Source organism: Ruegeria sp. AM7 (assembly GCF_056535965.1).
This window is the reverse complement of record NZ_JBQFJE010000003.1, coordinates 3,051,299-3,108,969: the sequence shown is the minus strand read 5'-3', so window position 1 is coordinate 3,108,969 and position 57,671 is coordinate 3,051,299. Positions and strand designations below refer to the sequence as shown.

Sequence of the window (57,671 nt, the reverse complement as noted above, 5' to 3'; positions counted from 1 at the left end):
GGGCTATTGCGCAATTGAGATCGAGGCAGGGATGCCATAACGGGTCCCGGCCTCGGGACATCGCCTTGAAGAGAAAGGGATCGAACATATGAGTAAAGTAATCGGGATTGACCTGGGAACCACCAACTCGTGCGTGGCCATCATGGACGGCTCGCAGCCGAAGGTCATCGAAAACGCCGAAGGGGCGCGGACCACGCCCTCGATCGTCGCCTTCACCGAAGATGAGCGACTGGTCGGTCAGCCTGCTAAACGTCAGGCGGTCACCAACCCCGACAACACGATCTTTGGCGTCAAGCGCCTGATCGGTCGTCGCGTGGATGATGCCGAAGTCGAAAAAGACAAGAAAATGGTGCCGTACAACATCGTCAATGGCGGTAACGGCGACGCGTGGGTCGAAGCCCGCGGTGAAAAGTACTCCCCAAGCCAAATCTCGGCCTTCACACTGGGCAAGATGAAGGAAACCGCAGAAAGCTATCTGGGTGAGGAAGTCACACAAGCGGTCATCACCGTTCCCGCCTATTTCAACGACGCTCAGCGTCAGGCCACCAAAGACGCCGGTAAAATCGCCGGTCTCGAAGTGCTGCGGATCATCAATGAACCGACAGCTGCTGCTCTGGCCTATGGTCTGGATAAAGAAGAAACCCAAACCATCGCGGTTTATGACCTTGGTGGCGGTACCTTCGACGTGACCATTCTGGAAATCGATGATGGTCTGTTCGAGGTCAAATCGACCAACGGTGACACCTTCCTGGGTGGTGAAGACTTTGACATGCGCATCGTCAACTACCTGGCGGATGAGTTCAAAAAGGAACACGGTGTCGACCTGTCGCAAGACAAGATGGCTCTGCAGCGTCTGAAAGAAGCTGCCGAAAAAGCCAAGATCGAGCTGTCCTCGACCTCGCAAACCGAAATCAACCAGCCTTTCATCTCGATGGGTGCCAACGGTCAGCCGCTGCACATGGTCATGAAGCTGACCCGTGCCAAGCTGGAGTCGCTGGTCGGCGACCTGATCAAAAAGTCGATGAAGCCTTGCGCCGCTGCTCTGAAAGACGCCGGTCTGTCGGCTGCTGATGTGGACGAAGTTGTTTTGGTCGGTGGTATGACCCGGATGCCGAAAGTGATCGAAGAGGTCACCAAGTTCTTCGGTAAAGAGCCCCACAAAGGCGTGAACCCCGACGAAGTTGTTGCCATGGGCGCCGCCATTCAAGCCGGTGTTCTGCAGGGCGACGTCAAAGACGTTGTTCTGCTGGACGTGACCCCGCTGTCGCTGGGCATCGAGACGCTGGGCGGCGTGTTTACCCGCCTGATCGACCGCAACACGACCATCCCGACCAAAAAGTCTCAGGTCTTCTCGACGGCCGAAGACAACCAGAACGCCGTAACCATCCGCGTGTTCCAGGGTGAGCGTGAAATGGCTGCGGACAACAAGATCCTGGGTCAGTTCAACCTTGAAGACATCCCGCCCGCACCGCGCGGTATGCCTCAGATCGAGGTGACGTTTGACATCGACGCCAACGGTATTGTCTCGGTTTCGGCCAAAGACAAAGGCACCGGCAAAGAGCAGAAGATCACCATCCAAGCCTCGGGTGGTCTGTCCGATGCGGATATCGAAAAGATGGTCAAGGACGCCGAGGAAAACGCCGAGGCCGACAAGGAACGCCGCGAGCTGGTCGATGCCAAGAACCAGGCGGAAAGCCTCATCCACTCGACCGAGAAGTCGATGGAAGAACACGCCGACAAGGTCGACCCGACCACCATCGAAGCGATCGAGCTGGCGATTGCCGCGCTGAAGGACGAGCTGGAAACCGAAAATGCCGACAAGATCAAGTCGGGCATCCAGAATGTCACCGAAGCCGCAATGAAGCTGGGTGAAGCCATCTATAAGGCGCAGTCCGAGGACGGCGAAGAAGAGCCGGCCGCAGCTGATGCCGCGCCGGGCGAAGATGACATTGTCGACGCCGAGTTCGAAGATCTGGACGACGACAAACGTAACTAACGGCTCATAGGGCCAATGCGGGCCGGTCCGTTCTCCGGGCCGGCCCATTTACGTTGAGGCAGAAGGACATACTGATGTCAAAACGCGACTATTACGATGTGCTCGGCGTAGCCAAGGGCGCATCGGCGGATGAGATCAAAAAAGGTTTTCGCAAGAAGGCCAAGGAATTGCATCCCGACCGCAACAAGGACAACCCGGACGCTGAGGCCCAGTTCAAAGAAGCGAACGAGGCTTATGACATCCTGAAGGACGCCGAGCGCAAGGCAGCCTATGACCGTTTCGGCCACGCGGCCTTTGAAAACGGTACCGGTGGCGGCCGTCCTGGCGGCGGCTTTGGTCAGGGCGATTTCTCGAGCGCGTTTTCCGACGTGTTCGACGATCTGTTCGGCGATTTCATGGGCGGCCAACGTGGCGGAGGCGGTGGGCGTCGCGCGGCGCGCGGCTCGGACCTGCGCTATAACTTGCGCGTGACGCTGGAAGAGGCGTTCTCGGGTCTGCAAAAAACCATCAATGTGCCTGCCGCTGTGGCCTGTTCGGCCTGTGATGGCTCGGGTGCGGAAGGTGGCGTAGAACCCACGACCTGCCCCACCTGTTCAGGCATGGGTAAGGTCCGTGCGCAGCAGGGCTTTTTCACGGTGGAACGCACCTGTCCGACCTGTTCGGGTCTGGGCCAGATCATCAAGAACCCCTGTAAATCCTGTGGCGGTGCGGGTCGCGTGGAAAAAGAACGCGCCCTGTCGGTCAATATTCCAGCCGGTGTCGAAACCGGTACGCGCATTCGCCTAGCGGGCGAGGGTGAGGCTGGAATGCGGGGTGGCCCTCCGGGTGATCTGTACATCTTCGTCGAAGTGTCGGACCATAAACTGTTCGAACGCGACAGCGTGAACCTCTATTGCCGCGTACCTGTCAGCATGGCCAAAGCAGCTCTGGGTGGGTCGATCGAAGTTCCCACAATCGATGGTGGACGCGGTCGCGTGCAAATCCCGGCAGGCAGCCAGTCTGGCCGTCAGATGCGCTTGCGCGGTAAAGGTATGCCCGCTTTGCGCGGCGGCGGTGTAGGGGACATGTTCATTGAACTTGCGGTGGAAACGCCGGTAAATCTGACAAGCCGCCAGAAAGAGCTGTTGAAAGAGTTCGACGACTTAGGTGAAGACAACCACCCAGAGTCTAAGAGCTTTTTCTCGTCCGTCAAATCTTTCTGGGATGGAATGAAGGGCTGAAAAGCCGGGTAGGGGGCTCTGCCCCCGCCGCCCGTTTCGGGCGACTCCCCCGAGGTTTTTATAGCCAGATGAAGCAGGGGATCCGAACTTTATCTGGCCACAAGTAGCTCGGAACGTGAGGCAGAGCCTCGCAGAATCCTCTTGATTATTTCTCGCGTGCCTGAAATGTTCCGCACCAACCGTTGGGGTGCCTCATACAAGGGGCTGAGAGGTGCGATCGCATCAACCCATCGAACCTGATCCGGGCAATACCGGCGGAGGGAACGGTCGCCAAATTATGGACGTTTTCTACGCCACGATTGCCCAAGATTATCTGGAGCAACGATATGGCGCCTATTGCCTTAACGATAGCGGGTTCGGACAGTGGAGGGGGGGCCGGTATCCAAGCCGACCTCAAGGCCATGTCTGCTCTTGGAGTGTATGGTGCCAGCGTGATCACGGCGATCACGGCGCAAAACACGCGGGCGGTGACGGCTGTTCACGGTGTTCCGTTGGATGTGATTGCAGCACAGATTGAGGCCGTGCTTTGCGATCTGGATGTGGGGGCGATCAAGATCGGGATGCTGGCAACTCCTGAAATAATCCGAACCGTGGCTGACAGTATCACCGGGTTCGGCGGTCCGATTGTGCTCGACCCGGTCATGATCGCCAAATCGGGTGATTCCTTGCTGGCTGAGGACGCGGTGCAGACGTTGCGTGATGTGTTGGTGCCGTGTGCTTCTGTGCTGACGCCGAATTTGCCCGAGGCCGCATGTTTACTGGGCTTGTCGGACGCGGTGACTACAGAACAGATGATCGAACAGGCGCTTGCGCTATGCGACCTTGGTGCTCAGACCGTGTTGATGAAGGGGGGGCATGGAAAGGGTGACGTCTGCCATGATCTTTTGATAGATCGGACGGGCTTGATCGCTGAATTCTCGGCCCCCCGCCGTCAAACCAAAAATACGCATGGCACCGGTTGCACGTTGTCTTCTTCGGTTGCGGCGGGATTGGCGAAGGGGTTGTCAGTTCCCGACGCAGTCGCGCAGGCGCACGAATACCTGCAGGGTGCGATTGCACAAGCAGATCGTTTGAACATTGGGCATGGTCATGGGCCGGTGCATCATTTCCATCAGGTTTGGCCTGCGTGACGATCTGGTCGGTCATAGGTTCAGGCGTGGCTGGTCTGGCTGTGGCCAGCGAAATGGTCTCGCGCGGGGCACAAGTGCAGGTTTTTGACCCTGGCGGGCCACCTGGAGCGCATGGTTGTTCTTGGTGGGCCGGTGGGATGCTAGCCCCATGGTGCGAGTATGAAAATGCTGAAGAGCCAGTGATGCGTTTGGGGCAGACCGCGTTGGATTGGTGGGCCGCGCGGACTCAGGTGCAACGGTGTGGGACGTTGGTTGTGGCCAATCCGCGTGACCTGCCTGATTTGCGGCGATTTGCGCGCAGGACGGAAGCATTCGTCGAAGCTGATCAATCTGAAATCGCTGAGTTAGAGCCTGATTTACATGATTTTCCCAAGGGTCTGCACTTTGCGCAAGAGGCACATCTTGATCCGCGTCAAGCGCTGCATGACCTGTATCGCCAGTTGCAGGATCAGGGCGTTGTGTTCCACCGGAAGCTTGCGCCTTCACGGTTGGAAAACGCAATTGACTGCCGGGGGCTACACGCCCGCGAGGTCTTGCATGATCTGCGAGGTGTGAAGGGTGAGATGTTGGTGATCCGCTGCCCCGAGGTCACTCTGACCCGGCCGGTGCGGTTACTGCATCCCCGGATGCCACTTTACATCGTTCCGCGTGGTGATGGCGTCTACATGCTGGGTGCGACGATGATCGAGAGCGAGGACAGCAGCCGCATCACCGCGCGGTCTATGCTGGAACTGCTCAGCGCGGCTTATGCGTTGAATCCGGCCTTCGGCGAGGCCGAGGTGCTGGAGATTGGCGTCGATCTACGCCCTGCCTTCCCCGACAACCTGCCGCGTATTCGGCGGTTGGGGCATACGATTTACGCCAACGGTCTTTATCGCCACGGCTATCTACTGGCCCCGGCTTTGGCGCGGGGTGTGGCCGATCTGGCGCTTGAAAACAAACATTCGGAGATGGTCGATGAAGATCGTACTTAATGGCGAGACCCGAGAAATAACGGCTCTGACGCTGGCGGAAATGTTGGTTGAATGCGGATTCTCGGGCCGGGTCGCAACGGCGGTGAACGAGGAATTCGTTCCTTCGAGCCTGCGCATCGGGCACGAACTGGCGGATGGCGACCGGGTCGAGGTCGTCGCACCGATGCAGGGGGGCTGAGGATGAAGACGTTTTACGGCACAGATTTGCCCAACCCCTTGATGCTGGGCACGGCGCAATATCCAAGCCCGGCCATTCTGGAGCAGGCGTTTCGGGAAAGCGGGGCCGGCGTGGCTACAGTGTCGCTGCGACGGGAATCCGGGGCGGGACAGACATTTTGGCAGATGATCCGCGATCTGGGCGTGCATGTTCTGCCCAACACCGCCGGGTGCCACACGGTCAAAGAGGCTGTGACCACCGCCCATATGGCGCGCGAGGTGTTTGATACCAAATGGATCAAGCTGGAACTGATCGGTCACACGGACAGCCTGCAACCGGATGTGTTCCAACTGGTCGAAGCTGCCCGCATTCTGACCGAGGATGGGTTTCAGGTTTTTCCCTACACAACCGACGATCTGATTGTGGGCGAACGCTTGCTGGCTGCAGGGTGTGAGGTGCTGATGCCCTGGGGCGCACCGATCGGGTCGGGACGGGGGTTGAACAACGAATATTCTTTGCGGGCGATGCGGGCGGAATTCCCGGATTTCCCGCTGGTGATTGATGCGGGCATTGGCCTGCCCAGTCACGCCGCGCGCGCGATGGAGTTGGGTTACGACGCCGTTTTGCTGAACACCGCCGTGGCGCGCGCGGGTGATCCGCCGGCGATGGCGCGGGCCATGATGCAGGCGACCCTTGCCGGGCAACTGGCCCATCAAGCCGACCCGATCGAGGCGCGCGACATGGCTGAACCCTCGACCCCCGTGATCGGAAAGGCGTTTCTGTCATGAGCCTCGACCGGTTCTACCCGATTTTCGATCACTCGGACTGGCTGCGGCGGATGCTGCCATTGGGCGTGAAACTGGTGCAGCTGCGCGTAAAGGATCAGCCCGATGCGGTGGTGCGTGAACAGATTACCCTGTCGCGCGATCTGTGCCGCCAGCATGGCGCGGTTCTGGTGGTGAACGACTATTGGCAGGCCGCGATTGAGGCCGGATGTGACTGGATTCACCTGGGGCAGGAGGATCTGGACGAGGCCGATCTGAAAGCCATTCGAAAGGCTGGACTGAAACTGGGCGTATCGACCCATGATGATGATGAGTTGGAACGCGTTCTGGCCATGGACCCGGATTATGTGGCGCTGGGGCCGGTCTATCCGACCATTTTGAAAAAGATGAAGTGGCATCAGCAGGGTCTGCCGCGCGTCACCGAATGGAAGGCGCGGGTGGGCGATATCCCTTTGGTCGGGATCGGCGGGATGAGCGTCGAACGCGCGTCGGGTGTTCTGCAGGCGGGGGCGGATATCGTCTCGGTCGTGACAGATATCACCCTGAACACGGACGCCGAAGCGCGCGTGCGCCAATGGATCGAGGTCACCCGATGAGCCGTTATGCCCGCCAAACCATCCTGCCTGAGGTAGGGGCGGAGGGGCAGGCGCTTCTGTCCTCGGCGCATGTGATTGTTGTAGGGGCCGGAGGGTTAGCTGCGCCGGTTTTGCCCTTGCTGGCTGGGGCTGGTGTCGGGCGGATCACGGTGATGGACGGGGATACAGTCGATCTGTCCAACCTGCATCGCCAGACTTTGTTTACGCAGGCGGATTGTGGTCGACCCAAGGCTGATGTGGCGGTTGAGCGCTGCCGGAGCTTGAATGATGAGATTAACGTTGAAGCTCTGAAACAGGCTCTAACAAACGAAAATGCGCCCAATATGGCGACGCAGGCTGATGTGATCCTAGATTGTGCGGATAGCTATGCGGCCAGCTATATTCTGTCGGACACGTGTCTGGCGCAGGGGAAACCGTTGATCAGCGCCTCGGTGCTGGGGTTATCGGGCTATGTTGGTGGGTTCTGCGGAGGGGCACCCTCGCTGCGCGCGGTGTTCCCTGACGCGCCGGATAGCGGAGCGAGCTGCGCAACCGCCGGTGTACTGGGTCCGGTCGTAGGAACGATTGGCGCGATGCAAGCACAGATGGCGCTGAACCTGATCCTTGGGATCGCGCCCTCGCCCTTGGGGCAGATGGTGCAATATGACGCCCGTACCCTGCGCACCAGCACCTTCCGGTTTGACACCGCGCCCGAGCCGAATAGCTGTTTTCGGTTCGTCTCCGCCAGCCAACTCAGCACGGATGACCAGATCGTCGAGCTGCGAGACAAGGTCGAGGCCGTAACCCCAGCGCACCCCAATGCGCGGCGGGTTTCGCCTGAAAATTTGCAGGAAATAGACCCTAAACAGGGTAAAAGACTGGTCTTGTGCTGTGCAACCGGTCTGCGTGCATGGCGCGCTGCTGAACAGATTCAACCGGATTGGCCGGGCGAGATTGTCCTCGTCGCGGCCTCGACCTCGTAAAGAAGGATACGCGAGATATGAAAAAGCTAATCACCGCCATCGCTCTGCTGGCCGCCGCGCCGGCCTGGGCCGAGGACAAGATGACCGTCCTGCTGGACTGGTTCATCAACCCCGATCACGGCCCGATCATCGTGGCTCAGGAAAATGGCTATTTCGCCGAGCAGGGGCTTGAGGTTGAAATCGTCCCGCCCGCCGATCCTTCTGCCCCGCCGCGTCTGGTGGCAGCAGGTCAGGCTGAACTGGCGGTTTCGTACCAGCCGCAGCTGCACCTGCAAATCCACGAAGGGCTGCCGCTGAAACGGGTGGGCACACTGGTTGCAACCCCGCTGAACTGCCTGCTGGTGCTGGAGGACGGTCCGATCAAGTCCTTAGCCGACCTGAAGGGGAAAAAGATCGGCTTCTCGGTCGCGGGCGTGGAAGAGGCCATTCTGACCGCCATGCTGAATGCCCATGGTGTGGCGCTGGACGATATCGAATTGATCAACGTGAACTTCTCGCTCTCGCCATCGCTGATGACCGGGCAGGTGGATGCGGTGATCGGCGCGTTCCGCAATTTCGAACTGAACCAGATGGATATCGAAGGTGTCGCGGGCCGCTGCTTTTACATCGAGGAAGAAGGCGTGCCGCCCTATGATGAGCTGATCTATGTGGCCAACCCCGAAACCATGGATGCCGACATGATCGCGCGTTTTCTGGCCGCGACCGAGAAAGCCACGCAGTATATCGTCAACAACCCGGAAAAAAGCTGGGAGATTTTCGCGGCCACGTCGCCCGAGCTGCAGGATGAGCTGAACGCCCGTGCATGGGTCGACACGCTGCCCCGTTTTGCCTTGCGTCCGGCTGGTTTTGACGCTGGTCGGTACGCACGGTTCGAGGCGTTCCTGAAAGACAGCGGCATGATCGACAGCATCAACCCGGTCAGTGACATCACCATTGATGTGACCGCGCAATGAGCAGCTACGGCAAAGCCTTCGCGCTGATGCGGGATGATCTCCCTGGCCTGTGGCGGGTTTACACCCATCACGCCTTCGTCGAAGGCATGAAGGACGGCACGCTGCCGCGTGAGGCGTTCCTGCACTATCTGCGTCAGGATTACGTCTTCCTGATCCATTTCAGCCGCGCCTGGGCTTTGGCGGTGGTGAAATCGGAAACGCATTCCGAGATGTTGACCGCTGTGGGCACGGTGAACGCTCTGGTCGCCGAAGAAATGCAGCTGCATATCGGCATCTGCGAAGCGGTCGGGATTTCGCAGGAGGAGCTGTTCGCGACTCCCGAGCGGGCCGAGAATCTGGCCTACACGCGGTTCGTGCTAGAGGCTGGATACAGTGGTGATCTGCTCGACCTGCTGGCGGCCCTTGCGCCCTGTGTCATGGGTTATGGTGAGATCGGCGCGCGGCTGGCTGCCGAGGCGACATCCGAGACCTATCGTGATTGGATCAACACCTATGCCGGTGAGGACTACCAAGGCGCGTGCAAGGCGGTCGGAGAGTTGTTGGATCAGGCTCTAACACGACGTATTGGGGCTGATATTGAAGCGTCTCCGCGTTGGGGCCGTCTCTGTGAGACGTTCAAGACAGCCACAGCTTTGGAGGTCAACTTCTGGCAAATGGGCCTGACCCCGTGACCCAAGCGCCTGATCTGACCATCAGTGGCTCGGCCACAATCGACGGCGCGCCCTTGTTCGCACCGTTGACCCTGACCCTTGGGGCGGGGCAGTGGACTTGTCTGCTGGGTGGATCGGGCGTGGGAAAAACCACCGTTCTGCGCCTGATTGCCGGACTGGAAACGGGTGCTGCGTTTGCTGGGCAAATCACTGCTAGCGACGCGCAGCCGGTGCCGAGTCGGGTGGCTTATATGGCGCAGGATGATTTGCTGCTGCCTTGGGCGACGGTGGCGCAGAATGTTACTCTGGGTGCGCGTCTGCGGGGCGAGAAACCCGACCTGGCCCGCCGGGATCGTCTGATCGAGCGGATGCGATTACAGGATCATCTGACCAAGAAACCCGGTGAATTGTCGGGCGGTCAGCGTCAGCGCGTGGCCTTGGCGCGTACGTTGATGGAGGACCGGCCCATCGTGCTGTTGGATGAGCCGTTCTCGGCCCTCGACGCCCGCACCCGCGCCGATATGCAGGATTTGGCGGCCGAGGCGCTGGCCGGGCGCACCGTGTTGCTGGTGACGCATGATCCGGCCGAGGCCGCGCGTTTGGGTCAATCCATCATGGTGATGACCGCGCAGGGGCTGACGCACTGCGATCCGCCTTCGGCCCCGGCCCCACGCCATGTGGATGACCTGGAAACGCTGGAGACGCAGGGCGCGTTGTTGCGGTTGTTGAGAGAGGCTGCATGAAGATCCTGTCCGCCCTTGCCGCAACTGTATTCGCGCTGGCCGTATGGCAGGCGATTGTCAGCTTGACCGGCCTGCCGAAATTCATCCTGCCCGGTCCGGCACTGGTGGCCGAGACATGGTGGCAGAACCGCTGGGTGATCGCTGAACATACATGGATCACGGCAGTTGAGGTGGTGATCGGCTTGGCTTTCGGCACAGCTCTCGGCGTGATCACCGCGCTTCAATTGGCCAATTCGCGGGCAGCGCGTGTGTTGGTGCAGCCGATGCTGGTCTTCACACAGGCGCTGCCGGTGTTTGCTCTGGCCCCGTTGCTGACCCTGTGGCTGGGTTATGGGTTGTGGTCCAAGGTCGCGATGGCGGTGCTGATCATCTATTTCCCGATCACCTCGTCCTTTTTTGACGGATTGATGCGCACGCCCCCCGGCTATCTGGACCTTGCACGCACCATGCAGGCCAGTCCGCGCGCGGTGTTGTGGCATATCCGCATTCCCGCCGCGCTGCCCCCCCTGGCTTCGGGGATGCGGCTGGCGGCGGTTTATGCGCCCATCGGGGCCGTGATTGGCGAATGGGTGGGCTCGTCCCAAGGCTTGGGCTATTTGATGCTGCTGGCCAATGGGCGCGCCAAGACCGATCTGATGTTTGCCGCGATGCTGACCTTGGGCGTGTTTTCGATCCTGCTGCATCTGATCATCCGCCGCGCCACGGCGCGCATGGCAGGTGAAGCGCGTTAACGGTTTGGAAACCGATTCGGCGTCAGGGTTGGAACATGACCAAGGACGCCTTTGCCGAAGCCCCGATGCTGTTTGAAACGGACGAAGCGCCCGCGCAGCCGCTGCCAAGTGGTCGATTGCCCTCCTATATCAAAGACCATCGCAAGCGGCTGCGCGAAAGGTTCATGTCGGGCGGGTCCGCCGCAATACCGGATTATGAGTTGTTGGAACTGGTGCTGTTCCGGTCCATCCTCAGGCAGGACGTGAAACCTCTGGCGCGGGCGCTGATGGATACGTTTGGGGATTTCAACCGCGTGCTGACCGCGCCCGAAGAACGGCTGCGTCAGATCAAGGGTGTAGGCGATACAGTCATCACCGATCTGAAAATCCTTGAGGCTTGCGCCCATCGCATGGCCCGCGCGCGGGTGATGCAGCGGCACGTGATCTCGGGCTGGGATGCGTTGCTGGACTATTGTCACACCACAATGGCCCATCGCGAGACTGAGCAGTTCCGGGTGTTCTATTTGGACCGCAAGAATGTGCTGATCGCGGATGAAGAACAAGCCAAGGGCACCGTTGACCATGTCCCCGTTTATCCGCGCGAGGTGGCGAAACGGGCGCTGGAGCTGAACGCCTCGGCGCTGATCCTGGTGCACAACCACCCGTCGGGCGATCCGACGCCCTCGCAGTCGGATATCGACATGACCAACCGGATTCAGGATGCATGTCTGGCGCTTGGCCTGACTTTGCATGACCATCTGATCATCGGAAAATCAAACGAACTAAGTTTTCGTTCGGAAGGTTACTTGTAAAGGTTACTCGACCCACACTTCGACCCGGCGATTGATTTTGCGACCCCATTCAGTGTCGTCACAGGCCATGGGCATCGCCTCGCCAAAGCCATCAACTTCAAGCGTCACGCTGTCTGCGATTTTGGTTTCAACCGCATCGAGCATCGCGTTTCTGACGGTTTTCGCCCTCAGTTCGGCAATCCGGGCGTTTGCGGTGGCGGCGCCGTCTCCGTCACTGAATCCGACAAAGGTCAGTGTTCGTCCATCAAACTTGCCGGATTCCAAAAGCTGGGCCAGATGGAGCAGGTTCGATCTGGATTGCGCGTCCGGTCGGGAGGAGCCTGCCTCGAACCGAAACGACAAGGACAAACGGGATCGCGACCGTAATGTTTCGACCATCCGTTGCAATTCGTCCAGACCTACTTCTGAGGCGCCAGATGCCACGGCGTTTGCCAACCGATCACCTTGCGCGCTAAGAGGCAGCAACTCGGGCGATTGATCCACGAAACCGGCATTCCGGATCACATCCTGAGCTTCGGCGCCTTGGATATAGGCCAGAAACTGTCGTCCAATTCGCGGCAACCGACGATTGGGCAGATACAGGAACATTGGTGCGGTCAGAGGGTAATCCTCGGTTTTGATAGATTGGCGCGTGGCAGCCAGCGCATGACCACAGCCACCGGTCAGGGCCAACGCGCGGGCCGCACCGGCCTCGGCCTGGCTGGCGATCCCGATTGCAAACGGATCCTTGGCAACAGCCCGCGCCATTGCAGTGCTGCGTATGTGTCGGATAACCGTGTCGGCAAGCGTAACGTCTGCGGGTTGCAAAAGCTGTTTTTCAACACCTTGAGTCAAACCTGAGCCAACCTCGGGCATATGAACGGAAATTGGCGCATCGGGACCACCGAGTGCGACCCAGTTGTCGATCTGGCCGGACAGAACCTGAACCAGCTGCCCCAAGGATATCTGTCCCACAGGATTGTCGGAGGCCACGATAGGCACCAGTGCGTCTAATGCAATGACGCGCGCACGCCGACTGTGCTGAAGGTCCCCCAGTCCGGCGTCCTGCGCGGCCTCTTGTTCCTGAGAGGTGATCTCACGCAGGGCCATCACGATGTCGGTTTCATTTTCAATGAAATCCGAAAACCCGTGGGCTGTAGTACCGGGGACAAAATAAAACCGACCAAGCGGTGCCTCACGATCAGTTGTTTTCAACTCATAGTAAAACCGGCCTGAGGTTTCCCGAATAGGTGTAGCCGACAACCCTTCTTGTCGGGCAAAGCCGATGATCAATTCGGGCAAGATTTTTTCCGCCATGACCGATGCACCGGAAAAGCGCAGCTCGGCGACGAAATCCGTGAGGCTGGGGCAGGCAGGCCCGGCACATGTGACGCCTGAGCCGTCGACGGTCAGCTCTCCGAACTGCGTATCCACGCGATAGAATTCACCGTCAAATCCCAACAGGTTACCCACGACCTCGACCTTGCCGTCATGTGAGGTAAGAGAGATATCCTGCGCCGATGCATTCAGGGTATATATCGCCGAAAACAGTGCGGCCACCGCCACACGATAGAAAGTCATCAAAAGCCCGAGCCTGCCTGCGTTTTATTTGGCCGCGATTGTCAGGTCTTCGAGCAGATTATTCAACACCAGAAACTCGCCAGACTGGCCGCAATCAGGCAGAGTCAGCGACAAATCGCGTGACCGCAGACGACGGTCGCCGCGTAACTCCAGCGATTGCAGGGCCAGTTCCTGACCGCAATTCTCGGCGGTCACTTCGGCCTCGACGGACAGGGCAATCGAACCGGATTGGGCAGATTGGCCAGCCGGGTAGGAATACACCTGAATGTTTTTGGCATCGCCTATCCCGGTGTGTCCCAGATGTACGACTTTGCCGATTCCCTGGGTTTCAGGATCGGCTGAGACATGCCCCTTGCCGCCATAGCTGGCACCGAATTCCAGAGCATGAATCTGAAGATCGGTCTGCCCGGTCCATTGTAGGGCGACCCGGTTGTAATGCGCGATTTCTGGAATATGAGTCGTGGCAACCGTTCCTTGTTGATCCTCTGTCGAGATCAGAAAGATCGCGTATTCCGACAAGGCTGGAACAGTTAGGTCTGTCTTGCCGTTCTTGTCAGTCTTTTGGGTGACAGTCAGACCCCTGTGGTGGACATCGATGCGCGAATTGCTGTGGCAGGGGGCAATGACGCTTAGATGTGCGGCGGCACCGGGAACGGCAACTGCGCGTGCGCTGATGGCACAATCGCTGTTGTCCACGATCGATTGCGCGGTCGTGACCACGTGTCGTTGAGAGTGCGGTTCGCTGGCGTCATTACCGGAAGGAGCCGAGGAGGTCAGAACGATATGCTCAAGCCCGGTTATCCCGACACTCTGATACGAGGCCGAGTTTGCAGCGACCTGCGTGCCTTGCGGCTGCGCAGGTGTTCCATTCTGCATTAAGTATCCGATGGCGAGGGCGCATGCGACTGTTCCCCCGGTGGTCACGTAGTTCTTGATTACAAACAAAACACCCTCCCCAGTTGAAGGAGCGAGTCGGATGTTTAAGCCGAAACACGGCCAATATGTGGCCGTGGCGCGGACTCATTGTGACTGAACCCGGTTAAATCAGGTCAGTCTGCCGTGGCAGTGTTTGAACTTTTTACCCGATCCGCAGGGGCAGCGGTCATTGCGCGATGGGTTACCCCACGTGTTGGGATCGTTTTCATCAAACCCGGGGAGCGGATCGCCTGAGGCTTCGGCCTCGGCCACTGCTTCGGCCTGTTCGGTTGCTTGGTCGACAGCTTGCTGAGCCTGCGCCTGTTGCGCCTGCATCTGAGCCAGCATCTCGCGCTGTTCTTCTTCGGTCAGTGGGCGCACGCGTGACAATTGTTGCGTAACGGTTTCGCGAAGACTATCCAACATGCTTTCGAACAGCTGGAAGCTCTCGTTCTTGTATTCGTTCAGCGGATCACGCTGGGCATAGCCCCGGAACCCAACGACCGAGCGCAGATGTTCCAGTGTCAGCAGATGCTCGCGCCATTTGCCGTCGATGGTGTTCAGCAGAACCTGCTTTTCGATGTTGCGCATGTTTTCGGGGCCAAAGGCGGCGGCCTTTTGCGCCATCATCTCATCGGCGGCGTTAACCAGACGCTCGCGCACCTGTTCGTCGTCCACGCCTTCCTCGGCGGCCCAATCCTGAACCGGCGCGTCGATGGTCAACTTGTCCTTGATCGCCTCGTGCAAGCCATCCGTGTCCCACTGATCGGCATAGGTTTTGGGCGGCATGTATTCGTCGATCAGGTCGTCGATCACCTGCTCGCGCATGTCCGAGACGATCTCGGAAAGGTCGTCCGCAGACATGATCTCGCGTCGTTGGCTGAACACCACTTTCCGTTGGTCGTTCATCACGTCGTCAAACTTCAAGACGTTCTTGCGCATGTCAAAGTTGCGACCTTCGACCTTGGATTGCGCGCGCTCCAGCGATTTGTTGACCCAGGGATGGACGATCGCCTCACCCTCTTTCATGCCCAGTGTGGTCAGAACCTTGTCCAACCGCTCCGAGCCGAAAATCCGCATCAGATCGTCTTCGAGGCTTAGGTAGAACACGGTGCGGCCAGGATCGCCCTGACGGCCCGAGCGTCCGCGCAGCTGGTTGTCGATGCGGCGGCTTTCGTGGCGCTCAGATGCCATCACGTAAAGACCACCGGCGGCCAGAACCTTTTCCTTCTCAGTGGCGTGGTTCGCTTCTTCGGCGGTGCGCAACTCGGCTGGGTCGGCCTCGGGGTTTTCGGCCAGTGCTTTCAGCACCTTCATTTCAACATTGCCGCCCAACTGGATGTCGGTTCCGCGACCGGCCATGTTGGTGGCGATGGTCACTGCACCCAGACGGCCCGCATCGGCGACGATCTGCGCCTCTTGTTCATGCTGGCGAGCGTTCAGAACGTTATGTTCGATGCCTTCTTTCTGTAGCATCTGGCTGAGCAGTTCGGATTTCTCGATCGAGGTGGTGCCCAGAAGAACCGGTTGCCCCTTCTCCTGCGCCTCTTTCGTCTGCTCGATCATGGCGCCGTATTTTTCCATCGCGGTGCGATAGACCTGATCATCCTCGTCCAGACGGGCAATCGGCTTGTTGGTCGGCACTTCGACCACGCCCAGACCATAGATTTCTTGGAATTCTTCGGCCTCGGTCAGGGCGGTGCCGGTCATGCCGCCCAGTTTGTCATACAGGCGGAAATAGTTCTGGAAGGTCACGCTGGCCAGCGTCACGTTCTCGGGCTGAATCGGAACGCCTTCCTTGGCTTCGATAGCCTGATGCAGACCCTCGGACAGGCGGCGGCCGGCCATCATACGGCCGGTAAACTCGTCGATCAGGACAACGTTGTTGTCACGAACAATATAATCCTTGTCGCGCTGAAACAGCTTATGCGCGCGCAGACCCTGGTTCACATGGTGCACCACGGTCGTGCTTTCGGGATCATAAAGCGAATGGCCTTCGGGGATCAGCCCGTTGGCGATCAGTTGCTGTTCCAGAAACTCATTGCCCTCATCGGTGAAGGTCACGTTTCGCGATTTTTCGTCCAGCGTGAAATGATCATCGGCCAGCGAAGGGATCAGCGCGTCAATCGCGGTATACAGATCGGATCGGTCCTGAGACGGCCCTGAGATAATCAGCGGTGTCCGCGCTTCGTCGATCAGGATCGAGTCGACCTCGTCCACAATCGCGAAGTTGTGGTATTTCTGGTAGATCTCGGCAAGGTCCGATTTCATGTTGTCGCGCAGATAGTCAAAGCCCAACTCATTGTTGGTGGCATAGGTGATATCGCACCCATAAGCGGCTTTTTTCTCGGCGTCAGGTTGCCCCGACCAGATCACGCCGGTTGTCATGCCAACCGCGGCGAACACCTTGCCCATCCATTCCGAGTCGCGCTTGGCCAGGTATTCGTTCACCGTGACCACATGCACGCCCTTGCCGGTCAGTGCGTTCAGATAGGCTGGGAAAGTGGCGACCAGGGTTTTGCCCTCACCCGTCTTCATTTCCGAGATATTGCCTTGATGCAGGAAGGTGCCGCCCATCAGCTGCACGTCAAACGCCCGCAGACCCAGCGCGCGCTTCGCGCCCTCGCGCACATTGGCAAAGGCTTCGGGCAGCAAATCGTCCAGGCTTTCACCGTCCAGCGCGCGTTTGCGCAGTTCGGCGGTCTTTTCGATCAGACCTTCATCGGTGAGCTTTTCGAACTCGGGCTCCAGTGCGTTGATCTTTTCGATCAGGGGGCGGGTCGCCTTGATCTTGCGGTCGTTCGGTGTTCCGAACACCTTTTTGGCGAGCGTTCCGAGTCCCAGCATGTTCACTCCAGCGGATCTGTTCTTGTCTTGGTTGCGACAGGCTTGCCCACCTTGCGCGCAACCCATAGATACGGGGGGTGAAAGGCGGCCCTGTCCAAGGCTTCAAAGCGATGTAAGCGGCAGGTTCCACAGTGTCAACGCTGCGCCCCGTCGTGGCAAAGAAATAGGATGAATCCATGCCCAAAGGCCTCACTTTTCTGCCATCGCTGGCTCTGACTGCCGTGCTGGCCCTGCCGCTGGCCGCCGAAACCAAGCCTGACGCCAGTACCGTGGTCGCCCGCGTGAACGGAGATGAGATCACTTTGGGTCACGTTATCGCCACTGTCGCGACCCTTCCGGCGAATTATCAGCAGATTGAAGATGACGTCTTGTACGACTTCATCATCGAACAGTTGATCCAGCAGCAGCTATTGGGTCAGCAACAGGACGAGCTGACCAAGCTGAACGCATTGGCGCTGGCGAATGAAACCCGCTCGTTGCTGGCCGTTCAGACTGTGAACGCTTTGATCGGCGATCTGGTCACCGACGAGGCGATTCAGTCCGCCTATGATGCGCGGTTCGCCGAGTTCGAAGGTGAAGATGAGTTCAACGCCAGCCATATACTTGTCGAAACCGAAGAAGAAGCCAACGAGATCAAGTCGCAACTGGATGACGGTGCGGATTTCGCGGAACTCGCCAAAGAAAAATCGACCGGTCCCTCTGGCCCGAATGGGGGCGAGCTGGGTTGGTTCGGAAAAGGGCGGATGGTTCCGGAATTCGAGACAGCCGTCGTAGGATTGGACAAAGAACAAGTTTCTGATCCGGTGCAGACTCAGTTCGGTTGGCACGTGATCATCCTGAACGACAAACGCAAAACCGAGGCACCCGAGTTGGACGCTGTGCGGGAAGAACTGGCTCAGACCTTGCAGAACGAAGCGATTCAGGCCCGCATTGATGAGCTGACGCAAAGCGCTCAGATCGACCGCCCGGAAATCGAGGGCGTGGCCCCCGGTATCGTTCGTCAGCTGGACCTGATTCAGGAGTAAACCCGGTGGCCACGATTACCAAAGTGTCCCCGCTGGCTCCGGCGGCATTTCCCGACCTGCCCGCGATTGACGGCGTGCGCTTTGCCACCGTTGAGGCTGGCGTGCGCTACCAGGGGCGCACCGATGTGATGCTGGCGGTGCTGGACCCCGGCACCTCGGTGGCGGGGGTATTTACCCGCTCGGCCACCCGTGCCGCGCCGGTGCTGGATTGTCAGGACAAGATCGGCGGGCCCAGCGATGGCCCGGCGGCCATTCTCGTGAACTCGGGCAATGCCAATGCGTTCACCGGGCATTACGGTCAGACCTCGGTGGCCGAGGTGACGCAGGCCGTGTCCAAAGCCACCGGCGTCGCGGTCGAGCGGGTCTTTACCTCGTCTACCGGCGTGATTGGCGAACCGCTGCCGCACGACCGCATCGTATCGCAGCTTGAGACGCTTAAGGCCGGTCTCAGCCGTCACGCCATTGAAGATGCCGCGCGGGCGATCATGACGACCGATACCTTCCCCAAGGGGGCCTCGGCACAAGTCGAGATTGATGGTAAAACAGTCTCTATTACTGGGATTGCCAAGGGTTCCGGTATGATCGCACCGGATATGGCGACGATGCTGGTTTACATTTTCACCGATGCGCAGGTCGACCAATCGGCGCTGCAGTCCATGCTGGGCGCGCAGACGGAACGCACCTTCAACTGCATCACGGTGGATAGCGATACCTCGACCTCGGACACGCTGCTGCTGTGCGCCACAGGGGCCTCGGGCGTAGATGCCACAGGCAACGCAGGTTTCGCGCAGGCGCTTGAAACGGTGATGCTGGACCTTGCGCAGCAGGTGGTGCGCGACGGGGAAGGTGCGACGAAATTCGTAGAAATTCGTGTGACCGGAGCGGTTTCGGATGCAGATGCCAAGGTGCATGGGCTGGCGATTGCCAACTCACCGCTGGTGAAAACGGCGATTGCGGGTGAAGACCCCAATTGGGGTCGTATGGTCATGGCCATCGGCAAATCCGGAGCCGCCGCCGACCGCGACCTGCTGAGCATCTCTTTCGGTGACATTCTGGTGGCTGAAAAAGGCTGGGTCAGCCCCGATTACCGCGAGGAGGACGCCGCCGCCTATATGAAAGGCCAGAACCTTGTGATCGCCGTCGATCTGGGGCTGGGTAAGGGCGCGTCCACCGTCTGGACCTGTGATCTGACCCACGGCTATATCGAGATAAACGCGGATTATCGCTCGTGAAACCGAAGCAATTCCAGCAAAAGTGGAGCCCGGTTTTGCGTCCGGGATTGCGACCATGAAAACTGTTCTGGTATCCGCCGTTGCCCTGATCGACGTCGAAGGCCGGGTGCTGTTGGCGCAGCGCCCCGAGGGCAAATCCATGGCCGGACTGTGGGAATTCCCCGGCGGCAAGGTCGAACCCGGCGAAACCCCCGAGGTCGCCCTGATCCGCGAGTTGGAGGAAGAACTGGGCATCAACACCTGGGCCTCGTGCCTTGCGCCATTGACCTTTGCCAGCCACAGCTATGACGACTTTCACTTGCTGATGCCGCTCTTTGCCTGCCGCAAGTGGGAGGGCATCCCGCAGTCCAAGGAAGATCAGGCGCTGAAATGGGTGCGCGCGAATGAACTGCGGAATTATCCGATGCCTGCGGCAGACGTGCCGTTGATCCCGATTTTACGGGATTGGTTGTAAATAGATTTGCTATCAAACGTTTTTCGAGTTGGAAGGTTTGGCTGACGTGTCTGCGATTATCTATTTTCTTTTGATTGTCGTCTTGGTTGGGATGTTTGCGACATTCTATTGTTTCATCAAATTTCTGGCGTCATTTGCAAGTTTGATATCAGCAACGAACCATGCCGCCGCCGAGAGACCTGTGGATCAAGTTCTGACAGGTGGATTCTTTTCGCTGCTTCGGGTTTTGCTCTACCGACGTAACAACAGTGCGCGCAGCACGCTCCTAAAAAACACCGTATTTTTCTTTGGATCGTTCGGGTTGACGATGGGGGCAGGATTTCTATTGAATCAACTGAATGCTGAGCATTGCGTGATCCCAATGACAACAACATCTGCGAGTGGCGAAGTGACTACACTATGTGGTCCTTCGAAATAGAGCTCTGTTAGATAGGCTTCGATCGGATTTTGACTGAAATTTCGCGCATCCAAAGCCAAGTGGCCCCTGTTACAATTCGTAAGAATTGAGAAAACATCAGGCAAAACTTGACGCTGATCATTCTCATGTCTCTTAATCGGGGCATTGGCGTTCGGGCATGACCCGGACCCGCCAGTTCCGGCCCGGGGAGGGGTCGGATGGGGAGGAGAAAAAGATTGGCTCAGACGCAGTCGGGCGCGGAGGGGATGATATCTCTTCCGGCGCTTTTACATCGCAATGTGACGCAGTTCGGGGATGCCCCGGCCTATCGGGAGAAGGAATTCGGGATCTGGCAATGCTGGTCCTGGGCCGAAACCGCCGCCGAGGTGCGCAAGCTGGCGTTGGGATTTCTGGAGATCGGCGTTGAGAAGGGCGACCACATCGCCGTCATAGGCCGCAACCGCCCGGCGCATTACTGGTCGATGGTGGCCGCGCAGATGGTTGGGGCGGTGCCGGTGCCGCTCTATCAGGACTCGGTCGCGGAAGAGATGGCCTATGTTCTGGAACATTGCGGTGCAAAATACGTCGTCTGCGGCGATCAGGAGCAGGTCGACAAGGTCATCGAGATTCAGCAGGGGCTGCATCAGGTCAAGCATATCCTCTACACCGACAAGCGCGGGATGCGGAAATACGACCACTCCCAGATGAACGCACTGGACGACATCATGGCCGAAGGCGGCGCCGGTCACGCGCGGTTCGACGCGGAACTGGACAAACGTGTCGCGGCGCTGACCTATGACGATACCTGCGTGATGCTCTATACCTCGGGCACGACGGGCAAGCCCAAGGGTGTGGTTCTGTCGAACCGCAACGTTATCGAAAGCGCCAAGAACTCGGCTGAGTTCGATCATCTGACCCGCAACGAAGATATTCTGTCTTACCTTCCGATGGCGTGGGTCGGCGATTTCATCTTCTCGATCGGTCAGGCCTATTGGTGCGGGTTCTGCGTGAACTGCCCAGAAAGCGCCGACACGATGATGACCGACCTGCGCGAGATCGGGCCGACCTATTTCTTTGCCCCGCCGCGCGTGTTCGAGACGCAGCTGACCAATGTGATGATCCGGATGGAGGATGCGGGCAAACTGAAGAAGCGCATGTTCCGTCACTTCATGGATCACGCCAAGAAAGTCGGCGGCCTGCTGCTGGACGGAAAGCCGGTCGGGTTTGGCGACAAGGTGAAATACGCGCTGGGCAACATGCTGGTTTATGGTCCGCTGAAGGATACGCTGGGTTATGGCCGGTTCCGCGTCGGCTATACGGCGGGTGAGGCGATCGGGCCTGAGATTTTTGATTTCTACCGCTCGTTGGGCATCAACCTGAAACAGCTTTACGGCCAGACCGAGGCAACCGTTTTCATCACCGTGCAGCCTGACGGCGAGGTGCGCGCGGATACGGTTGGTGTGCCCGCGCCGGATGTTGAGTTGAAGATCGACGACAAGGGCGAGATTCACTATCGCTCGCCGGGTGTGTTTGTCGAGTATTACAATAACCCCGCCTCGACTGCCTCGACCAAGGATGCCGAGGGTTGGGTGGCTACAGGTGATGCCGGGTTCATTGAGGAAGGGTCCGGCCATCTGCGGATCATCGACCGTGCCAAGGACGTGGGCAAAATGGCCGACGGTTCGATGTTTGCGCCGAAATATGTCGAGAACAAGCTGAAATTCTATCCCGACATTCTTGAGGTCGTGCTGTTTGGCAACGGCAAGGATCGCTGCGTGGCCTTCATCAATATCGACCTGACGGCGGTTGGAAACTGGGCTGAGCGCAACAATGTGGCTTATGGGTCCTATCAGGAACTGACCAGTCATCCCCGTGTGTTAGAGACGATCAAGTCGCATGTGGAAGAGGTCAACAAGTCGGTTGCGGCAGATGAGATGCTGTCGGGCTGCCAAGTGCATCGCTTTGTGGTCCTGCACAAAGAGCTGGATGCGGATGATGGTGAAATGACCCGGACCCGAAAGGTGCGGCGCGGGTTTGTGGAAGAGAAATTCCACGACATTATTGATGCGCTTTATGACGGATCGTCCAGCGTTTCGACTACGACCGAAGTGACCTATGAGGACGGGCGCAAGGGGTCGATCTCGGCCACGCTGGAGATCGTCGACGCGCCGGTTGTTGCTGCGACCTCGCACAAGGTGGCGGCGGAATGAGGGCCGTTCGAGCGCCGCTCGACCTTGCGGTCATCGCCCCGCCCGCCGTCCCGTTTTTTGCAGCTCAGGGAGGATCTGATGCTGGATAGTTCCGAAGGATATGTCACCGAAGACGGCCGCAAGATCGGTGGCGTGGTGATGGAGATGAAGAACATCACCCTGCGCTTTGGCGGTGTGGTGGCGATCAAGGATATCTCGTTCGACATTCGTGAGGGTGAAATCCGGGCCATTATCGGACCGAACGGTGCGGGTAAATCCTCGATGCTGAACGTGATCTCGGGGTTCTATGTGCCGCAGGAAGGTGAGGTTTGGTTTCATGGTTCAAAACGCCCGCAGATGCGGCCCTTTGAGGTGGCGCAGCAGGGCATCGCGCGGACGTTCCAGAACATTGCTCTGTTCGAGGGCATGAGCGTTTTGGACAATGTGATGACCGGGCGTTTGGGTTTCATGAAGACCAACATTTTCCAGCAGGCCTGGTGGAAGGGCAAAGCCGAGGCGGAAGAGACGGAAAACCGCGAGGCCGTCGAGAAGATCATCGATTTCTTGGAAATCCAGCACATCCGCAAGACGCCTGTGTCCCGCCTGCCGTACGGGCTGAAGAAACGGGTCGAACTGGCACGCGCGCTGGCGGCAGAACCCAAGTTGCTGCTGCTGGATGAGCCGATGGCGGGCATGAACGTTGAAGAAAAAGAGGACATGAGCCGCTTTATCCTGGACGTGAATGACGAGTTTGGCACCACGATTGCGCTGATCGAACACGACATGGGCGTTGTGATGGACCTGAGCGACCGCGTGGTTGTGATGGACTATGGCCGCAAGATCGGTGACGGCACACCCGATGAGGTGCGCAACAATCAAGAGGTCATCGACGCCTATCTGGGGGTGAGCCATGATTAGAGTTTTTGTGCTGGCGTTTACCTTTCTGTTTGCGTGTACCTTTCAGGTTTTAGCAAGCGTAGAAAAAGCGTCGTACAATCTGTTCAGTACCCAATGTGTGACCCCGCTTACAAATGGAACTGACCCAGATGTATCCCAGTTTTATGGGTGGTCAGACGAAGAAGTTCTGCGACTGTCCGCTCAGACTGGATTACGACCTGAAGGCTTTCAATTTTGGACGCCGAATGGAACCGAAGATATCTTGGTGTGGTCCGAGACAGACCCGGTTTGTCAGGTTCTTCATTTTGGCTTTCAGTCCAGTTCGGCTGAGGAAATTTGGGCTATGTTCAGTGCCGATACGAGCTTTCGGACCCAGCCGTTTATTTCATCCGATGTTTCCAGTGAAGGATTGGCGATCAGTGGATTTGCCTCAAAGAAAGCGTCCGGGAATCGGTTCGTTCAAGTAACGGTTATGTTCCGTGACTTTAAGCAGCCCGGTGCGACCTTAGTGATGCTCACAGCAGTCAATGTCGGGCCATCGCCTGCATCTTGTGACCTGTTTCCCGAGGAGTGCGAATAATGCCTGAACAACTCGTATTTGCGATGGAGGTCATCCTGAATGGCCTGATGGCCGGGGTCCTATATGCTTTGGTCGCGCTGGGCTTTGTGCTGATCTACAAGGCTTCGGGGATTTTTAACTATGCCCAAGGGGTTATGGCACTGTTTGCCGCGATGACTCTGGTGGGGATCATGAAAGGTCAGGTACCGTTTGCGCATCTGATCAATGCCACCTTTGGCACACATATCCACTATTTTGGATGGAACGTGCCTGCGCTGCTGGCGATTATTCTGACCATGGCGGTGATGGTTTTGCTGGCCTGGGCGGTGCAGCGCTTTGTGATGCGCCATCTGGTGGGGCAGGAGCCGATCATTCTGTTCATGGCAACGATCGGCCTGGCTTATCTGCTGGAAGGCGTAGCCGATCTGATGTGGGGGTCTGAAATCAAGACGCTGGATGTGGGCCTGCCGCAGGGCATCAACCTGTGGATTGATGAGAGCACGTTCAACATCTTTGGCTACGGCTTCTTCATCGACAATCTGGACATTGTTGCAACCGTGATCGCGGCGCTTCTGGTGGCCGCGCTGGTGGCGTTCAGCCAGTACACCAAACAGGGCCGGGCGATGCGCGCGGTAGCTGATGATCATCAGGCTGCGCTGTCGGTCGGGATCTCGTTGAACTTCATCTGGGTGATGGTCTGGTCAGTGGCCGGTTTTGTGGCCCTTGTCGCGGGCATCATGTGGGGCACGAAATCGGGCGTTCAGTTCTCGCTGAGCCTGATCGCGCTCAAGGCGCTGCCGGTTCTGATGTTGGGCGGCTTCACCTCGATCCCCGGCGCCATCGTTGGCGGCCTGATCATTGGTGTGGGCGAAAAACTGTTTGAGTTTGCCATCGGTCCGATGGTGGGCGGGGCGACCGAGAACTGGTTTGCCTATGTACTGGCGCTGATCTTCCTGGTTTTCCGGCCGCAGGGTCTGTTCGGCGAAAAGATCATCGAGAGGGTGTAGGGCATGACCAAACTTATCGCCATCACCAATGTCATTGCCTGGGCCGGGTTCTGGGCGTTTGGATATATCGCTCTGACATCGGACGACCTGTCGGACGGGCAAGTGACAATCGCAGCTATTCTGGCTTTTGCCGGTCTGGTCATGGGTGTTCTGGCCTATTTGAAACTTGTGCGCGCGTCCGAAGCGAGCGGCTACGCCAAGGGATCGAACCAACTGGATGCTGCGGCCCGGAACCGGGCGCAGGAACAATGGGGAAAGTAAGACATGTTCTATCGTGAAGCAGGGGACTTCAAAGTCTCTTACGTGGATGACAGCCAGACCTTCCCGATCAAGTTCGACCGGTATCGGTACTATGTGGTGCTGGCGGTGGCATTTGGGATCATCCCGTTTATCATCAACGACTATTGGGCGAACGCTTTGCTTTTGCCTTTCCTGATCTACGCGATTGCAGCGATCGGGTTGAATATCCTTGTGGGTTATTGCGGTCAGGTCTCTTTGGGGACAGGCGGATTCATGGCTGTGGGGGCCTATGCTTGCTATAAGCTGATGACGGCCTTCCCTGATGTCAGCATGTTCGTCCATGTTATCCTTGCAGGTGGCATTACCGCGCTGGTGGGTGTTTTGTTTGGTTTGCCAAGCCTTAGGATCAAGGGCTTCTATCTGGCCGTGGCAACACTGGCGGCGCAGTTCTTTCTGGTGTGGTTGTTCAACCGGGTTCCGTGGTTTTACAACTATTCGGCCTCGGGGCAGATCAACGCGCCTGAACGGGAAGTATTTGGTATCATCATCACCGGACCGAACGCTCCGGCCTGGGCCACCTATCTGTTCTGCCTGATCTTCCTGACGCTGTGCGCCGTTTTGGCCCGCAACCTGACGCGCGGTACGACCGGGCGAAAATGGATGGCGATCCGCGATATGGACATCGCTGCCGAGATCATCGGCGTGAACCCCCTGCGGGCGAAGTTGACGGCCTTTGCCGTCAGTTCGTTCTTTGTGGGCGTCTCGGGTGCGCTGTTCTTTGCGGTCTATCTGGGTGCGGTCGAGGTCGGCGAAGTGTTTGGCATCCAGAAATCGTTCCTGGTGCTGTTCATGATCATTATCGGTGGGCTGGGCTCGATCTTCGGGTCTTTCGCGGGGGCTGCGTTCCTTGTTCTGCTGCCAGTCGTGCTGAAGGTCGTCGGTGCGGACATGCTGGGTTGGCCCACCGATATCGTGGCGCATTTGAATCTCGTCATCGTGGGCGGACTGATCATCATGTTCCTGATCCTCGAACCACATGGTCTGGCGCAACTGTGGCGCGTGGCGAAAGAAAAACTGAGACTCTGGCCATTCCCGCACTAGCGGGTCGGCCCAATCACATAACGGGTGGTACACGCCCGAGCTCACCATCGGACAAACCAAGGGAGGAGACACCCGATGAAATTGAAACTGGCAACCATGGCGCTGGGCGCTGTAATGGCGGCAGGTCCGGTTATGGCCGACCTCGTCTTTCCGTCGCTTAGCTATCGTACGGGGCCATATGCGGCGGGCGGTATCCCGTTTGCGGATGGCTATGCCGACTATTTCACACTGCTGAATGAACGCGATGGCGGGATCGGAGGAGTTCCGACCAAGGTGATCGAATGCGAAACCGGCTATAACACTGAAAAAGGTGTGGAATGCTATGAATCGACCAAGGGCGAAGGCTCGTTGGTGTATCAGCCGCTTTCGACCGGCATTACCTATCAGCTGATCCCCAAGACCACCGCAGATGGCATTCCGATGCACACGATGGGTTATGGGCGTACTTCGGCCAAGAACGGTGACGTGTTCAGCCATACCTTCAACTATCCTGCGAACTACTGGGATGGTGCCTCGGGTGCGATCAACTATCTGTTGGAGTCGAACAACGGCGACCTAAGTGGTAAGAAAATCGCGCTGGTCTATCACAACTCAGCCTACGGCAAGGAGCCGATCCGCACACTCGAAGAGCTGTCGGCAAAGCATGGCTTTGAGCTCGTTGCGCTGCCCGTTGATCACCCAGGTCAGGAGCAGAAATCCCAATGGCTGCAAATTCGCCGCGATCGTCCCGACTTCGTCCTGATGTGGGGCTGGGGTGTGATGAACCAAGTCGCAGTTCAGGAAGCTGCCAACATCCGCTACCCGATGGAAAACTTCATCGGTATCTGGTGGTCGGGTTCCGAGAATGACGTGCTGCCTGCGGGTGAAGCCGCCAACGGCTACAAGGCACTGACCTTCCACAACGTGGGCACCGATTTCCCGGTCTTTGACGACCTGCAGAAATATGTGGTCGACGCCGGTAAGGCTGCCGGTGCGGGCGATCAGGTAGGTACGGTTCTGTATAACCGCGGTCTCTATGCCGCTATGTTGGCCGCCGAAGCCGCCAAGAAAGCGCAGGAAATCCACGGCACCGACGACATCACCCCTGCGATGATGCGCGATGGTATGGAAGCGCTGGAAATCACCGAAGCCAAGATGACCGAGCTGGGTCTGCCCAACTTTGGTCCAGCCTTCTCGGTCTCGTGCGAAAACCACGGCGGGGACGCTTTGGTTGGCGTGACCCAATGGGATGCGGCCAGCAAGACCTGGAGCTTGATTTCAGAGTTCAAGGCCACCGATGGCGACGTGATCGGCCCGCTGATCAACGAAGACTCGAGCGCTTATGCGACCGAGAACAAAATCGACGGACGTTGCTGATCCGATCTTCTGAAAAACGGGGTGGCGCATTGACGCCGCCCCGACCCCAACACAAGCCTGAGGACACGCACTGATGCTGGATGCGGCTCAAAACACCGAAGTGCAGGCTGAAACCCTGCTTGAGGTCAACAATATCGAGGTGATCTACAACCACGTGATCCTCGTTTTGAAGGGCGTCAGCCTGACCGTGCCCAAGGGCGGGATAACCGCTTTGCTGGGTGGCAATGGGGCGGGGAAGACGACAACGCTCAAGGCGGTGTCGAACCTGCTGCATTCGGAACGGGGCGAAGTCACGAAAGGGACGATCAAGTATCGCGGGACCAGCGTGCATGAAAGCGATCCAGCTGATCTTGTGGAAAAGGGCGTCATCCAGGTGATGGAAGGCCGCCATTGTTTCGAACACCTCACGGTCGAGGAAAACCTGCTGACCGGGGCCTACACCCGCAAGGATGGCAGCGCCGCGATCCAGCAAGACCTTGAGCTGGTCTATACCTATTTCCCCCGCCTCAAGGAACGCCGCCGGTCGCAGGCGGGCTATACCTCGGGCGGTGAGCAACAGATGGTTGCGATGGGGCGCGCGCTGATGTCGCGGCCCGAGACGATCCTGTTGGACGAACCCTCGATGGGTCTGGCCCCGCAGCTGGTCGAAGAGATTTTCGGCATCGTGAAGGACCTGAACGAGAAAGAGGGCGTGTCTTTCCTGCTGGCCGAACAGAACACCAACGTGGCGCTGCGGTTTGCGCATTACGGCTACATCTTGGAATCGGGTCGTGTGGTGATGGATGGCCCGGCGGCGGAGCTGCGCGAAAACCCGGACGTGAAGGAATTCTACCTCGGTATGTCTGATGAGGGCCGCAAGAGCTTCCGCGATGTGCGGTCCTATCGCCGCCGCAAGAGGTGGCTGTAAGCGGATGGAGGATCTGGCGATGACCTATTTCGACGCACTCGAAACCCGATCAGCCGATAAACGCGCAGCGGATCAGTCCGAAGCGCTGCAAAAACAACTTGTGCGGGCTCTGTCTGCGCCGGGTTTCCAAACGCATCTGGCGGATGTGGAGACAGATGGTGTCGCATCGGTTGAGGACTTGCCCAAACTACCGGTTCTGCGCAAATCAGACTTGGCGCAGGCACAGGCTGCACGTCCTCCGTTTGGAGGGTTCACCGTCAAACCCGCACGGCATTTCCACCATGTGTTTCAATCTCCGGGCCCGATCTACGAACCGGGCAGCACCGATCCCGACTGGTGGCGCATGGGACGATTCCTGCACGCTGCTGGTGTGGGGCCGGGCGATATCGTGCAGAATTGCTTTGGCTATCACCTGACGCCCGCGGGCATGATCTTTGAAAGCGGCGCGCGCGCGGTTGGGGCGGCTGTTTTGCCCGCAGGCACCGGCCAGACCGAACTGCAAGTGACTGCTGCCCGCGATGTGGGCTGCACCGCCTATGCCGGGACGCCGGACTACCTGAAGGTCATACTGGACAAGGCGGATGAGATGGGCGTCCAGCTTCATTTCACGACCGCCGTTGTAGGGGGCGGGGCCTTGTTTCCGTCACTGCGGCAGGAATACGCGGATCGCGGGATCTCGTGCCTGCAATGCTATGCCACTGCCGATCTGGGTAACATCGCCTACGAAAGCCCCGCTATGGAGGGGATGATCATCGACGAACATGTCATTGTTGAGATCGTGACCCCCGGCACCGGCACCCCGGTGGCAGAGGGTGAAGTGGGTGAGGTCGTTGTGACCTCATTGAACCCCGACTATCCGCTGATCCGTTTCGCGACAGGCGATCTATCGGCGATCATGCCCGGCCAGTCATCTTGCGGACGCACCAATGCACGGATCAAGGGCTGGATGGGCCGCGCTGATCAGACCACCAAGATCAAGGGTATGTTTGTGCGCCCCGAACAGGTGGCCGCGCTGGTCGATAAACATGCCGAGATCGTCAAAGCCCGCGTCATTGCCGCCCGCCAGGGTGAGATGGATATGATGACCGTTCAGATCGAAAGCCCCGGTGGTGATGACATGGCCTATGCCAAATCGGTTGTCGAGCTGCTGAAACTGAAAGGCGCGATCGAGGTCGTCGCGCCGGGATCACTGCCTAAGGACGGGCTGGTGATCGAGGATCAGCGCGTTTACGAATGACGCCAAGCAGGTCTGCGGCAGTATGTGCCGCAGATTTGTATCCCTGCCCACTGGTGTTTCCGACCGTTTTGGTCGATTAAAGACGAAACCTGCGCCTTAGCCAGTAAAAAGCCGGGATCATGGCCGACGTCGAATTCTCAGAACACGGAACGCGCAATCGCGGCGCGTTGGGCACCCGGTTGGTGGCGACCGTGGCCTGTCTGGTGGCGGCGGCCTGTCTGCTGCCTATGCTGGCCGTCGTTCTGGCGGCTGTGACGGGTGGGACGGACACGATCTCTCACCTAATGGAAACGGTCTTGCCAGGCTATGCGCTGACCACTGCGGTGCTGGTTGTTTTGGTGGCGATAGGGACGTTTTCCATTGGTGTCGGTGCGGCGTGGCTGGTGACGATGACCCGTTTTCCTGGTGTTCGGTTCCTGGAAATCGCGCTGGTGCTGCCGCTGGCCTTTCCGGCCTATGTTCTGGCCTATGCCTATACGTTCATTCTGGACCACCCCGGTATCGTCCAAACCACCCTGCGCGACATAACCGGCTGGGGTCCGCGTGATTACTGGTTCCCCGAGATCCGCTCGACCGAGGGTGCAGCGGCAATGCTGATCCTCGTGCTTTATCCTTATGTCTATCTGCTGGCCCGCGCGGCATTTCTGCAGCAAAGCGCCAGCGCCTTTCTGGCTGCGCGCGCGCTGGGCAAAAGCCCGTGGCTGGCTTTCTGGCACGTTTCGTTGCCAATGGCGCGCCCGGCGATTGCCGGGGGTGTATTGCTGGCCATCATGGAGACCATCGCCGATTTCGGCACCGTCGCCTATTTCGGCGTGCAGACCTTTGCCACCGGCATCTACACCAGCTGGTTTTCCATCGGAGATCGTGCTGCCGCCGCGCAACTGGCGTTGTGCCTTCTGGGTTTTGCACTGCTGATGGCCGTGGCTGAACGGATGCAACGCGGCAAGGCGAAGTATTATCAGGCGGGCAAAAGCCACGCATCGCTGCCCTCGGCCCAACTGAAAGGATGGCAGGCGGCGGCGGCGTTCACGCTGTGTATCATTCCGGTGTTGCTGGGGTTTCTGCTGCCTGTGTTCATCCTGGTTCAGATGGGGATGGAATCGGAACAAAACCTGCTGTCGCGGCGCTATATCGGCTTCATCCAGAACTCGCTGACCTTGGCGGGCACTGCCGCCGTGATCACCGTGTTTGCGGCGATTTGCGTGGGTTTCTTTCAACGCCTGCGTCCGGGTCGGAGTTCTGCCACGGCGGGCTATCTCGCACGGCTGGGCTATGCGGTGCCCGGAGGCGTGATAGCTGTGGGCCTAATGGTGCCCTTTGCAAGTTTCGACAATGCTCTGGACGCGTGGATGCGGCAAACATTCGATATCTCGACCGGCCTGCTGGTCACGGGGTCAATCTGGCTGCTGGTTGCGGCCTATATGGTTCGGTTTCTGGCCGCCGCGCTCAGCGCCTATGAGGGCGGTCAAAGCACAGTTCATGCTAATATGGACGCGGCCTCTCGGTCCTTGGGGCAAAGCCCGCTGGGCACGTTGCGCCGCGTGCACCTGCCGATTCTGACGCCATCGCTGCTGACCGCGCTGCTGATTGTGTTTGTGGACGTGATGAAAGAGCTGCCCGCGACTCTGATCATGCGCCCGTTCAACTTTGACACTCTGGCGGTGCAAGCCTATCGGTTGGCCTCGGACGAACGGCTTGAGGGGGCTGCGGTGCCGTCGCTGGTCATTCTGGCTGTGGGGCTGTTGCCGGTTATTCTGATCTGCCGGCAAGTGGGGCGCAGACGCTAGGTCGCTTCAAAATTACCACACCTTGCGTTGGGTGGGCTTGATTCAGACGCGTTTTCCGGCAAGGCTTGGGGTATGAACATGCAGCCTCCTAGCCGGTTCTCTGGTAACTCGGCCCAGATGCCCGTCGCCTTCAACCGCCACGAGATGTCGCATATCTTGTCCGTCTATGGCCGGATGGTCGCCGCCGGAGAGTGGCGGGACTACGGCATTTCCAACCTGCGCGACATGGCAGTGTTTTCCATCTTTCGCCGCACGGCTGAACATCCGATCTACCGGGTCGAAAAGCACCCGCGCCTGCGGCAAAAACAGGGGATGTATTCGGTGGTGGGCATGGATGGCCGTATCCTGAAGCGCGGCCATGATCTGCGCACCGTGCTACGGGTACTGGAACGCAAGCTGATCCGTTCGGTTGACCTTGATTAGAGCCTTTTATGGCTGGTCACTGGCCCGTCACCCTGATCCTTGATACGCGCGATCGCCTGCGTCATCGGCTCGAACGTCACATCCATGTGGAAGGCGTTGGCGTGTAGAAGCATATCCTCAGCGTAAACCCATGCAACATGGCCTTTCCAGAATAAAAGATCGCCACGCTGGGGCGGTGTACCGTCGGGCAGTGTTTTGCCAACTTCACGCTCTTGATCCCCGCTATCGCCTGGACAGGGCATTCCGCAGGCCAGCATTCCGGCCTGCACCAGGCCCGAGCAATCCAACCCAAACCGGCTGTTGCCACCCCATAAGTACGGTGTGCCCAAAAACAGTTCGGCCACGGCGACCGGATCGGTCAGGGTGACGCCGACAGGTTTGGCGTGAACAGCGGGAATAAACCCAAGACCAGTTTCCAGAAACCCATTTTTCTCGGAACTGGCGGCTATTTTGCTGCCGAAACTCAGCGACGCGGTATCCTGGCTTTTCATGTCCGGCTGCGCATAAATATGCGTCGCCGGGGCGGTAATCCAATGGGTGGCAGGAGCGTGCAGACCAAGCTGGTTCGAGCGGACCCAGCCACGGTATCCATCCTTGTCCGCTTTGATCTGCTTCCATCCATCTGCGGCATCGGTCACCGCGACAGTGTCCCCGTATAAAAGCTGTCGATCCCGAGGACCATCGGGCGCGCGCATCAAATCGACGACCGGTTTGATGATGCTATGTCGCGTCATAGTTTCAGCATCTCGGGCAAGGCGGCCAGCAGGGCGCGTGGACCTTGTCCCAAACCGCCTTTGCTGCGCCCCGGTTCCTTGCTGCGCTGCCACGAGAAGATATCGAAATGCATATAGCGGTTGTCACCCACAAAACGGCGCAGAAACAAAGCGGCGGTGATTGACCCGGCAAACCCACCAGCCGGCGCATTGTCCAGATCGGCGATGCCGGGTTCTATCATCCCTTCATACGGCTCGTGAAAGGGCATTCTCCAGACCGGATCGGCTGCTTGACGCGCGCCGCGGGCCAGGGCATCCGCAGCGCCATCATCATCGGTGTAAAACGGCGCTAGATCGGTGCCAACCGCAACGCGGGCTGCGCCGGTCAGTGTCGCCATCGAAATCAAAAGGTCCGGTTGCCCCTCATCCGCCAGCGTCAGCGCGTCTGCTAGAACAAGACGCCCTTCGGCATCGGTATTATTGATCTCGACCGTAAGGCCCTTGCGCGAGGTCAGGATATCGCCGGGTCGGAACGCGTTTCCGGCCACCGAATTCTCAACCGCTGGGATCAGGACACGCAGTTGCAACGGCAGGTTCAGCGCCATGATCATCCGCGCCAGACCCAGAACATTGGCCGCCCCGCCCATGTCCTTTTTCATCAATCCCATTGATGCACCGGGTTTAAGGTTCAACCCGCCGGTATCAAAGCAGACACCCTTACCGACCAGAGTCAGTTTCGGCCCCGCGTTACCCCAGTTCATCTCGATCAGACGAGGAGCCTGCGCGGCCGCACGACCCACAGTGTGGATCATGGGAAAATTCTGGCCCAACAGATCATCGCCCGCAATCACTGAACAGGATGCGCCGAATTCCTGCGCCAGCGCTTCAGAAGCGGCCTGCAACTGATCCGGCCCCATATCTGATGCAGGTGTGTTGACGAGATCGCGGATCAATGCCTCGGCCTTGGCAATAATCTCCAACCGGGTGGTATCCACGCCGTCCGGGGCGATAAGGCGGGCCTTGGCAGCGGATTGGCTGGCATAGCGGTCAAAACTATACCCTGTCAGCAACCATCCCAGACACTCGGTCTCAACCACGTCGTCTGGCAGGCCCGAAGCGATGTGATACGTGCCCTTGGTCAAAGCTTCGGCAGCGGCGGCCAGCGGGAACCGTTTGCGTGCGCGACCCGCAGGCTTGCCATAGCCCGCCAGCGCCATGGACGGCGCACCGTCTGCATTGGGAATCAACAGGGTTTGACCCAAACCAGCGGTAAAGCCGCTGTTTTCAACCCAAGCCCTCACAGCGTCCGACTGATCCGCCAGCCAGCTTTCGAGCTGGGGCTGCGCGATCACGTGCAATGGCAGGGACGGGTCAGAGGCGGAGGCAAAGGACAGGTTCATGGGGATCTCAACTGGTTCGGTTTGCGCCCAGCCTATCCGTCCACGATCCGTCCGCAAGCCCCGTCAGACCGAAAGATCCTGCTGGTCCCAAATAACGGTCAGCGATTTCTCACCCACGCGGATCAGGCGCGACAGTGTTGCGCCGGTGGCGACGGCATCGCCGACATCCACGTTATGCGCCACATCGCCCGCTACGCGCGCCAGTGCAGTCATGCCGACCTGTTCGGAAATCGCCACCAGGGAACGCGCACATTTGCGCAAGCTGGTCCAATCACGCCGCCGCCAGTAGCGTTCGCAATTCGACAAGCGCACGGCCAATTCCTCGACTGTGCGGCATAGCACGTCCAGTGCATTCTGATCACCCAGTTGCCCGCAAAGACCATTCAACTGGTCCGGATCCAGACGGACGGATTCCTTGTGTTCAAGTGTGACTATCTTTTCCACCACATTTACCCCAATTCTAAACGCCCCCACGGCGTGGATTGACTGTTGCGCGGAATTCCTTTGCAAAACCTTGCAGCGCACAGGGATAATGGCTCGAATTTTCGGCGAATTCAGGTTACAGCACTCGTCAGACACAAGACTAAGGACACAAAAATGGATCGCGCCAAACCTTTGCCGAACTATCTGGTCAAGCGATATCACGGCTGGAAAGCTACGACGTATTCGGAAAATCAGGTCTGGTACCGGCGTCTTGCCACCGAAGGACAGCGCCCACGCGCCATGGTCATTTCCTGCTGTGACAGTCGGGTGCACGTGACTTCGATTTTCGGGGCCGATCAGGGTGAATTTTTTATTCACCGAAATATCGCCAACCTGGTTCCACCCTATGCCCCGGACGGAGACCACCACGGCACCAGCGCAGCAATCGAATACGCTGTAACTGCGCTGAAAGTGGCGCATCTGATCGTTCTGGGTCATTCGCAATGTGGCGGTGTTCAGGGCTGTATCGACATGTGCAAGGGCCAGGCCCCGCAGCTTGAAGCGAAAGACAGCTTTGTGGGGCGTTGGATGGATATCCTAAAGCCGAAATACGATCTGGTAGCGGATATCGAGGACAGCACGGACCAGGCGCGCCAGTTTGAGCGCCACGCGGTTGTCGCCTCGCTGGAAAACCTGCTGACCTTCCCGTTCATTGCTTCGGCGGTCGAGGACGGATCACTGAGCCTGCACGGGCTGTGGACCGATATCGGAGAGGGCGGGCTGCAATGCTATGACCCGCATGAAAAGAAGTTCGTGGTTGTTTGACCATAAGTAAGTTCGCTGCGATCGGAAGGGCCGATCAGGCCCTTCTTGAAACGCAGTTACTCATCACCTCAGAACCATTCCTTCGGGCCAGCTGAGCTTGGTTTCGATCTCAACGGTTTCGGTTTGGCCGGGCGCAAGCTCCATTTCCCACGCCAGAATACCGCGCCGGTTGTCGACATTCTCGTCGGCCGGCTTGGGGGTCGCGGTCCATTCGATCTTAAGATCATCCTGTTCGGAATATGGAACACTGTCGAGCAACCGCAGGGGCCACGTCTCATCCGAGAGGTTTTCAACACGAATTTGCGCACGTTCGGCGCGTTCGTTCGAGCGTGCAATCAAACCGACATCACCACTGCGCCGACCCAGAACCTGCCGCCGCAAGGTGAGCGCATATAGGGGGCCAAATCCAAGCTCCACCTCTTCGCCGGGGCCGATATCAGGACTGGAGTCGACCGCGACCAGCACACCGTCGACCTGCCACCGGGCGTAGTCAGATGAAAACAGGTTTTGCGAATAAGGGTTCGTAAACCGCGCGGTCCGATAGGCTGTGGTATCCCGGCTGGGATTTGCCAGGGCAAACACCTCTGCAGGTTGGGACATGCTGTCCAGTTCCAGCACGGCGGCCCCATATCCGCTGGAAATCGAGATCGGCACAGGCAGTGTATAGGTCGTGCCTGTTCCTTGAATTGACGCGGCGCTCGGGGCCCAACTAGTCCCGGTTTCTTCGACAATAACCGGGGCCTCTACAACCGGTTCTTCCAGCGCTTTGGGTTTTTCACGGATAGAACGGCGTTTGGTCCGAAGCCATGACGCGGCGCTTTGATCGTTGGGCTGTAGTGTGGAAACGCTGAGGGTGATGTCGTTCCAGTCCTCGCCGGTCATTTGACCCACCAGAACGCTACGACTAATCTGTACCTCCGGGACACTTCCGGTCTTCAGATCAAATACATAAGCCGGCTGCCAAGTTGCGGTTTCATAACTGAGATATGACAGCGATAATGTTCCTTTTGTATCTACTTCGGCGTCAACATCGACGGCGATAAAGATACGTTCATTCGTTTCGGGCAAAAGGGCGGCCAGATCAGCGCGGGCTGCGTCCAACTCGGTCTCAAGCTCGGTCAGTTGGGTTTCTGTTTCGCGGGCCTCAAGCTCTGCCGCCAGCGCAGTGTTTTCGGCCTCAAGGGTTTCACTTCCAACCATGCGGGCAATGTTGCGCAGGTTTTCGGGATCCGATCCGGCCAAACCTACGTTACGCCCCAGATTGGACAGGAACGTAATCGTATGATCGGCAGCTTGGGCTTTCAATCGGGCGGTTTCGGCCTGATCTTGTACCGATTGAATTCGCGTTTCTATGTCTTTGATGCGGTCTTCTACCTGTTTGACGGCGTCGCCGACATAGTCACGCCAGGGCACGTCTTCGAAACGTGAAATAAAGGCCGTTTGGGTAACCCATCGGCGCGAAACTGCATGGTCGCGATTTGGTGGCCCACGTCATCGCCTAACGGAGTGCCTAACAGGATCAGACGATGAGTGCCCGCCGGAACGTCGAACTCAGCTGTTCGGGTGATCAGGGCGCTGTCCGGGTAAACGGTCACGGCGCTGACATCCGTATCAAAGGTAAAGGTTTCGGCGGACAGAATGGTCGGCACAAGGGCCAACAAATAGAACACTGGCTTCATAATCACTCGCGGAAATAAAAATGCAAACTACCGTATTGGTTGCAATTGAACCGCAATATATCAAGTCAAAATAAAAAGAGCCGCCCAAAAGGCGGCCCTTGGTACCGGTTCAAGTAAGCGAATTCAGCCCTTTTTCAGAACCTCACGGCCCAGCAGTTCGGCGATCTGCACCGCGTTCAGCGCTGCGCCCTTGCGCAGGTTGTCGCTGACGCACCACAGGTTCAGACCGTTTTCGATGGTCGAATCCTGACGGATGCGGCTGATGAAGGTCGCGAAATCGCCCGCGCATTCGATGGGCGAGACGTAGCCACCGGCCTCGCGCTTGTCGATCACCATGATGCCCGGTGCTTCACGCAGGATATCGCGGGCTTCGTCTTCGTCCAGGAATTCCTCGAATTCGATATTCACGGCCTCGGAATGGCCGACGAATACGGGAACGCGGACGCAGGTGGCTGTGACCTTGATCGACGGGTCGACGATCTTTTTGGTCTCGACCACCATCTTCCATTCTTCCTTGGTCGAGCCGTCTTCCATGAAGACGTCGATCTGCGGGATGACGTTGAAGGCGATCTGCTTCTGGAACTTCTTGGGTTCCACTTCGGTTGTGGGGTTGTAGACCGCTTTGGTCTGATCCCACAGCTCATCCATGCCCTCTTTGCCCGCGCCCGAGACCGACTGATAGGTCGAGACGACAACGCGCTTGATCTTGGCGCGGTCGTGCAGCGGCTTCAGAGCGACAACCATTTGCGCGGTCGAGCAGTTGGGGTTGGCGATGATGTTCTTGTTTTTATAGTCGTGGATCGCCTGCGGGTTACATTCCGGCACGATCAGCGGAATGTCGGGGTCGTAGCGATAGAGCGACGAGTTGTCGATCACCACACAACCAGCCGCAGCCGCCTTGGGCGCGTAGACTTTGGTTGCGTCCGAGCCGATGGCAAACAGCGCCATGTCCCAGCCGGTGAAATCGAAGGTGTCGATGTCCTGGGTAGTCAGTGTCTTGTCGCCAAAGCTTACTTCGGTGCCCAACGAACGACGGCTTGCCAGCACGGCAAGTTCATCGACGGGGAACTGGCGTTCTGCCAGAATGTTCAGCATTTCGCGGCCCACGTTACCCGTGGCGCCGGCGACAACGACGCGATAGCCCATTTCATGTCTCCAAAGTTAAGGACGCGCGTTCATAGCTGCGTTGCGGCAAAGAAAAAAGGGTTTTCGGGTCAGATTTCACCCGATGACACCGATTTGACGCGGCGCATCGCCTCAGGTGTCGGTCAAAAGCCGTTCGTAGAGGGCGACAAGGGTCTTTGCTTCGCCGTTGATGTCGAAATTCTGCTCGACATGGGTACGGGCGGCGCGGCCGGATTGCGCTAGGGAATCGCGGTTTTCCAGCATCCGGGCTGCGGCATCGGCCAAGGCCGGGAAATTGCCTGGCTCCACCACATGGCCCAATGACGGGTCGGTAACGATTTCAGAGAACGCGCCAACGTCGGTGGCCACGACGGGCACGCCGCAGGCCATCGCCTCTAGCGGTGTGAGGCCGAAGCCTTCCCACCGCTGGGGTGCGATGAAGAGGTCCAGAACCTGATACCATTCGGCGATCTGGTCGACTGTAACCTCGGGCATGAAGAGGATGCGGTCGGACAGGCCCGCCACCGCGACCTTGTCATTCAATTCGGACAGAAAGGTGGTGTGTTGTTCCGTGGCGCGGCCCATGACGATGCCATGCACATCGTCAAAGCGGCCACATAGGTCGATCATTGCATCCACAAAGGCGTCAGTACCCTTCTGGTGGCGGATGCGGCCATAGCAGCCCAGCAGGAGGCCATCAGGCAGGCCCAACCGGGCGCGAACGGCCGTTTTATCCTCGGGCGGAGTAAAATCCTGCAGGTTGATACCATGCATGATCACCTGTGCATCCCGATCCAGATACCCGGCGGTTTTGCGCGAGGTGGCGACTACGGCGTCCATCTTGTCGATCAGCCATTTGGTATAGCCCGTATGCGCCCGCTGCGACGCGCTGGTGAACAGCAGTTTCAGCCGCAACCGCAGGATGTTGCGCAGGAACAGACCCAACAGCATCTCGGTATTGCGGCGGGCGTGCCAGACGCGCAGGGTTTTGCGCGACAGAAAGGGCAGGCGGCCAAGCGGGATATGCGGGATATCGGCAGGCAGGCCCGGACCAGTGGCTGCAATGTCGATCCATTGCACCTGCAACGGCACCAACCGCGCAATCGTTGCCGTCACGCCCGAAAGCCTGCGTTTGAGATTGGGGGCAATGACGCGCGGGTCAGACATGGGCTCTCCTGACGGGGTTGGCGTCAGTCGACGCTGTCCCGGCTGAATAGATAGATCACGCAGCCAATGGCAAGCGAGATGGCGAAAAAGCCGAATATCGCTGTGTAGGGTGCGGAGGGGCTGATGTCTACCGTGGCCGCGTGGACGCGGCCGGTGACGAATTGGGCAAGGCCGACGCCTCCGATCCCGAAAAGGTTCAACAGGGTCACGCCCCGGCCCACTAGGTGTGGAGGAACAAAGGCGCGGCCATGGGCCATGATGACAGGAAAGCTGGCCCCGGTGAATCCGATGACCGAGATCAGAACTACCGACAACCAGACCGCATTGTCGATCCACAGGCACAACAGGGTCAGGGCGACCACGCCCAGCGCGTTACCGCCAAAGATCACCCATTTCCGCGTTCCCAATATCCGGTCAAGCGGGCCATAGGCGAAGGTGCCCGCAATCATCGACGCGCCCATGATCAGAGTGGCGGTTCCGATCTGTGTAGTGCTGAGGGCGAAGATATCACTTAGATAGGGTCCGGCCCAAAGGCCGCGCGTCGCGGCCGACGGCGCATAGGCCACCAACATCAGGGGCAAGATGGCCCAGAGTGCGGGCTGCTTCAGCAGATCCAGAACCGATCCTTTGTGGTCGGTTTCAACGCGTTTGGGATCATGAACTGTGAAAAGGATGCCGATGGCGATCGCGCCCGAAAACAGGGCCAATGTGACCATCGTAGCCCGCCAGCCCATCAGCTCGACGGCCAGCGCCGTGGGGTATGAGGCAACCAGATTGCCGACTGACCCCAAACCCAGCATCAGAGCAGCCAAAGTGGCGAAACGGGCCGGGGGGTATTCACGGGCGAAAATAAAGTACGATGCCATCAGGATCGGCGAGCATCCCACTCCGATCAGTCCCATTGCCACGGCGATATGAAGCGGCGTGCTTGCAAGGGCAAAGATCAGCGCGCCGCCAGCGCCGCCGACCAGCAGCAATACAGTCGAGGTCAGTCGGGGGCCAACACGATCCAACGCCCATCCGACGGGCAGTTGCATGGCGGCGAAGATCAGGAACCAAAGACCCGATGCAAAGGCAAGGTCTTCGGGTGTGGCGCCGATATCCCGGCCCAGATCAACGCTGAGAACCGCCAGAAAAGCGCGAAAAAACTGGCTGAGCACATAGCCCAGGCACAACACGACCAAACCTGCTTTCATGAAATGACTCTCTCCCCCGCGGCTAACCGGCTATGCTTGGCACGGCAGGACTCCGCACACAAGCATGTGTGTAATGACGATTTCGCGGGACAGGTGCCACAATCGGGCTATGCTCAGGGATAATTTCGACAAGAGGTTATTATGAAGGACGCTCAGGTCGCGTTTTACGACAGCCTGCCCTTGCTGCGGGACTTTACCCGTTTGGCCGACCCTCAGCGGTTTTCGGCCATTCCCAGTGACTGGGTCGTTGGTGTTGCGGACATTGTCGACTCGACCGGGCAGATCGCGCAGGGACGCTACAAAACGGTCAATACCGTCGGGGCGGCGGTCATTTCAGCGATGATCAACGCCATGAGCGGGCGCGAGTTTCCTTATGTGTTCGGTGGTGACGGCGCAGGCTTTGCTGTGCCGGCCAGTGCGGCCGAAGCGGCTCGCGAGGTTCTGGCCGCCATGAGGCGCTGGGCCGAGGAAGAGTTTTCCATTCCGCTGCGCGCAGCATTGGTGACGGTGGCCGAAATCCGCAAGGCGGGCAAAGACCTGCGCGTCGCCCGTTTCGCACCATCGGACGGGGTCGACTATGCGATGTTCTCGGGCGGGGGGCTTGCTTGGGCGGAAACACAGATGAAGGCCGGTCGCTTTATGGTGCCCGAAGCCGACCCCGGTGTACGCCCTGATCTTACCGGTCTGTCCTGTCGGTGGTCCAACGTTAAGGCGCAGCATGGGCAGATCGTTTCGCTGGTCGTGGAACCCACGCCGCACGCCACCGAGGCGGATTTTGCCGACCTCGCCCAATCGGTTCTGTCTGCAGCCGAAGGGTTGGAGCGCGCGGGTCATCCGGTACCGGAAAACGGCCCACCAATCGGATGGCCGCCACCTGGTCTGAGCATTGATGCCCATGTCTCGCGCGCCGGAGGCAGCGTCTTTGGTCAAATGCTCAAACTGTTGGTACAGAATTTGCTGATCGCATTGCTGTTTCGGTCCGGCAAACGGCTGGGTAACTTTGAGCCGGACCACTATAAACGGATGGTCAGCCGGAATGCGGATTATCGAAAGTTCGACGACGGGCTTAAAATGACGCTGGATTGCGATCCTGCGACGTTGGCGCAAATTCAGATGATGCTGGAACAAGCGCGCGGGCGCGGCAAGGTGCGTTATGGCTTGCACGCACAGGACGAGGCGATGATGACCTGTTTTGTGCCTTCAGCTACCCGCGATGACCACGTGCATTTCGTTGATGGCGCGTCAGGTGGCTATGCGCAGGCCGCTGCGGCGATGCAGAGCTGATCGTTACCGGGTCTTCCACTTCGTCACCAATGCGCGCGCCGCCTGCGTCAGGATCATGACGTCGATTCCAACAGCCAGAAACTGTGCGCCCATCTCAAGGTAGCTTTGTGTCGCCTCTTCATGAGTGCCCAGAATTCCGGGGGCCTTGCCGGCTTTTTTGATTCGGCTGATTGCGTCGGCAATGGTTTCGCGAACCTCCGGCGCCGCGCTGTTGCCCTGGTATCCCATATCCGTCGACAAGTCCGCTGGACCGATAAAAACGCCATCGACGCCATCGACTTTCAAAATATCATCAAGCGCGGCGATACCGGCACGGTTTTCGACCTGAACCAATAGGCAGACTTGCGCATCTGCCGTCTGGATGTAATCGGAGAAAGAACCGTACCCGGTCGCCCGCGCGGCGCCAGCACCGACGCCGCGGACCCCTTCGGGTGGATAACGGCAGGCGCGCACCAGTTCGCGCGCTTGATCTGCGCTGTTGACCATGGGAACCAAAATTGTTTGGGCCCCGGCGTCCAATACCATTTTGATCAGCGCGGTGTCTCCGACGGGCACCCGAACAACCGGATGTGTGGCACTGGCCGACAAGGCCATAAGCTGGTCACGAACCGAGCGGATATCGTTAGGCGCATGCTCTCCGTCGATTACCAGCCAGTCGAAGCCAGCGGTTCCCATGATTTCAGCGGTGACGCTTTCGGCGAAGCTGGTCCAGCAGCCGATCAAGCGATCTCCATTGGCCAGAGCTTCTTTGAATGTGTTTACAGGGGCTGGCATCGCGGGGCCTCCAAGGCGGTGGTGGAAACGCCTGACAGTGATGGCCATTCGGGGGAAAAGGTCAATCAGATTTGGCATTGGTTTCGAAGGTGCTGCGGGCAAATCTGGACAACAAGGCTCTGAATAAGGGGTTTTCCGCGCTGTTGCAGTCTTATTGGATTTCGGTCAAGATTCCGTATGACCAAAGACCTGCCATCGACATCCCGCTCGTTGCCGATTGCGTTGCTTCGGGCCCGCGAACGGGTCATGGGCCCTATTCGGAAGATGTTGGCAGACGCCGGCGTAACCGAGCAGCAATGGCGTGTGTTGCGTGTTCTGAACGAGGAAGGTCCACAAGAGCCCACGGTGATTGCAGACCGGGCGTGTCTGTTGTTGCCCAGCCTGACACGGATTTTGCAAAAGCTCGAGGTTAAGGGACTGATCCGGCGCAGTGCCCATCCAATCGACAAGCGCCGACAGATTGTCGAGATCATGCCAACGGGTGAGCAGATCATCCGCGACAATATCGACGTCACAGTCCGGCTGGCGGATGAGATAAAGTCGCAATTGGGCCCCAAAAGGCATGAGACACTGCTGGACCTTCTGAACGATCTTTATGATCTCAAAACCTGAGAGGTTACTCTGCGCCCCGCCAGAGGCGGTGATTGGTGTCCCCTGGCGGGAGAGTCGGACTTAGCCTTGTATTTTGTGTCCGACCGACGCTTCAGAGGACCAGCCAACCTGAAATGAGGCGACATTGCGAAAGTTGCGACCCTTGGGGGGCGGGCCACGACCGCGGTTCTCTGAAACAGGTGCACCCGGTCTTTTGTGCAATCCGCCCTATCGTGGGGCTTTGGGCGGGCACGAATGGTCTGGGTGCAATTCAACGTCTGTTTGTTGTCTGCAACCTTTGATTTAGTGCTTCGATCTGTCATTCCAAGATGTAGGGCTACAAAGTAACCCGGGTCAGGACGTCGCTTTGGCTTGTTCAGACCGGGTGTATCCTTAGGATGCGCCCAGTGCGTTGCAAGAAGGGGCCAAAGATGTCTGATACATTGTTTTCCTTGCCAGACCCGATCGAGGTACCGATCCACGGGGAGTCGTCCTTTTACCCCGTCGGTCGCATTTTCTGTGTCGGACGCAATTATGCAGCCCATGCCGCGGAAATGGGCCACGAGGTTGACCGCGAAGCGCCGTTCTATTTCACCAAATCGGCAGCTAATGCCGTGCTGTCCGGTGCGACCGTGCCGTTTCCGTCCGGAACCGAGAATTTTCATCATGAGATGGAATTGGCAGTCGCGCTCGGAAAGACCGTTTTCAAGGCCAAACCTGCCGAGGCCGCAGATGCAGTCTACGCCTATGGCTGTGCTCTGGACATGACCCGTCGGGATTTGCAGATCCGCGAGCGTAACAAGCAACGCCCTTGGGATCTGGGCAAGGACCTTGAAAATGGCACCGTTCTTGCCCCGCTGACGCGCGGCTCGGGCTGGATGCCCGAGGATGACAAACGCATTTTTCTCAGCGTGAACGGGGACGTTCGGCAAGATGCGACCTTGCACGAACTGAACTGGAAGATTGATGAGATCATCAGTCACCTTTCCGGATACTACCATCTGCGACCCGGAGACATAATCCTGACCGGTACACCGGCCGGAGTGGGGGCGCTTGCGCCCGGAGACGTTCTTGAGGGTGGAATAGATGGGTTGCAGCCAATCTCTTTGATGCTGTCAGATCCTGAATAGCCTCTATTTAGGCTCTTTCAGCCAGTCCATAGAAAACTCCACGCGATCCAGTCCTGCGAACCTGCGGACCCGGTCCAACTCCGAGGTCACACGACCTGTCCGCGCCGTGGACCATTTGACCGAGCGTTCTGGCCACACCGCACTGACTTGCAGAACGCCCCGATCGCGATGAGCCTTCATGTCAATCCGGCCAATAAGCCGGTCGCCTTCAAGCAGCGGGAAGACGTAGTACCCATAGGTACGCTTCGCTTCGGGGACGAAGACTTCGATACGATAGTGAAATCCGAACAATCGCTCGGCCCGGTTTCGATCACGCAGCATGGGGTCAAAGGGGCTGAGCACGCGAATGCGACCCGGCGGGGCTGCCTGGGGCTTGGTGTCGGCCAAGACCGGTTTTGAAACCAATTTGCGGGTCTGCCCATCCGCACATGTGATTTCGATTTCCTCAATTTCACCCTGCCTTAGAGCCTGCTTTACCCATTCTCGCGCCTCTGTTGCGCTAACTGTGTCCCAGAATGCTGCCAGCTCACCGGATGTGGCGAACCCCAGCCTGTCGAGGGCTGCGTTACAAAGCCAATTCACTGTTTCCGGCGCATCAATATCTGCACCGCCGGGGCAAAGATGCGTGTCGATCACCCGTTCCGTCAGGTCGTATCGTTTTTGGAACCCGCGTCGTCCGACAACCGTCAACGCGCCAGATCGCCAGAGAAATTCAAGCGCGGTTTTTGAAGGGTGCCAGTCCCACCACCCACCCGAGCCCTTCTTTTCGTCCTTCCCGACATCGGATGACGACACAGGGCCATGATCACGAATATGATTCAGAACGGTTTGGAACTGCTGCTCGAAGCCATCGCGTCGCCAATTCTTCCACCGGGATTTCAGCAGTTCAGCATCGCGTTGAAAGCGCAGATGCCAGTGTCGGTAGAATTCCATCGGAATAACGGCGGCATCATGGGTCCAGTGTTCGAACAACGCGTGGTCGCGTTCATAAAGGCGCTTTAGGTTTTGCGCGCGGTAGCTGGGCCTGCGTGAGAACAGGATCATATCATGGGCTCGCGCGACCGTGTTGATACTGTCCAGTTGAACAAAACCCAGCCGATGGATCAGATCCAGCAGCTCCGCCCCTTTGGCACCCCCTGAAGGCTGTTCCGCCAATGCATGACGGTCCATGAACAGCAATCGGGCTGTGCGATTGTCTAGCTTTTGAATAGCCACGGCGTCAGCGCCGTTTCAGCGTGTCACCATAGCTGATTTTCGGCGTCAGGGTAACGCGAGACTCTAATTCAGCCTCGGGATCGGCCAGTTGGGCGGCTATGATCTCGGCGGCTTTGCGTCCGATCTCAAGGCGACAGGCATCCATCGTGGCCAGCTTGCGCGGCAGACCCTGCAACAGTTCAACGTTGTTGAACCCGGCAAGACCAATCTGTCCGGGCACGTCGATACCTTGCTCCAGCAGGTACAGCAGCCCTCCGGCACCAATCATATCATTGGAATAATACAGAAAATCCAGATCCGGAGAGCGTTCCAGCATGGCCTGCGTCATCTCACGCCCCTTGGCCAGGGCTGACCCGCCGGAATAGAACTCGCGGTCTTCAATTTCGACCCCGTGTTTACCCAGCACTTCGGTGAAGCCTTCGAACCGTTTGCGGGCGCGGTGATCCAGCGGCATCTTGGTGCCCATAAACCCGATATGCTCGTACCCCGCCTTCAGGATTGCCTGCGCCATCTCGCGTCCGGCGCGGCGGTGCGAAATGCCAACCATTGCATCCACGGGTTTGCCATCAGTATCCATGATCTCGACCACTGGAATCCCCGAGGAGTCCAGCATGGCACGCGCGGCCTCGGTATGTTCCAGCCCCGCGATGATCACACCTGATGGCCGCCACGAGAGCATCTCGTACAGTACCTTTTCCTCTTTCTCGGGAAGGTAGTCGGTAACGCCGACCACGGGCTGCAATTCGGTATCTTCCAATACTTGGTTGATGCCGGTCAGCACCTCGGGGAACACCATGTTTGAAAGGGAAGGGATGATCACCGCGACCAGATTAACCCGGCTTGAAGCCAGCGCGCCGGCGATTTTGTTGGGCACATATCCCAGTTCTTTTGCGGCAGCCAAAACGCGGGTGCGGGTGGCGTCCGACACGTCACCCCGGTTGCGCAGGACGCGGCTGACCGTCATCTCGGACACCCCCGAGGCCTCAGAGACATCCCGAAGAGTGAGCGGGCGTTTGGTTTCTGTTGTCACGATGGCACCTGCGTCGTTGTTTTATGGGATGGTAGCGTGAACAGGACGCATTTTACAACTGCCCATCAAAGGTCATGACAACCTGAAAAATCCGGGGTACAGAGAGCCTTGCGCGGCCCCGTGGCTCAACTGGATAGAGCAGCCCCCTCCTAAGGGGCAGGTTGCAGGTTCGAATCCTGCCGGGGTCGCCAGTTTACGAAACGTTTCTTTGTTGGCGCTCACAGATCATGTGATGCAAACCACATTATTGATTGCCCAAAGCCAAGCGAACCGCGCTGGGAACGCACTGTCTGAGTAATTTGGTGTTTTCTCGGGAGTGGCGTTGCAAAACATGAATTGCAACGCCGTCTCGACCACACGTATACGCCGGCGGCATTCAGAACAGGAAGACGTCGTCCTCATGCAAAAATAGCTCGATAGGGCTTCTTTCAATTTGGTCCCCGAGATCGGGCATCGCATCCCAGAGGTTTTCGGCGCTCAAAATCACGTTTCCAGTAAGTTTGAGGAAGTGATCGCCATCAGCGGCGCTGCCTTCCACAGTTTCCGCATCTGCCGCCGAGAACGAGAACTGGAATTCGTCTTCTGCAGCGCCTTCCAAAAGCGGATTGATAACCCTTTCACTGACAGACGAATTCAACCTTGGCAATCCTGTCCCGGTTGTGCCGCTGCCATCGATATCGGCACCATAAAAGACTTCAACATCAGCGACATCAGGAATGCCGCCTCCGCCGACAAGCTCGCCCTGACTATTCAGGGTCCACTCATAAAACTCGCGGCTATCGTTTTCCCAAAGCACGCGGTAGCCGTTGCCCGTGGCTTCGGCGTGAATTGCGCTCCAGCCTGCGATGGTGTCTGGACCAACCACAGCGCCGTTCAGAAAAATTTCGGTGCTGCCGTTGATCAGGTACATGCCTTGGGTCGAGGATGACAGGGTTGTCGATCCATCGTCTTCGATCAGGGTGGTGAAATGACCAGTGGTTCCGTCGTTGTTGATATCCGCTCCGTAGAATACTTCTACATCGATCACGTTGCCCACAACGCTTCCGCCGATAAGCGCGCCCTGACCGTTCAGGATCCACTCATAGTAGTCACCGTTCACGTTCTGCCACAGAACGTTGTACCCACCGTTTGCTGCTTCGGCCTGGATGGCGCTCCAGCCCGGGATTGAATTCGGGCCGACGGGTGCCCCGTTTTGCAGGATTTCGGTGCTGCCGTTGATCAGGTACATGCCTTGGGTCGAGGATGACAGGGTTGTCGATCCATCGTCTTCGATCAGGGTGGTGAAATGACCAGTGGTTCCGTCGTTGTTGATATCCGCTCCGTAGAATACTTCTACATCGATCACGTTGCCCACAACGCTTCCGCCGATAAGCGCGCCCTGACCGTTCAGGATCCACTCATAGTAGTCACCGTTCACGTTCTGCCACAGAACGTTGTACCCACCGTTTGCTGCTTCGGCCTGGATGGCGCTCCAGCCCGGGATTGAATTCGGGCCGACGGGTGCCCCGTTTTGCAGGATTTCGGTGCTGCCGTTGATCAGGTACATGCCTTGGGTCGAGGATGACAGTGTTGTCGATCCATCGTCTTCGATCAAGGTGGTGAAATGACCAGTGGTTCCGTCGTTGTTGATATCCGCTCCGTAGAATACTTCTACATCGATCACGTTGCCCACAACGCTTCCGCCGATAAGCGCGCCCTGACCGTTCAGGATCCACTCATAGTAGTCACCGTTCACGTTCTGCCACAGAACGTTGTACCCACCGTTTGCTGCTTCGGCCTGGATGGCGCTCCAGCCCGGGATTGAATTCGGGCCGACGGGTGCCCCGTTTTGCAGGATTTCGGTGCTGCCGTTGATCAGGTACATGCCTTGGGTCGAGGATGACAGGGTTGTCGATCCATCGTCTTCGATCAGGGTGACCTTGTGGCCGACTGTGCCGTCATTGTTGAGGTCTGTGCCGTAGAAAACTTCGACATCAACTACGTTTGTAATGTCGCGCCCGCTGACTCTCTGGCCCTGATCGTTTAACGCCCATTCGTGATAGGCGCCTCCTGTGTTTTGCCAAAGAAGACCAAAGCCGCCGAATTCATTCGCCTGCGTTTGAATCGCGCTCCATCCAACGATCGAAAACGCGCCTACAATCGCACCATTGTTGGTCACTGCGATATTGCTGCTGCTACCCCCAACCAGATAAATCCCGTGTGCCGCGTGCTGCAGGGTGGTGCCGGTCGTTTCGATGTCAAAGATTTGCGTCGCTGCCGAAATCTGTGGCAATGTATATTGCTGGGTGCCCCAAGAGAACTCGAATCCTTCGACGTCGTTCATGACCGTAAATGAAGCGCGGGTCACTACATTGAAGATAGTGTAGGAGCTGCCATTGTTCAGGAACAGGTAGGTGTTTACAGCGCTGGCAAACCGGACGGTGTCCCAGCCTTCTCCGCCCTCGAATGACCCAGTATTGTTGACTACGATTGCAACGTCGTTATCTTCATTGCCATAGACAGTGTCTGCGCCACTGCCATTGGCAAGGTGAATGATATCCTGTCCAAAGCCACCGCGGATTGTATTGTTGTTGGTGCCGTCTGACACCGAGTAGATTGTGTCGTTTCCACCGTTTCCGTTCAGAACATTCTGGGCGGTGTTCCCAATGATGATGTCGTTGCCCGATCCACCCGAGGCGTTTTCAATCACGACTCCGGCTGCGATGGTGAAACCACCGTCTACGCCCTGGACATATGAAACGGCACCACCACCCAGATTATCGTAGCCCAGCGTCGCCGGACGCAGGTCGATTGTGGCTGCTGCGCTGCCGGTGTGTCGGATCGTATCAATTCCGCCGGTGTCCCAGATTGCCTGATACCCGACGCCAGATGAATTGAACGACGCCAGATTGTAGCTGTTCGTGCCCGAGTTATAGGAGGTATTCGCGCCATACATTGCCTGCAGTGCCGCGATATCAAGAGCGCCCAAGCCAGTCGACCCTCCCCAGGCTGAATTGGCTGGCAGTATTCCGTTTACCTGTGTCCAGCCGTCGTTATAGGACATGACGGTAAAGATACCTTGGTTCAGGTTACCTGTACCAAAGGAGTTAAACGGTGACGTTACGCCGGACATGACGGTCGTCCCCAAGCCACCGTCATGCGGATGGCCCAGCCCAAGCGCATGGCCCAGTTCGTGCAACAGGGTAGTAAAAAAGAACCCTCCTGGATCCCCGTTTCCGCCAGGACCAGCCGTCCAGAAATCTGTATTGAATGCCCCCTCAGAGGGGCCGTTGAACGGTGTTACATGGTAGCCGAGGATATTGGGCGAGTCGAAGAAATTCGGGTTTGAGGATGGGGATATGACTTCGTAAATATCCGCGTCTCGCCAGTCGTTGACCTCGACAAACTGGATGTTTGCAACGGATTCAAAAATCGCCAGTGCAGCCCGGAAGTCATCTTTGTACGCGCTGGTCCAAGCTTGCGACCCCGCGTATTGGTCAAAGTTGTATGTAATTGTCGTGACCGTATTTGGGTTGCCGTCTCCATACGCCACGTTTCCTTGAATGGCGCTGAGAGGAGAAGAGATATTTGGGGTCGGAATGGATACGGTCATATCAGGCCTCAAGAGCTTGTCGTTTAATAGTTCAACAAATTCACGCCAAAGTTGTCAATTTCAAGGCGATAATCTCCCTTTGATACAAAGTCTACGGGTGATCAAATCAATTCTTGCCGGTTTGGTTTATTCCGCCCCAATGTCGTGTCGCAGAGGCCACGAAAGCCCAACTCAAGTGGGAAAACGCGGCACCTTTTTGAATAGAAAGCAGGCTCTGCCGGATAGGGTCATCTCGGGCAGATAATATGCAAGCCTTGCGATAGGTTGCAGTAGACCAAAGGGTGTTGAGCCCTTTGGAAATTTATCTCACGTCGCCGTATCCGGGCAAGGTTTTTGCTGCTTTGCCGGTTAGATACGCCCAGTAGAGCTTACGAATATCGCCCTTGGCGTCTTTGCGCTTGCGCCGGAACCAAAAGAACAGTTTGAGGTTTGACCAAATCTGGTGCGGGCCAAACAAATCAAGAGCGGCCCATTGGCGATACTCGTCGATAAACTCAGGGTCGATTTTCTCCAAACCCCAAAGATGAGTGTTTAGCTGAACACGCAGGTAGTTAACGTAAGTCCCGCGCTCTGCGGAGTTCAGGGCTATGTTGCGAACAGTTTCCAACAAAGGGAAGTGGATGAAAAGGCGGTCATCACTGATCGCAACGTCCTGGCCTTCGCGTTCCTGTCGGTAATTTAGAATTACCTTTGGAACATATGGTACGTTAACTATTTCGCTTAGCGCGTGAAACTGAAACGGCAGATCGTCAAATCGTCGGGCCTTTACCTCAAATTCGATCTGATGCGCGTCCAGAAATGCTTTCTTGTAGAGCCGCCGCCATATTGTTGGGCGACCAAGAATACCGTTGGCACTACTTCGATAGTCAATGCCGCCCGGACCGGGCCAGCGGCTGTTGGATTCCAATGGCAGTTCGTGTTCGAAACGATTGTTGGGATAAGCAAAGCGCCAATCACCTTCAACAACATCAGCGTTTGATAAAACGGTCAGGCGATACAAATCGTCCAGAGCACTTTGCTCCATCCAGTCGTCCGAGTCGACAAAAGTGACGTATTCACCCTTTGCCTCGACCATGCCCTGCATCCGGGAAGATGCACAGCCGCCATTTTCCTTGTTGATTACCCTGACGGTCGGGTCGCGCTTTGCCCAAGCATTACAAATCTCAGGGGACCTGTCGGTAGCCCCGTCATTGACCAGCAAAATCTCACGATTCTGCAGCGTTTGATTACTTAACGATTCAACACATTCGTCAAGATACTCTTCGACGTTATAGACTGGAACGACGACACTGACTTCTGGCATTTCAGGCGGCCTTGACCTACCCGAGACCAGCAAGCCGCTTTGACCGCTCATGCAAAATGCAGAGCTGAATGACTGCATTGCCCGCTGCAAATCGACAGGGTCAATGTCCAAGTCACTAAATGTCCCGCAGACATATTCGGGTGCGGGTAACGAGGTGCCGCTTGACGTATTGAACGTCTCCAAAAAAGAAAGATCGTCCAGCGATCTTACATACAGAAAATTAATCCTTTTCCATCTGCCCAACTCAGGCGCTGCGGATGCCACGTCGTCGAATATGGTCAAGTTCGCCACATTCGCGGTCCGGGCCTTGGCGGCAAGTGCATCTCGCCGTTGTTCATTGCGACAAACGAGTATGACGCGAGACTTTGGCCGGTCTTTGGCGAAACGAAGGGCACCATCTGTTCCGCCGGCGTCGATGAAAACCGCTGTACCGTCAACAGGTGTTGTCGCCCAGCCTATGCCCCAATCCCAAAACGCGTGTTTTGAAAATGCGTCAGTTGCAAGTTCGGGCGCGTTGAAACCAACCGTTCGGTACTGCGTCCATGGCAGGCCATAACGTTTCCGGCGCAGGCTTAGAGGACGCGAAATCTTCCAAGCAAGGGGTAGGCCATCAAGCGCGGACTTTATCGATCCGTCCCCAATAAGCCCTTTTGCGATCAACCGCGCAGTTTCCTTGTCGGACAACGCCAGTTTCCGGACCCACTTCTTTGGAAACTTTCTGTGAAGGCTGGGTTGGGCAGCTAAAAACTTGTGGCGCAAGTGAACCGCAATAGACTGCCGACACCAATTTATGATGCGCATGTAACCGGCAAGCAGGTTGCGACCGCACTCATCGTTCAGGTCTTGGATCGCAGGATGATCCAAAGCGTCCGAGACGTTGCTCAGGACGTCAAGCCGCCCTTCGCTTTTGCTTTGCGTAATCGCCCCTGAGCGTCCTTCACGATAAAGCAGCCCGATTTCGTTGAGGATCCCCACGCGCCCGCCAATTGCCAATGCCACCGAGTGGATGCCAACGTCTTCGAACAGACGTCCTTCTGGGAAACTAAGATCATGTTCCTCGACATACGCACGTTTCCAGATTCGTGCGCATGTCTTTGGTTCTGTGCGGAATACTCTTGGTTCAACCTGCGGGCAAAACTGTCTATGCTGCAGACCGCCCAGAATGCTGTCCCAGATTTCGCTGTCGTAAAAGGGACGAACAGCCAAAGTTGTGTCGGAAAACGCAACCGAGCGGGAAAAGACCTGAGCACAATCAAATTTTTCCGCATAGCGAACCATTCGTTCGTAGGCTTTGGGGGCCATCAGATCGTCGCCGTCAAGATAGGCGATGTAGGGTGCGGTTGCTACTTCGCGGCCGGTGTTTCTAGCGGCAGACAGGCCCCCGTTTGGGCGATTCAGAACCATCCAACTTGTGTTGCATTCGGAAAGTATTGCGCCCGCGATATCTGCGGTCTCATCTGAGCTGCCGTCATTGACGACAATCACTTCGATTGTCAGATTTCCTGCTGCAGCAAAAACTGAATGCAACGTTTCTGGCAAAGTGGTCGCACAGTTATACGAGGGAATAATGACACTAAGTTCGGGGGTTGGGCCGGACTTGTTTTTGAGAACGTCTGTTTTGAATTGGTTTCGGTCAGCGGCACTAATTCCGCTGATTTTCTTGTCCGAGCAACCAGTGATCGAGAATTCCATGTGGACACTTTTCTTGTAAGCAGGATTCTGTTTGTGGAATACGCGAGTACTATGGCAGCAATCCACGGAGACGAGATTTAATTCGTGTAGACATTCCAATTTTGGCATGAATATCTATCCAACCGGTGTTTTCCGGATTCTGGGTCCTTAGATTGTCGATTTCGCGCTGAATACTTTTTTCAGAAACCCATTCGCCAGGAGTTTCCTCTCCGAATGGTCCGCTCGACGGGCCAAGAAATGTGTACTTCACAGTCTTGCCCTCGCGCGCGGGCTCAAGCGCGGAGCTGCCGGAGACACTCATCTGATCGACCACCTTAAAGCTGCTATAGCCAGCTCGGGACAATGTCGCTACGCGATCCGACCAGTCGTCAAAACCGGATTCAAAGCTGACATATGTTGGTTTTTCCGTCAGGTCACCGATCGAGTCGATCACGGTGCCGTCGAATCCTTCGATGTCGATCTTGGCGTAATAGGGCACACCGAAACTTGGCCAGATATGTGCTGGATTCACGGTTTTGATCTCACATGATTCGACTGGCCCCAACCGCAAAGCCATGTCTTTGTCGAATGAACTCTGTTCCGAGTTCACCAACGACACGTGAAAAAGCAACAATCCGTTTTCTTCAGCAACGCCCAAGTTTAGCAAGACGAGGCGTCCGTCGTTGATTTCCTCTGCAAACCGGGTTGCGTTGCGTTCGGCGATCTGGGGGTTGGCTTCGATTGCGACCACTCGGAACCCCTTAGCAAGATAGAATTCAGTATCGCTTCCCGAGTGCATCCCAAAATCGTAGATCAGATCATCCTGACGCTTTGTAAGATGGCCTTCGGGAAATTCAGCGACTTCGCGAACAACACGCTGCAAAGCTGTTGTGACCAGCTTTGACGTGGCTTCTTCGAAACTGAAATTCCAAATTTCTCCGGATCCGCAGACTTTACCAACCTTGGACAATTCGACAGGAATCTCAACTGAACCGTCGATATCGTCACCCGATAGCTTGAGGCCCTCTGGGGTGCGTTGCAATTGGATCGTAGTACTGTCTTTGCCTTTAAGCTTGATCGAATTGATCAATTTCACCCAATTCCCGCCGTCTTGTTGCTGCGAAACAGAAAGCTTGCCGTTCTCAACTCTTATCGTGGCGGCGGCAGTTTCGTTTTTTCGCTGAAAAGTAATGAACGTGCCGTCGTTCTTCATGGAAAGAGAGAAAGTGGTGTTGAGTCGGATTTCTCCACTTGCCAGCCACAGTTCTCTCCAACCTGTAAAAGTGTTGTTCATGCCAGAGTCCTAAATTCGAAATGTTCTTCTATGTATCCGCCAAACAGCGTTTGGTCTTGGGGGTATTGCAGCACAGCCAATCGGTCCACTGGATATTTGCGGGCACCGTCAAAAGCCTTCTCTCGTGTTGAAGTTCGTGTTTTTCAAGATTCTACTTCGCTTTTTTGTTTTTCGGTTCCGTGCGTTTTGAATTGTTGATCGAATAGGCTGCGGAAGCTGCCGTTCTTTTCCATCAACTGCTCAAGATTTCCTTGTTCGATCACCGCTCCATCCTGAACAACCATGATTTTGTCCGCCTCAAGAATCGTAGAGAGTCGGTGTGCGATCACAATAACGGTCACGTCTTCGGTCAGCGAATCCAAAGCGGCTTTAACCAATGATTCGGATTCTGCATCCAGTGCGCTTGTTGCTTCATCCAAAAGCAGAATCTCGGCTTTGCGCAGTATTGCGCGAGCAATCGCTATACGTTGTTTTTGCCCACCGGACAGGAATGTTCCGTTCTCGCCGACCTGTGTTTCATAACCATCGGTCAATTCAGTGATGAAATCATGCGCATGGGCAGCCCTTGCCGCGGCTATGACCTCTTCATCGGTTGCTTCGGGGGCCGAGCAACGCAGATTTTCCATAACTGTTGTGGAAAACAGAAAGGTGTCCTGTCCTACATACGAAATCTTTCTTCTGAGCGATGCATAGCTGACATGACGCAGATCTTGTCCATCTATTTCTACGCTGCCGTCCTCGGGGTCATAGAACCGCATGATCAAGCCGAAAATAGTTGACTTGCCGCCGCCCGATTGCCCGACTAAAGCTGTGGTCTTCTTGGCTTCGAAGTTGACGTTCATCTCTTCAATAACCGGCATGGCGCCGTTGTAACCGAAGGTGACGTTGCGCAGAAAAATATCGCCAGGACCCTCTAAAAGGTCACGGGCGTCGGGGCTTTCTTTCATTGTATCTTCTTGATCCAGAAGACCAAAAAGCAAGCCAACACCAACCAGGCATGTCTCGATCTGAACGCGCATTTTGGACAACCTTTTCGCGGGCTCATACGCCATCAGAAGGGCTGTGATGAATGACATTAACTGGCCAGCAGTCGGTTGTTCGCTGCCTGCAATGCCCATAGTGCTGACCACCAGAACACCGGCCACGGCAAGACCTGCAAGAAACTCCATCAGTGGGCTGGCGATAGATTGAAGTTTTGCGATGTCATTCGAACGGTTTTCGACTTTGCGGATCGCAGTGTCCATTCGGTTTATCATCCTGTCTTCCAACGAGAAAACCTTGATGACTTTGATGCCAGCGGACGTTTCTTGCAAAACTCGAATGATCTCGGCCAGAGACTTGAATTCTGCTTGCATGATCGAGCGCACGCTTTTTAGCAGATATCTCACACCCAACAACGCAACCGGACCAACAATAAAGAACATGCCCGATAGTACAGGTTGCTGATAGACCATCACGATTATAAGGCCGATAAGAGTGAGGGTATCGCGCACAAAGCCAGTCACGATGACATCAATCAATTGCCTTGCCGCCTGCGCCCCGTGGGTTGTGCGCATCAAAAGGTCTGAGGATTCGTTTGACGCAAAAAACGAAATGCCGTGAGTCAGCAGTTTTCGATACACCCGATCCTGCTGTGCAGCGACAATTCGATTTCCCGCGCGGGCTAGGTAGACGGCTTGTACATAAGACGCCACGGCCTTGACTAAAAACAACCCGATGACACCCAAGGCTATTATGTGGGCCCAGCTCCGCAATTCCGGGCTGGTCATAGCGTCAATGATAAATTCCATCATATAAGCTGACCCAGCGGTTGTTACCGCCACCGCGATCATCGCGACGATCGCGACTGCATACAGGCCACCCTGCGCATAGAAACTCTCGCTGAGGAGGCGGCCCATATAGCCAGATCGCCAATTGTCCCAGGCACGCTTAATCATTGCGTTCTCCAGATCGTGAAACCATGCGCTCGCTCAGATAACCTATATTCTGTCCTGTCAAAAGAGCGGACTGTAAGGCGTGACAACTTGATAGAGGGCAGGTGTGTCGAGAAAGCCGTCGCGTCATAGTAGTGGTCTGGCTGATCGGCAAGTGAATGGCGGGAAATGTCCAATTTGGGCGTGATGTTGCGCAAAAAAAACACGAGTTGATCGGGATCAGTTTAAAAGTGTTAATATTGTGATACAGTTATGTGTTAGTGAGTACAAACCGGTATTGAGGAGCGTTACTCGCAATTCGCGTAAAGAGTGTGGTGGTAGGCGGATATTTGCCAGAGGCTGGCTGTTCTGATCCTTCTGCTGAATCTGTCAATTTGTGCAGTTGTTGTTGCAGCTTGCGGCCACTAATAAGGCCGCGTATTTGAGTGGAATAGAACCGTGTCTATAAGAGCTGTTATTCTCAGTTTGCCGAAAGATGTTCAACGTAGACGATTCTGCGAAGCGGAACTTGCGAAGTTTGGCGTCACGTTTGAGTTTTTGGATGCTATCCCTGGACATAAGCTCGATACGCCAAATCTGCATCAGATTTACGACACGAATGAAAATCGTGCAAAATTCAAGCGCCCGCTCAGCCTGAACGAAGTTGCCTGTACGCTGGGCCACCGTCAGATCTGGCAAAAACTGGTAGATTCTGGTGACCCTGTTTGGCTGGTGCTCGAAGATGACGCGACATTTGTGCAGGATCCAAGATCGTTTCTGGATGCGATGCACGAATGTTCTGAGTGCTTCGAAGGCGTGATGATAAAACTGGACGGAGTTCCGGGGAAAAACGTGCAATTCCTTAAGGAATTTGCGGACCAAGATCTGGTCCTATCTGATCGCCTGCCACCTCGAACAACGGGGTATATCATCGGCCGCAGGGCCGCAGCGCAGCTGCTTGAAATTGATGCTCCGATTGCCCGGCCTGTTGATATCGACCTGAAGTTCTACTGGGAGCACAGGGTGCCGATACTTACGCTGGCCGCTCCGATGATCTCTGAGCGCGAAGCACTTGATAGTTCGATCGACCATTGTCGTAAAAAAATGAAACCGGGGTCGCCTCTGCTCAGGTTCGCGCGCAACCTCGTTTATCAGGCCAAATATACGCACGGCAGGCTAAGCCACCCTTTGAATCCTGACAGAATCGAAGGGTTAGACCCATTGTTGCGCGCCGGGAACAAGGTCCGAAGCCACGTATGAAGAAAAGCCTCGTCGTTGTCCGTGCAGGCAGCAAGTCATTGCACCACCGATGGTGCCAAATCCCCTATGAAGATCGCGACTATGACCTGATCGTCAGCTTCTTTTCCGACGAAGCCTATAACAGCTTTGTCGCAGAGGACGGGGTTGAGGCGGTCCTGCTGAAAGGCGGCAAGTGGGACGGTTTGTACCAAACGCTTATTGATCGGAACCTTGAGGGTTACGACTATTTCTGGTTGCCTGATGACGATCTGGACATCAGTGCGCA

At 57.2% G+C, this 57,671-nt stretch carries 52 protein-coding genes, 1 tRNA gene, 1 pseudogene and 1 riboswitch (1 of these 55 cut by a window edge); of the genes and pseudogenes, 35 read left to right on the top strand and 19 right to left on the bottom strand.

From position 1 onward, the window contains the following. The first annotated feature begins 88 nt into the window (after positions 1–88). The 13 genes from dnaK to radC all read left to right on the top strand — a co-directional run bounded on the left by dnaK (position 89) and on the right by radC (position 11,688). Entirely contained in the window at positions 89–1,996 is a 1,908-nt protein-coding gene (gene dnaK, locus ACR3EG_RS19495) for a molecular chaperone DnaK (protein WP_480498145.1), read from the top strand. Between the two features lie 74 nt (positions 1,997–2,070). Continuing rightward, entirely contained in the window at positions 2,071–3,216 is a 1,146-nt protein-coding gene (gene dnaJ, locus ACR3EG_RS19490) for a molecular chaperone DnaJ (protein WP_170355653.1), read from the top strand. Positions 3,217–3,389: 173 nt separating this feature from the next. After that, a riboswitch (TPP riboswitch) is annotated at positions 3,390–3,496 on the top strand. Positions 3,497–3,542: 46 nt separating this feature from the next. Then, on the top strand, positions 3,543–4,346 hold the full coding sequence (gene thiD / locus ACR3EG_RS19485; protein WP_480498147.1) for a bifunctional hydroxymethylpyrimidine kinase/phosphomethylpyrimidine kinase: 804 nt from the start codon (positions 3,543–3,545) through the stop codon (positions 4,344–4,346). Next, on the top strand, positions 4,343–5,320 hold the full coding sequence (locus ACR3EG_RS19480) for an FAD-dependent oxidoreductase (protein ID WP_480498149.1): 978 nt from the start codon (positions 4,343–4,345) through the stop codon (positions 5,318–5,320). The genes thiD and ACR3EG_RS19480 overlap by 4 nt, the downstream gene beginning before the upstream one ends. Next, on the top strand, positions 5,304–5,498 hold the full coding sequence (gene thiS / locus ACR3EG_RS19475; RefSeq protein ID WP_480498151.1) for a sulfur carrier protein ThiS: 195 nt from the start codon (positions 5,304–5,306) through the stop codon (positions 5,496–5,498). Before ACR3EG_RS19480 ends, thiS begins: the two co-directional genes overlap by 17 nt. 2 nt (positions 5,499–5,500) lie before the next feature. Next, positions 5,501–6,265: a thiazole synthase gene (locus ACR3EG_RS19470; protein ID WP_480498153.1), complete on the top strand. Its 765-nt coding sequence runs from the start codon at positions 5,501–5,503 to the stop codon at positions 6,263–6,265. Continuing rightward, the gene (locus ACR3EG_RS19465) at positions 6,262–6,858 is read left to right on the top strand and encodes a thiamine phosphate synthase (protein WP_480498155.1); all 597 of its coding nucleotides are present in this window, start codon (positions 6,262–6,264) and stop codon (positions 6,856–6,858) included. The genes ACR3EG_RS19470 and ACR3EG_RS19465 overlap by 4 nt, the downstream gene beginning before the upstream one ends. After that, a complete protein-coding gene (locus tag ACR3EG_RS19460) occupies positions 6,855–7,820 on the top strand; it encodes a ThiF family adenylyltransferase (protein ID WP_480498157.1) in 966 nt (321 codons plus the stop codon). The genes ACR3EG_RS19465 and ACR3EG_RS19460 overlap by 4 nt, the downstream gene beginning before the upstream one ends. 17 nt (positions 7,821–7,837) lie before the next feature. Continuing rightward, entirely contained in the window at positions 7,838–8,773 is a 936-nt protein-coding gene (locus ACR3EG_RS19455) for an ABC transporter substrate-binding protein (RefSeq protein WP_170786111.1), read from the top strand. Beyond that, the gene (gene tenA / locus ACR3EG_RS19450; protein ID WP_480498159.1) at positions 8,770–9,444 is read left to right on the top strand and encodes a thiaminase II; all 675 of its coding nucleotides are present in this window, start codon (positions 8,770–8,772) and stop codon (positions 9,442–9,444) included. Before ACR3EG_RS19455 ends, tenA begins: the two co-directional genes overlap by 4 nt. Further along, the gene (locus ACR3EG_RS19445) at positions 9,441–10,166 is read left to right on the top strand and encodes an ABC transporter ATP-binding protein (protein WP_480498161.1); all 726 of its coding nucleotides are present in this window, start codon (positions 9,441–9,443) and stop codon (positions 10,164–10,166) included. The genes tenA and ACR3EG_RS19445 overlap by 4 nt, the downstream gene beginning before the upstream one ends. After that, entirely contained in the window at positions 10,163–10,897 is a 735-nt protein-coding gene (locus ACR3EG_RS19440; RefSeq protein WP_480498163.1) for an ABC transporter permease, read from the top strand. The genes ACR3EG_RS19445 and ACR3EG_RS19440 overlap by 4 nt, the downstream gene beginning before the upstream one ends. A 35-nt stretch (positions 10,898–10,932) precedes the next feature. Next, positions 10,933–11,688, top strand: a complete 756-nt coding sequence (radC, locus tag ACR3EG_RS19435) for a RadC family protein (protein WP_480498165.1) — start codon at positions 10,933–10,935, stop codon at positions 11,686–11,688. Between the two features lie 3 nt (positions 11,689–11,691). Here the strand turns inward: radC and ACR3EG_RS19430 are convergent, their stop codons facing one another. From ACR3EG_RS19430 to secA, 3 genes are all read right to left on the bottom strand, one after another. After that, complete coding sequence (locus tag ACR3EG_RS19430) at positions 11,692–13,248, bottom strand: phosphate ABC transporter substrate-binding/OmpA family protein (protein ID WP_480498167.1); 1,557 nt, start codon at positions 13,246–13,248, stop codon at positions 11,692–11,694. A 24-nt stretch (positions 13,249–13,272) separates the two neighbouring features. After that, positions 13,273–14,193, bottom strand: coding sequence for a hypothetical protein (locus tag ACR3EG_RS19425; RefSeq protein WP_480498169.1), 921 nt, complete (start codon positions 14,191–14,193; stop codon positions 13,273–13,275). A 99-nt stretch (positions 14,194–14,292) separates the two neighbouring features. Continuing rightward, the gene (gene secA / locus ACR3EG_RS19420; protein WP_480498171.1) at positions 14,293–17,010 is read right to left on the bottom strand and encodes a preprotein translocase subunit SecA; all 2,718 of its coding nucleotides are present in this window, start codon (positions 17,008–17,010) and stop codon (positions 14,293–14,295) included. A gap of 176 nt (positions 17,011–17,186) precedes the next feature. On the opposite strand from secA, the gene ACR3EG_RS19415 reads away from it, so the two are divergent. The 15 genes from ACR3EG_RS19415 to ACR3EG_RS19345 all read left to right on the top strand — a co-directional run bounded on the left by ACR3EG_RS19415 (position 17,187) and on the right by ACR3EG_RS19345 (position 31,821). Continuing rightward, the gene (locus ACR3EG_RS19415) at positions 17,187–18,035 is read left to right on the top strand and encodes a peptidylprolyl isomerase (RefSeq protein ID WP_480498173.1); all 849 of its coding nucleotides are present in this window, start codon (positions 17,187–17,189) and stop codon (positions 18,033–18,035) included. Positions 18,036–18,040: 5 nt separating this feature from the next. Next, positions 18,041–19,267: a bifunctional glutamate N-acetyltransferase/amino-acid acetyltransferase ArgJ gene (gene argJ, locus ACR3EG_RS19410; RefSeq protein ID WP_480498175.1), complete on the top strand. Its 1,227-nt coding sequence runs from the start codon at positions 18,041–18,043 to the stop codon at positions 19,265–19,267. 55 nt (positions 19,268–19,322) lie between these two features. Further along, positions 19,323–19,721 (top strand): (deoxy)nucleoside triphosphate pyrophosphohydrolase, encoded by a 399-nt coding sequence (locus ACR3EG_RS19405; RefSeq protein WP_480498177.1) that lies wholly within the window; start codon positions 19,323–19,325, stop codon positions 19,719–19,721. Between the two features lie 37 nt (positions 19,722–19,758). Next, positions 19,759–20,139, top strand: a complete 381-nt coding sequence (locus ACR3EG_RS19400) for a hypothetical protein (RefSeq protein WP_480947502.1) — start codon at positions 19,759–19,761, stop codon at positions 20,137–20,139. A gap of 245 nt (positions 20,140–20,384) precedes the next feature. Next, positions 20,385–22,328, top strand: coding sequence for an AMP-binding protein (locus ACR3EG_RS19395; RefSeq protein ID WP_480498220.1), 1,944 nt, complete (start codon positions 20,385–20,387; stop codon positions 22,326–22,328). A gap of 78 nt (positions 22,329–22,406) precedes the next feature. Next, complete coding sequence (locus tag ACR3EG_RS19390; RefSeq protein WP_170771453.1) at positions 22,407–23,225, top strand: ABC transporter ATP-binding protein; 819 nt, start codon at positions 22,407–22,409, stop codon at positions 23,223–23,225. Continuing rightward, a complete protein-coding gene (locus tag ACR3EG_RS19385) occupies positions 23,218–23,784 on the top strand; it encodes a hypothetical protein (RefSeq protein ID WP_480498181.1) in 567 nt (188 codons plus the stop codon). Before ACR3EG_RS19390 ends, ACR3EG_RS19385 begins: the two co-directional genes overlap by 8 nt. Beyond that, entirely contained in the window at positions 23,784–24,770 is a 987-nt protein-coding gene (locus ACR3EG_RS19380; protein WP_480498183.1) for a branched-chain amino acid ABC transporter permease, read from the top strand. The genes ACR3EG_RS19385 and ACR3EG_RS19380 overlap by 1 nt, the downstream gene beginning before the upstream one ends. 3 nt (positions 24,771–24,773) lie before the next feature. After that, positions 24,774–25,031, top strand: coding sequence for a hypothetical protein (locus ACR3EG_RS19375; RefSeq protein ID WP_170355673.1), 258 nt, complete (start codon positions 24,774–24,776; stop codon positions 25,029–25,031). Between the two features lie 3 nt (positions 25,032–25,034). Next, positions 25,035–26,111, top strand: a complete 1,077-nt coding sequence (locus tag ACR3EG_RS19370; protein ID WP_480498185.1) for a branched-chain amino acid ABC transporter permease — start codon at positions 25,035–25,037, stop codon at positions 26,109–26,111. 75 nt (positions 26,112–26,186) lie between these two features. After that, a complete protein-coding gene (locus tag ACR3EG_RS19365) occupies positions 26,187–27,467 on the top strand; it encodes an ABC transporter substrate-binding protein (protein WP_480498187.1) in 1,281 nt (426 codons plus the stop codon). Positions 27,468–27,540: 73 nt separating this feature from the next. Further along, positions 27,541–28,374: an ABC transporter ATP-binding protein gene (locus ACR3EG_RS19360; RefSeq protein WP_480498188.1), complete on the top strand. Its 834-nt coding sequence runs from the start codon at positions 27,541–27,543 to the stop codon at positions 28,372–28,374. A gap of 19 nt (positions 28,375–28,393) precedes the next feature. After that, a complete protein-coding gene (locus tag ACR3EG_RS19355) occupies positions 28,394–29,611 on the top strand; it encodes a phenylacetate--CoA ligase family protein (protein ID WP_209195879.1) in 1,218 nt (405 codons plus the stop codon). Positions 29,612–29,730: 119 nt separating this feature from the next. Next, a complete protein-coding gene (locus ACR3EG_RS19350) occupies positions 29,731–31,398 on the top strand; it encodes an ABC transporter permease (RefSeq protein WP_480498190.1) in 1,668 nt (555 codons plus the stop codon). Between the two features lie 72 nt (positions 31,399–31,470). After that, a complete protein-coding gene (locus ACR3EG_RS19345) occupies positions 31,471–31,821 on the top strand; it encodes a DUF2794 domain-containing protein (protein WP_209195876.1) in 351 nt (116 codons plus the stop codon). On the opposite strand, the gene ACR3EG_RS19340 is transcribed toward ACR3EG_RS19345, so the two are convergent. From ACR3EG_RS19340 to ACR3EG_RS19330, 3 genes are all read right to left on the bottom strand, one after another. Further along, a complete protein-coding gene (locus ACR3EG_RS19340) occupies positions 31,818–32,555 on the bottom strand; it encodes a C40 family peptidase (protein ID WP_480498192.1) in 738 nt (245 codons plus the stop codon). The two genes, ACR3EG_RS19345 and ACR3EG_RS19340, sit on opposite strands and share 4 nt — an antisense overlap. Then, positions 32,552–33,934 (bottom strand): leucyl aminopeptidase family protein, encoded by a 1,383-nt coding sequence (locus ACR3EG_RS19335; protein WP_480498194.1) that lies wholly within the window; start codon positions 33,932–33,934, stop codon positions 32,552–32,554. Before ACR3EG_RS19335 ends, ACR3EG_RS19340 begins: the two co-directional genes overlap by 4 nt. Positions 33,935–33,997: 63 nt before the next feature. Then, positions 33,998–34,378 (bottom strand): hypothetical protein, encoded by a 381-nt coding sequence (locus ACR3EG_RS19330; RefSeq protein WP_414478922.1) that lies wholly within the window; start codon positions 34,376–34,378, stop codon positions 33,998–34,000. A gap of 153 nt (positions 34,379–34,531) precedes the next feature. Between ACR3EG_RS19330 and ACR3EG_RS19325 the strand changes: the two genes are divergently transcribed. Continuing rightward, positions 34,532–35,182 carry a carbonic anhydrase gene (locus ACR3EG_RS19325; protein ID WP_170355681.1) on the top strand — a complete coding sequence of 217 codons (651 nt, stop codon included), beginning with the start codon at positions 34,532–34,534 and terminating at the stop codon, positions 35,180–35,182. A 63-nt stretch (positions 35,183–35,245) separates the two neighbouring features. Here ACR3EG_RS19325 and ACR3EG_RS19320 read toward each other — a convergent pair whose 3' ends face one another. The 5 genes from ACR3EG_RS19320 to ACR3EG_RS19300 form a co-directional block, all read right to left on the bottom strand. Next, positions 35,246–36,595, bottom strand: a complete 1,350-nt coding sequence (locus ACR3EG_RS19320) for a DUF4139 domain-containing protein (RefSeq protein WP_480498196.1) — start codon at positions 36,593–36,595, stop codon at positions 35,246–35,248. Further along, positions 36,553–36,852 (bottom strand): DUF4140 domain-containing protein, encoded by a 300-nt coding sequence (locus ACR3EG_RS19315; RefSeq protein ID WP_480501858.1) that lies wholly within the window; start codon positions 36,850–36,852, stop codon positions 36,553–36,555. The genes ACR3EG_RS19320 and ACR3EG_RS19315 overlap by 43 nt, the downstream gene beginning before the upstream one ends. A gap of 132 nt (positions 36,853–36,984) precedes the next feature. Further along, positions 36,985–38,007: an aspartate-semialdehyde dehydrogenase gene (locus tag ACR3EG_RS19310; RefSeq protein WP_480498200.1), complete on the bottom strand. Its 1,023-nt coding sequence runs from the start codon at positions 38,005–38,007 to the stop codon at positions 36,985–36,987. 111 nt (positions 38,008–38,118) lie between these two features. Beyond that, the gene (locus ACR3EG_RS19305; protein ID WP_480498202.1) at positions 38,119–39,153 is read right to left on the bottom strand and encodes a glycosyltransferase family 4 protein; all 1,035 of its coding nucleotides are present in this window, start codon (positions 39,151–39,153) and stop codon (positions 38,119–38,121) included. Between the two features lie 23 nt (positions 39,154–39,176). Then, on the bottom strand, positions 39,177–40,349 hold the full coding sequence (locus tag ACR3EG_RS19300) for an MFS transporter (protein ID WP_480498204.1): 1,173 nt from the start codon (positions 40,347–40,349) through the stop codon (positions 39,177–39,179). 141 nt (positions 40,350–40,490) lie between these two features. Here ACR3EG_RS19300 and ACR3EG_RS19295 point away from each other — a divergent pair, with 141 nt between their 5' ends. Next, positions 40,491–41,633, top strand: a complete 1,143-nt coding sequence (locus tag ACR3EG_RS19295) for a DUF3095 domain-containing protein (protein ID WP_480498206.1) — start codon at positions 40,491–40,493, stop codon at positions 41,631–41,633. A gap of 3 nt (positions 41,634–41,636) precedes the next feature. Here ACR3EG_RS19295 and ACR3EG_RS19290 read toward each other — a convergent pair whose 3' ends face one another. After that, positions 41,637–42,407, bottom strand: coding sequence for an HpcH/HpaI aldolase family protein (locus ACR3EG_RS19290; RefSeq protein ID WP_480498208.1), 771 nt, complete (start codon positions 42,405–42,407; stop codon positions 41,637–41,639). 177 nt (positions 42,408–42,584) lie between these two features. Between ACR3EG_RS19290 and hpaR the strand changes: the two genes are divergently transcribed. Together hpaR and ACR3EG_RS19280 are read left to right on the top strand one after the other, a co-directional pair. Next, on the top strand, positions 42,585–43,019 hold the full coding sequence (gene hpaR / locus ACR3EG_RS19285) for a homoprotocatechuate degradation operon regulator HpaR (RefSeq protein ID WP_170355688.1): 435 nt from the start codon (positions 42,585–42,587) through the stop codon (positions 43,017–43,019). Positions 43,020–43,429: 410 nt separating this feature from the next. After that, positions 43,430–44,128: a fumarylacetoacetate hydrolase family protein gene (locus tag ACR3EG_RS19280; RefSeq protein ID WP_480498210.1), complete on the top strand. Its 699-nt coding sequence runs from the start codon at positions 43,430–43,432 to the stop codon at positions 44,126–44,128. 3 nt (positions 44,129–44,131) lie between these two features. On the opposite strand, the gene ACR3EG_RS19275 is transcribed toward ACR3EG_RS19280, so the two are convergent. Both ACR3EG_RS19275 and ACR3EG_RS19270 read right to left on the bottom strand, forming a co-directional pair. Next, on the bottom strand, positions 44,132–45,343 hold the full coding sequence (locus ACR3EG_RS19275; RefSeq protein WP_480498212.1) for a winged helix-turn-helix domain-containing protein: 1,212 nt from the start codon (positions 45,341–45,343) through the stop codon (positions 44,132–44,134). 4 nt (positions 45,344–45,347) lie between these two features. Beyond that, positions 45,348–46,373: a LacI family DNA-binding transcriptional regulator gene (locus tag ACR3EG_RS19270; protein WP_170755452.1), complete on the bottom strand. Its 1,026-nt coding sequence runs from the start codon at positions 46,371–46,373 to the stop codon at positions 45,348–45,350. 114 nt (positions 46,374–46,487) lie between these two features. On the opposite strand from ACR3EG_RS19270, the gene ACR3EG_RS19265 reads away from it, so the two are divergent. Then, positions 46,488–46,564, top strand: a tRNA-Arg gene (locus ACR3EG_RS19265). Positions 46,565–46,749: 185 nt separating this feature from the next. Here ACR3EG_RS19265 and ACR3EG_RS19260 read toward each other — a convergent pair. The 5 genes and pseudogenes from ACR3EG_RS19260 to ACR3EG_RS19240 form a co-directional block, all read right to left on the bottom strand. Then, the gene (locus tag ACR3EG_RS19260) at positions 46,750–49,965 is read right to left on the bottom strand and encodes a matrixin family metalloprotease (RefSeq protein ID WP_480947498.1); all 3,216 of its coding nucleotides are present in this window, start codon (positions 49,963–49,965) and stop codon (positions 46,750–46,752) included. A gap of 301 nt (positions 49,966–50,266) precedes the next feature. Beyond that, a complete protein-coding gene (locus tag ACR3EG_RS19255; RefSeq protein WP_480497156.1) occupies positions 50,267–52,261 on the bottom strand; it encodes a glycosyltransferase family 2 protein in 1,995 nt (664 codons plus the stop codon). A gap of 210 nt (positions 52,262–52,471) precedes the next feature. Next, positions 52,472–52,960 (bottom strand): annotated as a pseudogene (locus ACR3EG_RS19250) (glycosyltransferase family 2 protein); the annotation flags it as partial. 49 nt (positions 52,961–53,009) lie between these two features. Next, positions 53,010–54,233 (bottom strand): FkbM family methyltransferase, encoded by a 1,224-nt coding sequence (locus ACR3EG_RS19245; protein WP_480496967.1) that lies wholly within the window; start codon positions 54,231–54,233, stop codon positions 53,010–53,012. Positions 54,234–54,376: 143 nt separating this feature from the next. After that, positions 54,377–56,170 (bottom strand): ABC transporter ATP-binding protein, encoded by a 1,794-nt coding sequence (locus tag ACR3EG_RS19240; protein ID WP_480496968.1) that lies wholly within the window; start codon positions 56,168–56,170, stop codon positions 54,377–54,379. Positions 56,171–56,605: 435 nt separating this feature from the next. Here ACR3EG_RS19240 and ACR3EG_RS19235 point away from each other — a divergent pair, with 435 nt between their 5' ends. Together ACR3EG_RS19235 and ACR3EG_RS19230 are read left to right on the top strand one after the other, a co-directional pair. Next, positions 56,606–57,406 (top strand): glycosyltransferase family 25 protein, encoded by an 801-nt coding sequence (locus ACR3EG_RS19235; protein ID WP_480496969.1) that lies wholly within the window; start codon positions 56,606–56,608, stop codon positions 57,404–57,406. After that, positions 57,403–57,671, top strand: partial view of a hypothetical protein gene (locus tag ACR3EG_RS19230; RefSeq protein WP_480496970.1) — the beginning only. 622 nt of this gene lie beyond the right edge of the window; only the first 269 of its 891 coding nucleotides appear in the window; it begins with the start codon at positions 57,403–57,405; the stop codon falls past the right edge of the window. The genes ACR3EG_RS19235 and ACR3EG_RS19230 overlap by 4 nt, the downstream gene beginning before the upstream one ends.

Excerpts from the sequence above, each read along its gene's own strand:
- dnaK (WP_480498145.1), top strand. The coding sequence starts at position 89 with ATGAGTAAAGTAATCGGGATTGACCTGGGAACCACCAACTCGTGCGTG.
- dnaJ (WP_170355653.1), top strand. The coding sequence starts at position 2,071 with ATGTCAAAACGCGACTATTACGATGTGCTCGGCGTAGCCAAGGGCGCA.
- thiD (WP_480498147.1), top strand. The coding sequence starts at position 3,543 with ATGGCGCCTATTGCCTTAACGATAGCGGGTTCGGACAGTGGAGGGGGG.
- thiS (WP_480498151.1), top strand. The coding sequence starts at position 5,304 with ATGAAGATCGTACTTAATGGCGAGACCCGAGAAATAACGGCTCTGACG.
- ACR3EG_RS19470 (WP_480498153.1), top strand. The coding sequence starts at position 5,501 with ATGAAGACGTTTTACGGCACAGATTTGCCCAACCCCTTGATGCTGGGC.
- ACR3EG_RS19465 (WP_480498155.1), top strand. The coding sequence starts at position 6,262 with ATGAGCCTCGACCGGTTCTACCCGATTTTCGATCACTCGGACTGGCTG.
- ACR3EG_RS19460 (WP_480498157.1), top strand. The coding sequence starts at position 6,855 with ATGAGCCGTTATGCCCGCCAAACCATCCTGCCTGAGGTAGGGGCGGAG.
- ACR3EG_RS19455 (WP_170786111.1), top strand. The coding sequence starts at position 7,838 with ATGAAAAAGCTAATCACCGCCATCGCTCTGCTGGCCGCCGCGCCGGCC.
- tenA (WP_480498159.1), top strand. The coding sequence starts at position 8,770 with ATGAGCAGCTACGGCAAAGCCTTCGCGCTGATGCGGGATGATCTCCCT.
- ACR3EG_RS19440 (WP_480498163.1), top strand. The coding sequence starts at position 10,163 with ATGAAGATCCTGTCCGCCCTTGCCGCAACTGTATTCGCGCTGGCCGTA.
- radC (WP_480498165.1), top strand. The coding sequence starts at position 10,933 with ATGACCAAGGACGCCTTTGCCGAAGCCCCGATGCTGTTTGAAACGGAC.
- ACR3EG_RS19430 (WP_480498167.1), bottom strand. The coding sequence starts at position 13,248 with ATGACTTTCTATCGTGTGGCGGTGGCCGCACTGTTTTCGGCGATATAT.
- secA (WP_480498171.1), bottom strand. The coding sequence starts at position 17,010 with ATGCTGGGACTCGGAACGCTCGCCAAAAAGGTGTTCGGAACACCGAAC.
- ACR3EG_RS19415 (WP_480498173.1), top strand. The coding sequence starts at position 17,187 with ATGCCCAAAGGCCTCACTTTTCTGCCATCGCTGGCTCTGACTGCCGTG.
- ACR3EG_RS19405 (WP_480498177.1), top strand. The coding sequence starts at position 19,323 with ATGAAAACTGTTCTGGTATCCGCCGTTGCCCTGATCGACGTCGAAGGC.
- ACR3EG_RS19395 (WP_480498220.1), top strand. The coding sequence starts at position 20,385 with ATGATATCTCTTCCGGCGCTTTTACATCGCAATGTGACGCAGTTCGGG.
- ACR3EG_RS19390 (WP_170771453.1), top strand. The coding sequence starts at position 22,407 with ATGCTGGATAGTTCCGAAGGATATGTCACCGAAGACGGCCGCAAGATC.
- ACR3EG_RS19385 (WP_480498181.1), top strand. The coding sequence starts at position 23,218 with ATGATTAGAGTTTTTGTGCTGGCGTTTACCTTTCTGTTTGCGTGTACC.
- ACR3EG_RS19380 (WP_480498183.1), top strand. The coding sequence starts at position 23,784 with ATGCCTGAACAACTCGTATTTGCGATGGAGGTCATCCTGAATGGCCTG.
- ACR3EG_RS19375 (WP_170355673.1), top strand. The coding sequence starts at position 24,774 with ATGACCAAACTTATCGCCATCACCAATGTCATTGCCTGGGCCGGGTTC.
- ACR3EG_RS19370 (WP_480498185.1), top strand. The coding sequence starts at position 25,035 with ATGTTCTATCGTGAAGCAGGGGACTTCAAAGTCTCTTACGTGGATGAC.
- ACR3EG_RS19365 (WP_480498187.1), top strand. The coding sequence starts at position 26,187 with ATGAAATTGAAACTGGCAACCATGGCGCTGGGCGCTGTAATGGCGGCA.
- ACR3EG_RS19360 (WP_480498188.1), top strand. The coding sequence starts at position 27,541 with ATGCTGGATGCGGCTCAAAACACCGAAGTGCAGGCTGAAACCCTGCTT.
- ACR3EG_RS19355 (WP_209195879.1), top strand. The coding sequence starts at position 28,394 with ATGACCTATTTCGACGCACTCGAAACCCGATCAGCCGATAAACGCGCA.
- ACR3EG_RS19350 (WP_480498190.1), top strand. The coding sequence starts at position 29,731 with ATGGCCGACGTCGAATTCTCAGAACACGGAACGCGCAATCGCGGCGCG.
- ACR3EG_RS19345 (WP_209195876.1), top strand. The coding sequence starts at position 31,471 with ATGAACATGCAGCCTCCTAGCCGGTTCTCTGGTAACTCGGCCCAGATG.
- ACR3EG_RS19340 (WP_480498192.1), bottom strand. The coding sequence starts at position 32,555 with ATGACGCGACATAGCATCATCAAACCGGTCGTCGATTTGATGCGCGCG.
- ACR3EG_RS19335 (WP_480498194.1), bottom strand. The coding sequence starts at position 33,934 with ATGAACCTGTCCTTTGCCTCCGCCTCTGACCCGTCCCTGCCATTGCAC.
- ACR3EG_RS19325 (WP_170355681.1), top strand. The coding sequence starts at position 34,532 with ATGGATCGCGCCAAACCTTTGCCGAACTATCTGGTCAAGCGATATCAC.
- ACR3EG_RS19310 (WP_480498200.1), bottom strand. The coding sequence starts at position 38,007 with ATGGGCTATCGCGTCGTTGTCGCCGGCGCCACGGGTAACGTGGGCCGC.
- ACR3EG_RS19305 (WP_480498202.1), bottom strand. The coding sequence starts at position 39,153 with ATGTCTGACCCGCGCGTCATTGCCCCCAATCTCAAACGCAGGCTTTCG.
- ACR3EG_RS19300 (WP_480498204.1), bottom strand. The coding sequence starts at position 40,349 with ATGAAAGCAGGTTTGGTCGTGTTGTGCCTGGGCTATGTGCTCAGCCAG.
- ACR3EG_RS19295 (WP_480498206.1), top strand. The coding sequence starts at position 40,491 with ATGAAGGACGCTCAGGTCGCGTTTTACGACAGCCTGCCCTTGCTGCGG.
- ACR3EG_RS19290 (WP_480498208.1), bottom strand. The coding sequence starts at position 42,407 with ATGCCAGCCCCTGTAAACACATTCAAAGAAGCTCTGGCCAATGGAGAT.
- hpaR (WP_170355688.1), top strand. The coding sequence starts at position 42,585 with ATGACCAAAGACCTGCCATCGACATCCCGCTCGTTGCCGATTGCGTTG.
- ACR3EG_RS19280 (WP_480498210.1), top strand. The coding sequence starts at position 43,430 with ATGTCTGATACATTGTTTTCCTTGCCAGACCCGATCGAGGTACCGATC.
- ACR3EG_RS19260 (WP_480947498.1), bottom strand. The coding sequence starts at position 49,965 with ATGACCGTATCCATTCCGACCCCAAATATCTCTTCTCCTCTCAGCGCC.
- ACR3EG_RS19245 (WP_480496967.1), bottom strand. The coding sequence starts at position 54,233 with ATGAACAACACTTTTACAGGTTGGAGAGAACTGTGGCTGGCAAGTGGA.
- ACR3EG_RS19240 (WP_480496968.1), bottom strand. The coding sequence starts at position 56,170 with ATGATTAAGCGTGCCTGGGACAATTGGCGATCTGGCTATATGGGCCGC.